A 55,053-nucleotide genomic window follows, 5' to 3' on the forward strand; every position below is an offset into this window, starting at 1 on the left:
AAAGCCGATGATCTCCAGCGTGCAGGCCGGCTCGTCGCCGGCCGCACCGGTATAGACGACGCCAGCCTTACGCGCTTCGTCCTTGAGGAAACGGCCGATGGTGATGTCGGCCTCGACATTGAGCATGACGATGTGCTTGCCGTTCTTCATCACTTCCAGCGCGAACAGCGTGCCGATATTGGGATTGCCCGTCGCGTCGATGATGACGTCGATCCGGCCGGCCGCCGCCAGCGCATGCAAGTCTTCGGTCACTGCGATCTTGCCGGCCTCGATGGCGCGGTCGATCGCGGCCGCATTGCCGGCCTGCACGATGTCGGAACGGTCATGGCCAGCGAGCAGCGCCGCGTCGATCGCTGCCTGCGGCCTGACTTCGGAAATGGCGCCGATCCGCATGCCCGGCATCAGCGCGACCTGGACGACGATGTCGGTGCCCATCTGTCCGGCGCCGGCAAGCCCGATGGTGATCGGCCCCTGCTGTTCAGCGCGCTGCAGAAGTTCCGCTGCAAATTGCGGATGGGACATGTCGCTTCCTCCAGTTCCTGACGCGCCGCAGCGTCCAAATCAACGTTTTGAACATTTCTATTTGCAAACGAAAAATATTTCAACCGGCAATTGGGCATTGTCGCTCTGCAATCGGCCGAAGACGATTGGATGAGCGGTCATCCACACGGCCGTGCCTCCGCAGTCAGAAGGACGCGGCATATTCAGGTTGATTGGGTGCAGCCTTATTGCAGCTCAGCTGCCGATTTCGAAGAAGGGCGCACCAAGCAGGCCGGGAACGACATCGATGCCGAGGCCCGGCCCATCCGGAATGCCCATACGGCTTCCCGAAACCGGCGGCATGTTGGATGCGGTGCGCACTGTCACCCATTCGTGAAAGGCGATGGCATGCAGCCGGCGCTCCTCCGGCGTCGACAGCGACAGATGCGCCATGGCTGATGTGTCGATCTCGGCGCCGCCGGTGTCCTCGACCGTGATCATGAAGCCGAGGTCGACGGCAAGGTCGCGGATCTGGCGCGTCTTGGTAATGCCGCCGAGGCGCGAGATCTTCAGCGTCAGCCCGTCGGCCGCGCCCTTGCGGTGGATGTCGAGCATATCGTCCAACGAGGCGACGGATTCGTCGAGCACCATCGGCTTGTCGAGCGAGCGGCGCACCGACAGGCATTCGTCGACCGTCGTGCAGGGCTGCTCGAACGTGTAGTCGATGGTGCGCGTCGCATCCACGAACTGGCGCGCCTGGTAAGGCGTCCAGCCGGCATTGGCGTCGCAGAAGATGACGGTGCCCTTCGGCACCGCGGCGGCAACGGCTGTGACGCGTTCGATGTCGTCATGGACGTTGCCGCCGACCTTGACTTGCAGCCGATGAAAGCCGTCCTTGACGATGCGCTTGGCGAGTGCGGCCATCGCGTCGACCGTGCCGTGGGTGACGACCTTGTAGAGTTCCGCCGTCTCGCTCTCGCGGCCGCCAAGCAACGTGACCAGCGGCACGTCGGCGGCGCGCGCCGCGAGATCCGAGCATGCCATATCGAGCGCCGACTTGATGTAGGGATGGCCCTTGAACACCGTGTCCATCAGCCTGTTGATACTGGCAAGCCCGCGTGGATCATGGCCGATGAGATGCGGCGCGATTTCGATGACGCCGGCGCGAGTACCTGCAGCGAAGGCGGGGGAGTAAAAATTACCGAGCGGCGCCATCTCGCCCCAGCCGGTGAGGCCGCTGTCGGCGGTGATGGCGACGATCACCGCGTCGAACGCATCGGCGACACGCCCCTTGGACATGCGGTAGGGCCCGTCCACGAAGGGCTGCACGACATGGTAGGCCTTGATGGTTTTGATCTGCACGTTTTCTGTCCGTTGTGTGTGTTCCGGGATATCCGTCAAATTTGTCGGGCTCAGCCGCCTCTAGGTCGGCCGGCACGATCGGCGCCGGCGCCCTTTGAGCCGCGCTGTTCCAGCCCGCGCGCATAGGCGAGCAGTTCCTCGAAATCCAAATCGATATGCTCCTTGGCATGGCGCTGGGCGGCGGGCATGTCGGTGCCCTTGAGCAGCCGCACATAGGTCTCGTGAGCATCTTCGGCAGGCACCGGCTCGTTGCGCGCCCGCTGGTGCAGCGCGAAATACATCTGCAGCCGGCTGGTCAGCCGCTGCCAGGTTTCCAGGAGCACCGAATTATCGGCCCATTCATGGATCAGGCCATGCAGTTGCAGCGCCGTTTCGATCTGCCGCGTCGTGTCCAGTTCGCGCGTCGCCTGCTTCACCGCCGCATGGCGCCGGTCGAGCTCGTCGAAGAAGCGCTGGTCGCGAAGCGGCCAGGTCCGCTCGATGGCGAACTCGTCGAGCACCTTGTTGAGCGAATAGGCGTCGTCGATGTCCTTGGCGGTGACGTTGATGACGAAGGTTCCGGCGTAGGGGATGCTGGTCAGGATGCCTTCCTGCACCAGCTCGCGCATTGCCTCGCGCAGCGGCGCGCGGCTCACCCGCATCTGCTCGGAAATCCTGAGTTCGTTGAGCTTCTGCCCCGGTTCCAACCGGCCGGTCAGGATCGCCCGCCGGAGCAGCCCCACGATCTCGGCCCTGCGTGTCGTATCCGCGATCGGACTGAAATCCAGCTTTGCCATTCGGCTGCTCCAGGGAACCGAAAGCAAGACAAGCAGATTGTCGACAATCTAACAAGAGCTGGATTCTCGATCCTGGAGACATTGGCGCTCTTCCGGCCTCAGCCAGCCTGACCATGCAAGCCGACCAGGTCCCGGCCGCTGAGCGTCAGCTGGCTTCTCGCAGCGGGAAACGGCCTGGTGCGTAGCCTTCGCAATGTCCATTGACGACTGGGAAGGTTTGTGTCACTAGCCGTGACATGAATTCACAAACGATGACTCAGAAATACGAGAGCCCGCTGCGGGCAGAGCAGGCGCAGGCCACGCGCGAGCGCATCCTCGCGTCCATTCGAACGATTCTGGAGCAAAATCCGTACAGCCTCCTTGGCTTCGATGAGGTTGCCGAGGTTTCGGGCGTAAACCGACGGACCATCTTCCGCCATTTCCCGACGAAGGAAGCGCTTTTGGAAGCCTTTTGGGCCAGCACCAATGCCTCGCTGGGAGTGCGGTTCTGGCCTGAGCGGGAGCAGGATCTGATCGATCTTCCTCCCGACCTTTTCGCCTCGTTGGACGCAATCGAAGGCGTAGTCAGAGCCTCGCATGCGAGCGCTACCGGGCGCGAGATGCGCCTGCAAGCCAATGGTGAGCGGCAACGTGCCTTTCAGAGCAGCCTTTCGCAAGTCGCAAACGGAATGGACCCGAAGGCGGCGCGCCAGCTTGAGGCCGTGATCCAGCTCCTGTTCAGCGCCACTGCCTGGCAGACGATGAAAGACTACTGGGGTCTTACCGGCCGTGAGGCCGGAGAGGCAGCCGCCTGGGCAATTCGCGCCTTGCTCAATGCGGCAAAATCGCAGCAAGGCGCTGTTCGAAAGGAAAAAGCAAGTGACTTGGCATAAGACCAAAGCGACGGTCCATCCGGCCGATTCGGTTCAAGGCTTCTGGGTGATGGGCGATCAGGTCGCTGTCCGGGCAAAGCTCGCTGGGACGGCACTCAACGTGATCGACGTCACGGTACCTCCTGGAAGCGGCACGCCGCCCCACACGCATCCTTCCGCGGAAATTTTCCGCATTCTCGAGGGCACCCTCACGATATGGACAATGATCGATGGGGTCGCGCAAGAATATGAGGTGGAACCCGGTGATGTCGTCACCATTCCGGGCAACGCGCCCCATGGCTATCGCAATGCTGGTCCCGTGCCGGTTATTTTCATGGCGATCGTCGACGACGAGATGATCGCATTCTTCGAAGAGGCTGCATCCAAGGACGCGCCCTCCGGCCCGCCGACCGCTGGCATGATTAACCGCGTGATCGAGCTTACCGGACGCCACGGGATCCGGATCCTGCACGCGGCCTGACCGGCGAAACCGTTGCGCCAGGATTTGACCTGGAAGACGGTGCCTTATGCCGCCTAAATCCAGCAGTCCATCCCTCCAGGTCGAAGCGGGCGTTCGCGCGATAGCCGCGACAAGCCGTCGGCTGGATGGACGTCTCGTTTGCTGATCCACACACTGCCTTCACAGTTGGAGAGCGCCTCTATGCTGCCATCGTCGCCAGAGCCGCCGTTCGCACTACGGCTTGAATCGGCCGTGTCGAAAACATCAGCAAAAACGGCGCCCTTGGCGTGGGAGCCGAGGGCGCCGCGGGACCGGAACCTGATGGGGGTTATCAGGTGGCCGGTTTCTCGGGCAGCGGCGAGATCGGCATTCCCGGGCCGATCTTCTGCAGATTGCCGGTAATCACCCGGTCGCCTTCGGCCACACCGCTCAAGATGGCGACCTGATCGCCATTGGTCGGTCCGAGCGAAACGATACGCTGGTCGACCGTGTTGTCCTTGCCGACGACATAGAGGTATTTGCCGAGCTGGCCTGAGCCGAGTGCCGTCTGCGGTACCATCAGCGCATCGGGCTGCTCTTTGACGTGCAGCCGGACGCGGACATACTGCCCGGGGAGCAGCGTGAACTTGCCGTTACCGACCGTCGCCCGTGCCGTGATCGTGCCGGTCGAGCGATCGATCGTGTTGTCTATGAAGGTAAGATCGCCCTTCTGGCGCGGTTCCGTTTCACCGGGAAGCAGGACGTCGACGCTGATCGGTCCTGCGGCGCGGGCCTCCTCGATCTGGGCCAGGTCCGTTTCGCTCGGATTGAAGGTGACGTAGATCGGATCGAGTTGCACCAGCGAATTGAGCACCGTGCCGGCGACGCTGACCAGCGTTCCAACGGATGCTTGGCTGCGTCCGATGCGTCCCGCGAACGGGGCACGGATTTCGGTATAGCTCAAATTGAGCTCGGCGGTCCGTACGGCGGCTTGATTCACGGCGAGCGAGGCCTGTGCCCCGCGCAAGGTGCTGGTGCGCTGGTCGAACACGTCCTTGGCGAGATAGCCGCTCTTGGCGAGCTCGCTGCCTCGCCCGAGATTGGAGCGCGCATAGTCGAGCGTTGCCGTGTCGCGCTGGACCTGCGCCTTCGCCTGCTCGAGGGCAGCCTGGAAATCCTCCGGCGCGATCTTGTAGAGAAGGTCGCCCTTCGCAACGTCGCTGCCGTCGGTGGCGACCTGCTCTTGCAGATAGCCCGGCACGCGCGCCTGCAGCGTGATGCTGCGGATCGGCTCCACCCGGGCGGCGTAGTCGAGATAGATCGGGATCGTCTTCTTGACGACGCTCACCACCGGCACCGGCATGACAAAGGCTTCCGGCTTGGGTGTCGCCGCCCCGGCTGTGCCCGCGTTGAGGCTGAGGCTGCCCATGTCGAGCAGGTGAACGCTCGCCACCGAAATCGCCCCAAGGGCGACGGCCGTTCCCAGCGCGATTTTCCATTTACGCATGATCAATTCTCCAGTCCTATTCGGCCGCTTCGGCCAATGGCTCGAAGGCGGGTTCGGCAGTTGGTTGTTCGGTCGCTTCGGAAACCGGTTCGCTCTCGCTGCGGCGCTCGCGCAGCTGCTCGATCACCGCATAGAAGACCGGCACGAACACCAGCGACAGGATCGTCGCCGCGACCATGCCGCCAAAGACGGTGGTGCCGATCGACTGCCGGCTCGCCGCACCCGCACCCGTGGCGAACATCAGCGGCAGCACGCCGAGGATGAAGGCGAAGGCTGTCATCAGGATCGGCCGCAGCCGCAGCCGCGCCGCTTCCATTGCGGCGTCGACGATGCTGAGGCCTTCTTCGCGCCGGCGCCGGGCAAACTCGACGATCAGAATCGCGTTCTTGGCCGCCAGTCCGATCAGCATGACGAAGCCGATCTGCGAATAGACGTCGATCTGCATGCCGCGCAGCCACAGCACGACGAATGCACCGAACAGTGCGAGCGGCACCGCCAGCAGCACCATGAACGGCATCGCCCAGCTCTCATATTGCGCGGCGAGGATCAGGAAGACGAAGACGATGGCGAGACCAAAGACGACGGATGCGATCGATCCCGCCTTGAGCTCCTGATAGGTGATGCCGGTCCATTCGTAGCCGAAATCTCTCGGCAATGCCGTGGCAGCGGCACGTTCCATCGCCGCCACCGCCTGGCCGGACGAAAAGCCGGGGGCGGCGCCGCCGTTGATCAGGGCCGACGCATTGTTGTTGTAATGTGGCACGGTCTCGGGGCCGACGACGGGCACAAGCTTGCCCAGCGTGCTCAGCGGCACCATGCCACCCGACGCATTGCGGACATAGAGCCGCGATATGTCGGCCGGACCGGCGCGAGAGTCCTTGTCGGCCTGTATCGTCACCCGGAAGGTGCGGCCGAACAGGTTGAAATCGTTCACATAGAGCGAGCCGAGATAGATCTGCAGCGTATTGAACACGTCCGGCAGGTTGAGCCCGAGCAGCTTCGCCTTGGCGCGATCGAGATCGTAGTTGAACTGCGGCGTCGAGGTCGAGAAGGACGAGAACAATTGCTGCGGGTTGAGCTCCGGCTGCTTGCGCGCCTCGGCAATCACGGCTTGCGTCGCATCGTTGAGCGCCACGCTGCCGCGCCCGGTCAGGTCCTCGACCTGGAACTCGAAGCCACCGGTGGTGCCGATGCCCGGGATCGACGGCGGGTCGAAGCTCAGCGCAAAAGCCTCCGGAATTTGCAGCAGCTTGTTGCGCACGTCGGCGACGAGCTTAGACGCGCTCTGATCGGGGCCGCGTTCGTCCCATGGCTTCAGGATAGCGAATTCGACCGCCGAATTCGACTGCGCGGCACTGGTCAGGAAGTTCAAGCCGCTGATCGAGCCGACGATGTCGACGCCGGGCGTGTTTTGCAGGATGTCGCGTGCCTTTTGCGCCACCGCGTCGGTGCGTTCCAGCGAGGCCCCGTCGGGGAGCTGGATGACGACGAAGAAATAGCCCTGGTCCTCGACCGGAAGGAAGGTCGAGGGCAGGCGCTGCCAGACGAAATAGGTCGCGACAAGTCCGGCCGCGAACACGCCGAGCATGATCCAGCGCAGGCGGATGAGAATACGGACCCCATTCGCATAGGCATGCGCCAGCCGTTCGAAGCCCATGTTGAACCAGCGGAACAGCACGAACTGTGTTTCCGGCCGGTGGCGCAGGAAGGCCGCGCTGAGCGACGGGGTAAGCGTCAGCGAGACGAAGGCCGAGATGCCGAAGGAGATCGCCACCGTCAGGGCGAACTGGTTGTAGAGCCGGCCGGACACGCCGGGAATGAAGGCGACCGGCACGAACACAGCCATCAGCACGGCGGTCGTGGCGATGATCGGGCCAGTGACCTCGGCCATCGCCGTTCGCGTGGCAGCCAGCGGTTTGAGGCCGGCCTCAAGTTGGCGTTCGACATTCTCGACGACGACGATGGCGTCGTCGACGACGAGGCCGATCGCCAGCACCATGCCGAGCAGGCTGAGCATGTTCAGTGAGAAGCCAAGCATGTGCATGACGGCCAGCGTCGCCACCAGCGACACCGGAATTGCGATCGTCGGGATGATCGTGGTGCGCCAGCTTTGCAGGAAGATGAACACCACGGCGACGACCAGGACCAGCGCTTCGCCGAGCGTGATCAGCACGTCGTGCATTGAGGCCGAAACGAAACGTGTCGTATCGTAATGCATGGCATAGCTGACGCCCTTCGGGAAACGGGCCGACAGCTCCTGCATCTTGTCCTTGACGCGCTGCTGCAGATCGAGCGCGTTGGACCCCGGCATCTGGTAGACCGCGAGCACCACCGTCGGGTCCTTGCCGAAGAAGGCCGACGACGAATATTGCAGCGCACCGAGCTCGATGCGCGCAACGTCGCGCAGCCTGACCAGTGAGCCGTTGGCGGTATTGGCCCGCACGACGATGTCGCCGAACTCCTTGGGATCGCTCAGCCTGCCGACGGCGTTGACCTGCATCTCGAAGGCGGTGCCGGCCGGAGCCGGCGACTGCCCGATCTTGCCGGCCGCCACCTGGACGTTCTGCTCGGCGACGGCGTTCTGCACGTCGACGGCAGTAATGCCGAGATTGGCGAGCTTGTCGGGGTCGAGCCAGATGCGCATCGAATAGCGCCGCTCGCCGAAGATCTGCACGTCGCCGACGCCGGGCAGGCGCTTCAGCGGATCGACCACCTGCAGATAGGCGAGATTGCTCAGCGCGACCGGGTTGACGGAACCGTCCGGCGAGGTGAGGTCGACGATCAGGACGAAGTTCGGGTTCTGCTTCTTGATCGTCACGCCGCCCTGATTGACGATGGCCGGCAACGAGGAAGCCGCCTGCGAAACGCGGTTCTGGACGTCGACGGCCGCCGTGCTCAGATCGTAGCCGACGTCGAAGGTGATGGTGATCGTCGAGGAGCCGTCATTGGAGCTCGACGACGACATATAGGTCATCCCCTGGACGCCGTTGATCTGCTGTTCGAGCGGCGTCGTCACCGTGTCGGCGACGACCTGCGCGCTGGCGCCCGGGTAATGGGCGCTGACCACGACCTGGGGCGGCGTGATGTCGGGAAACTGCGAGACGGGCAGGAGGAAATAACAGATCGCTCCGGCGAGCACCATGATGATGGCGATAGCCGACGCAAAGATCGGACGATGAATGAAGAAGTTTACCATGATATGCACGCCTCGCCCGATGCTCTGGCCCGGCCAAACGCCCTGGCTACCCTGGAAAGCCGCCGGCTGCGTGTTGAGCCGGAATCTTCGAGAAAGCCGAAATCTTCAAGGCGGCGCGGCGCATTGCGGCGCTCGGCCTGTTCGTCCGCCAGCGCACGCAGCATCGCCTCGAAGGACCGCGGGTCGACGCGGTCGGCCCTCATCAGCATGCGGATCATCGGATCCCTTACGACTTCATCGATCGTCAGATCATTGCGCTGCGACATCGAAGCGGCTCCTGGTTTTTGGTATCCGCGGCAAGCCGCGGATCTGGTGTTTTCTTGCTCGCCGGCCGAGGCCGTGAGGTGCGGTTCGTCCCCTTGCCGATCGGGGCAGGGCTGATGGCCGGCACTTGCGAGTTTGACATGATGCAATGCGGGTGTTACAGGTAAGTAACATCTCTAACGTTACAGACCGGTAACACCCTAGTCAAGAGGTGCACCGAGGGAATTTCGGGAAACGCAATCACGGAGGTTTTGATGACAGACGTTGTTGTGGAGCGTGTTCGCCCCCGGGACAGGATCCTGGAGACGGCACGGGACATGTTTCACAAGCATGGCATTCGCGGCGTCGGCATCGACGCCATCACCGAGGCCGCCGGCACCAACAAGATGACGCTCTACCGGCATTTCGAGTCCAAGGACGACCTGATCATCGAATGTCTGCGGGCGACCGCCTGCAGCGCCAACGCGATGTGGGAGAAGTTCGAGGCCGAGAATCCGGGCGACAAGCTGGCGCAGCTGCACGCCTGGGTCCGGATGGCGGCCGATTGCCTGATGTCGGATCGCCGCGGTTGCGACATGGCCAACGCCGCCATCGAGCTGAGCGAGGCCGATCATCCGGCAAGGCAAGTGATCAAGGAACTCAAGGAAGCGCAGCGCGAGCGGCTGGTCTCGCTGTGTCGCGATGCCGGCATCGGACAGGCCGAGCTTCTTGCGGACACGCTGTCGCTGTTGCTCGAGGGCGCCCGCGTCAGCCTGCAAAGCGTCGGCGCCGAGGGCCCGAGCGCGCAGTTCGTCCGCATGGCGGAAGGCCTGATCACGTCTTTCAGGGCCAGATAGTCTCGCAAGCGGCGAAACGATACGTGGCGTTTCGATTGCGGGCCGCGCCGCCGGGTGATGTCTCGTCCCATCGCGATGTGCCATCTCGCGTCTCCTGTGCCGATCCTCCGCACCATGGCCGGCGCGGCGTTGATTGCTGGTCGTGAGGCAGGATAGGGCCGCCGGCGAACCGGTCAGAGTGACAAGTGTGACAGGATTCCGCCCGACAAGCCGCGGCGGTCGCAGCGAAGCTCATCGATCCGCGGATCAGCAATCGTGTCCGGTGCCAGTCACGATCCCAGCATCGCCCCCTATCCCGGAGCCGGAACAAAAAAAGCCCGCTGCCGGGAGGAGGTGGCAGCGGGCTCGATTTCGAATACGGCACGGGAGGAGGTGTACCGCACTCAGCGTCGGCATCGCATCTGGGAGGAGTAGATGGCCGACACCTACGAAACTATCGATTGCCCAATGATTCGGCAACCACAAAAGTTGCATAGGTGATGTGCAGATTTGCGGTATCAACCGAATTTTAACGATCCACTGGCCCGAGCCATCGCCGTCGACATCACCGCACCGGGACATTTTCCTTGAAGATCAGGCGCGGCTCGATGAATTTCCGCGTCAGATAGGGCGCCGACGAGGCGATCGAGCCGAGCAGGCGAATGACCGACTGTTCGGCAATCAGCCGCGCATTCTGGTCGATGACGACGTCGAGCAGATCGTCGACGAGATAGCCGCGCGTCTCGCGCGTCAGATCATGGCAGATGAACACCGGCTTCGTCTGCGGCCTGACTTCGAGCAATGCTTTTGCCACGCCCGAGCGCCCGGCGCCGATACAGTAGATGCCGAGCAGCTCCGGCTCGTTGTGCAGCGCCTTCATGGTCGCGGTATAACTGGCCTCCGGCTCGTCGTTGATCTCGACGGCGCTGGTGACGGTTAGGTTGGGGAACTCCTCGCCGAGCACGGAGCGAAAGCCCATCTCGCGTTCCTCATGGCCGCGGTAGGAGCGTGAACCGACGACCATCGCCAGATGGCCCTGGCGGCCGCCGAGGAACCGTCCCATCAGCAGCGCCGCCGTACGGCCGGCCACCCGGTTGTCGATGCCGACATAGGCCGAGCGGGGCGCGCCCGGAACATCGGACACCAGTGTGACCAGGCGGATGCCGGCCTCGACGATCTCGCGCAAGATGTTGCGCGTTCTCGGGTGATCGACGGCAATGACGCCGACACCGTTCGCCTTGAGCGAGAGGTTTTCGACGGCCGCCTGCAAGGCACTCGGCGAGATGCCGGCGAGCTTGTGGATGCGGCAGGAGGCGACCAGCGGCAGGCGCGCCGCATAATCCTCGATGTGCCTGGCCAGATCGGCCATGAAGGCATTGCTGCCTATCGGCAGGAAGAATTCGAGATGCGCCGGCCGCGAGGGCAACGCTACCTGGTCGACCACCGGCAGATAGCCGAGCTGCTTGGCCGCCTCCATCACGCGCTGCCGGTTGGCGGCACTGGCTCCCGGCCGGTTGTTGAGCACACGGTCGACCGTCGCGGTCGACAGGCCGCAGCTCCTGGCAATATCCGAAACGCTGGCTTTCATGTCGCAACCATGTGGCGATGCGATCCAGTGCCTCGACGATCAGGCCGACCCCCGGCTGCTCAGCCGGGCCGTTGCGTGCCCTCGACCAGCGCGTCATGGATCTCCTTGTCCGACATGCCGGTGATGACGCGTTCGACTTCGGCGACGCTGGTCTTCTTCGGGTCGATATCGTCGGCGACCACCTTGCCGCGGCGCATGACGACGATGCGGTCGACCACCTGGAAGACATGATGGATGTTGTGGGCGATGAAGATGCAGGAATGGCCGGAATCGCGGGCACTGCGCACGAAGCTCAGCACGCCTTGCGTTTCGGCGACGCCGAGATTGTTGGTCGGCTCGTCGAGGATGATGAGATCGCTGTCGAAATGCATGGCGCGCGCAATCGCCACCGCCTGCCGCTCGCCGCCGGAGAGCGAGCCGATCGGCGTCGTCGGCGGGATGTTCTTCGAGATGCCGACCTGCTTGAGCAGGTCGCGGGCAACCACGTTCATCGCCTCCTGGTCCATGCGGTTGAGGAAACGCGGCGGCTTGATCGGCTCGCGTCCGAGGAACAGGTTGCGGGCGATCGACAGCTGCGTCACCAGCGCCGAGTCCTGGTAGATCGTCTCGATGCCATGGGCGATGGCGTCGCTGGTACTGCGCAAATTCACCTTCTTGCCGCGGATGAAGATGTCGCCGCTGGTCAGCGGGACCGCGCCCGACAGCACTTTGATCAGCGTCGACTTGCCGGCGCCGTTGTCGCCGAGCAGGCCGACGATCTCCCTTTCGTTGACATGGAAATTGGCATCAACCAGCGCCTGCACGCGGCCATAGGACTTGCGGATATTTTCCATGCGGACAAGCGGTTCGGCCATGGTTCAAGTCCCTGCCTGATGCCGGCGTTCCAGCCATGAATGGAGCGCCATCATGCCGAGGATGATGGCGCCGATGAAAATATTGTAGGCAAGGCCCGGCACACCGATCAGCACGATGCCGTTGCGCATCACGCGCAGGATCAGGATACCGAGCACCGTGCCGATGATTGTGCCCCGCCCGCCGGTCAGCGCCGTGCCGCCGATCACCACCATGGCGATGACTTCGAGCTCGTAGCCGGTGCCGCTGTTGGGGTTGGCCGCCGAGGTGCGCAGCGAGGAGATGACGCCGGCAAGCGAGGCCAGGATCGACGACAGGATGAACAGGCCGATCTTGACACCGCTGACATTGACGCCGCGCGCCCTTGCAGCACTCGGGTTGCCGCCGGCTGCCTGGATCCAGTTGCCTGTCCGGCTCTGCGTCAGCACGTAACCGAGCGCGATTGCGGCGGCGATGAACCAGAACAGCGACATGTAGATACGGAACGGCCCGATGAAGAAATCGCCGACCAGGGCTTCCGCCAGCCAGCTGCCCTCGGCGCTCCAGGTCCGCTGCGGAAACCCGTTGGTGACGAACAAAGCGGTGCCGCGCACCACCAGCAGCATGCCCAGTGTCACCAGGAAAGACGGGATCTTCAGCTGCGTCACGAACCAGCCATTGACCAGTCCAATGAACGCAGCGACCACCAGCGCAATGACGAAGGCGGCTTCGAGCGAGGCGACGCCGCTGTTGAACAACGTCCACATCAGGACCGGTGAGAAGCCGAACACCGAGCCGACCGAGAGGTCGAATTCGCCTGATGTCATCAACAGCGTCATCGCCAGCGCGATCAGCCCGAGCTCGACCGTGAAGGCCAGCGTGTTCGAGATGTTTTGCGGCGACAGGAAGTCGTGGTTGATGCCCCAGAACACAGCGATCTCGATGACGAGCAGCACGAACGGCCCGAACTCGGGCCGCGCGATCGAGCGTTGGATAAGAGAACGATTTTCCACCTTGGACCCGCGATAGGATTGGATTTGGCCGAGACCGCAACCGGCTTCGGCGGAATGATGAGACAGTCACGGCCGCCGAAGCGGCCGTGACCAACTCGATCGCGGATTTATTTGCCGGACAGGATCTTGTCGTAGACTGCCGCGGTGTCCTTCTCGTAGAGCGCGCCGGTGATCACGTCGAAGCCGGGCGGAATACCGCTCGCCGCCATGTTGGCGAGCGAGAGCGCGACGTAGCTGGTCGCCTGCGGATCCTGCCACTGGCCGGCATTGACGTAGCCGTTCAGCACTTCCTGGGTGGTGTCGAGCGAGTTGCCCCAGCCGACGACCGGGATTTCGCCCGGCTTGACGCCGACCTGGTCGAACACCCGCTTGATCGAACCGGTGACAAGGTCGCCGAGGCCGATAACCGCCTTGACCTTGGCTCTGTTGGCGGTGAGGTAATCGACCATGCGGTTGATCACTTCGGCCTGGTCGAGCGTCGCTTCGGTGATTTCATAGGTGATGCCGAGCGGCTCGAAGACGCTCTTGATGCCTTCCTCTTCCTGGACGCCATAGGTAGCGCCGGGAATTTCGACCGGCATCCAGACGAAGTCGCCCTTCTTCACCAGGCCCTTGTCGACCAGATACTGCGCCCAGTGCTTGCCGAAGGTGACGTTGTCGCCGCCGACATAGGCGTTGAAGTCCGCCTTCGGGTCGGGCGTGTTGAAGTTGATGATCGGGATGTTCGCCGCCCGCGCTTCCTTGACGATCTCGACAAGGCTGCCCGGATCAGGGCTGGTCGTGGTGATGCCGTCGGCCTTGGCGGCGATTGCGGCGCGGACGGCTTCCTGCTGCGACGCCACGTCGCCATTGTGGAACGACGTGTTGACGGTATTGCCGGTGTCCGTCGCCCATTGCTTGGCCCCGGCAAGGAAGTAGGTCCAGACCGGATCGGCCGGGCCGCCATGCGAAATCCAGTAGAACGTCTTGGCCTGTGCCGCGGCCGGAATGGCCAGCGCCACCACCAAGCCAAGTACAAGCAGTCTTAGCCTCGTCAGCATTTGATTTCCTCCCATTTGAACCGAACTCCTCCTCCGACGACGATCGCGGCCAAAAACCGTGCGCGGCCAAAGCCGTGATCGCATTTGCCAGCGTCGACCTGGGCGCATTAGAGCATTCCCTTTTTCGATCGATGGCAAGCCTCGATTGCCAATGGACGTTGGCGCAAAGCACCACGCCATCAGCAATCCCATCAGATTGCATCAGTTTGGCTGATATTTTCCAGGCGGCCGACGATCGGCCTTGCGACCGTCATGCAATGCTGCGCGGCGGCGCGCCGAGCACGGATTGCTCTAGGTCGATAAGCGTCCCGGTCATCAGCCCGGAGGCGTCGCTGAGCAGGAACAGCGTTAGCTGGGCGACTTCGTCCATGGTCAGCAATCGACCAAGCGGCAGGCCGGTGGCGGCGATCTTTGCCCAGTTTTCGCCCTTGCCCAGCGTGCTCGCCTGCATCTCTTGTTCGGCCGGCGTCGCTACCCAGCCCATGTTGATGCCGTTGACGCGGATGCGATCGGAAAGATGCGCGTTGGCAATGTTTCTGGTCAGCGTCGAAAGCGCGCCCTTGGTTGCGGAATAGATGGCAAGGTCCGGCGCACCGCAATGCGCATTCACCGACAGTATGTTGACGATGGCGCCCGCCGCCCGCCGTGTCTTCATATCGGCTACGGCCCCCTGCATGAGGAAGAACGGCGCGCGCGCATTGACGGAAAACAACCTGTCCCAGTCGTCGATTGTGCCAGTTTCCAGAGAGGCCCGGTCGGTGAGGGCCGCGGCGTTCACCAGACAATCGATGCGGCCGAGTCTTTTGATCGCTTCCGCCATGACAGCTGCAGGCGCGGCCGGATCTCCAAGGTCGGCCTGGATGAAGACGACGGGCCGGCTTGGTCGTGAAAGCTCTTCGGCGATGCGTCTGCCACGCTCGGCATTGCGGCCGACAATGGCGATCCCTTCGCCGCCGTCGGCTGAGGCCAGCCGGGCGATGGTCTCGCCAAGCCCTTGCGTTCCGCCGGTAACGACAAGGGTCTTGCCCTCAAGAGCGACGATCAATGGACTCTCCCGAATGCCGACGACCAGGTAATTTCCAATCAGAGAATTCTAGAATCTATCGGATGTTGGGCTGGGGGACTAGATGAGGTCGGCCCTGGCGAGGTCGCGCATCAGGTGGCTGGCGCCGTAGGTCCAGTGTGGGCAGTCGGGCGACAGCCGCACGCGGTTGACCAAGGCGCCGAATTTCTCCGACGAGATGGTGACGATGTCGCCGACCTTGTGGGTAAAGCCCTTGCCTGTTTCGCCGCGATCCTTCGACGGCACGAACATGGTGCCGAGATAAAGCGCCAGCCCGTCGGGGTATTGATGATGCGGCCCCATGGCGGCGGCGACCAACTCTTCCGGCGAGCGGCTGATCTCGGCCATCGAACTGGCGCCCTCCAGCGAGAACCCATCCTCGCCTTCGACCTTCAGGCGTACGATCGCCTGCTTCACGTCGCCGATGGAAAACGTCTCATCGAACAGCCGGATAAAGGGGCCAAGTGCTGCCGAAGCGTTGTTGTCCTTGGCTTTGCCGAGCAGCAGCGCCGAGCGCCCCTCGACGTCGCGCAGATTGACGTCGTTGCCGATCGTCGCCCCGACAATCCTGCCGCTGCTGGCGGCAATCATGGCGATCTCCGGCTCCGGATTGTTCCACGTCGAAACCGGATGCAGGCCGACATCGGCGCCGAAGCCGACCGAGGCCATCGGCTGGCATTTGGTGAATATCTCGGCGTCGGGGCCGATGCCGACTTCCAGATATTGCGACCAGGCGCCGCGCGCTATCAGCTTGGCCTTGATCTCCATCGCTTCCGGCGAGCCGGGCTTGAGCTTCGACAGATCGTGGCCGATCAGCCCGGCGATGTCGGCGCGAATGGCGTCGGCCTTTTCCGCCGAACCGCGCGCCTGCTCCTCGATCACCCGTTCGAGCAAGCTGACGACAAAGGTGACGCCAGACGCCTTGATCGCCTGCAGGTCGACGGGGGACAGCAGGTACGGTTTCCCTGGATCGCGCGCTGTCTCGAAACTGTTGGCGGCAATGGCATCGAGCGGGCCGATCGGCCGCCCCTTGGCCGAGCGGACGTGCCCCGCCGGATCCGGCAATTCGCAAACGTCGCGTACGGTCGGTGCCACATTTGACGTGATGTCGAAGACCGTGCCGTCACGCACCGTGACCACCAGCGGATGGGAAGCATCGCTCGCCCGGGCGCGGCCTACGAAGAGGCCTTCGGCGGGCAAATGTGTGGCGTTCGTCATGGCTTACATTTCCTGTTGTCTTGTCCTTCGGCCGCGGCACTTTCAACAAATTCCCGCCAAAGGTCTATCCCGCTTGCAGGGCGAGCTTTGTCAATTCTTTCAAGCGGTCTTCGCATCGCTGGACCTTGATCGAGCTTGACGTGCGCCAATGGCGAGGGAAAACGCTCTTTCAAAATAATGAAACCGTCGCTAGGGTTTTCACCTACTGAAATCTCCAGGTGACGCTTGCCCGTACGGTTTTCCGATCCAATCTGGCAGAAGCCGCGGACGGCCACCGCCTTCCAGTCGCTTTTTCCAACCGGCCAATGCGTCGATGTCGTCATTGTTGGCGGCGGTATCATGGGGCTGTCGACAGCCTTGCACGCTGCCCGGCTCGGCCTTGCCGTCCAGGTGCTGGAGGCCGGCGAAATTGGCAATGGCGCATCCGGCCTGAACGGCGGTCAGGTCATTCCCGGCCTGAAATACGGTCCGGACTGGCTGCTGGAGCATTTTGGTCTCGAACGCGGCGAAGCGCTCGTCAACTTTGCCGCCTCGACCGCTGACACCGTCTTCGAATTGATCCGCGACGAAAGACTGGCGGTGCCGTTCGTCCGCAATGGCTGGATCCAGGCCGCGCATACCGAGACCGCGCTGAAGGCGGCGGCGAACCGGGATCGGCAGTGGCGCGCCCGCGGCGCCGATGTCCGGCTGCTGAGCGGGACGGAGATCGCGACGATGACCGGCGCGCAAGGCTATCTCGGCGGCTGGCTCGATCGCCGCGCCGGTGTCATCGATCCGCTCGCCTACACGTCGGAACTGGCGCGCGTCGCTGCAGCGGCGGGCGTAAAGATCGCCGAGCGCCAGAACGTGATGCAGATCAGCAAGAATGCCGGCATTTGGCACGTTTCTACGAAAAGCGGCGCCGAACTCAAGGCCAAGGCGATTGTCCTGGCGACCAACGCCTATACCGGCGGCCTGCTTCCCGGCCTCGCCGAGACGATCATCCCGCTGCATTCCTTCCAGATCGCGACGGCGCCGCTATCGTCCAATCTCGCGGCGGCGATCCTGCCGGAAGGGCAGGCGGTTTCGGATTCGCGCCGCATCCTCGTCTATTACCGCAAGACTGCCGATGGTCGGCTGGTGCTCGGCGGACGCGGCCGCATGGCCTTGCCGAACGGCCCGGCCGACTGGGCGCATCTGGAACGCGCGCTGCTGCGGCTCTACCCGGCGCTGTTCGATGTGGCCATTGAAAAGCGCTGGTTCGGCCGGGTGGCAATGACGCCGGACCATCTTCCGCATATCCACGAGCCAGAGAAGGGTCTGCTGGCGGTCGTCGGTTGCCAGGGCCGCGGCATCGGCCTGATGACCGCGCTTGGCGAGCGCATCGCCTCCTACCTGTCGAGCGGCGACACTAGGCAATTGCCGTTCCCGATATCGCCGATCCGGCCGATCCCGTTTCACGCCTTTCGGCAGGTCGGCGTCGCCGCGACCATCGCCTGGTACCGGATGCTGGACGCGTTCGAACGCTGACGTTCATTCCCAAGCATGAAACAGCTTGACAATTTCACAAATATGAAAATAGCTTAATCTATTTCAAATTTCGATGGACAGCCGATGTCGACCATCGTCGTAATGCAGTCGCTGCCGGAAACCCGGTCTTCGCCGGCCTTCCGCTTCGCCATGCTGCTGCCCGGCGGGCTGGTCACCTTCTTGCTGATCCTTTTCGCCCTTGGCCTGGTGTTCTTTCTCGCCTTTCGCGGCAATGACGGCTCGCTGCTGGGGGCTGGTTTCACCCTTGCGAATTTCGTCACTGTGGCCACCGATCCGCTGTACTGGACGGTGACGCTGCGCTCGCTGGGCATCGCCGGCCTGGTGACGCTGGCAACCGTCGTCACCGCCTATCCCGTTGCCTACTATCTGGCTTTCCATGCCGGGCGGCGGCGCGGGCTGCTGCTGTTCCTGCTGACCCTGCCGTTCTGGACCAGCTATCTCCTGCGCGTCTTCGCCTGGAAGATCGTGCTTGCCTATAATGGCGTGCTCAACTCGGCGCTGATCGAAAGCGGCATCTGGTCGGAGCCGACATTGGCCTTCCTTAATACGCCGGCAGCGGTCGTCGTCACGCTCGCCCACGCTTATGCGCCGTTCGCTATCCTGCCCATCTATGTGGCGCTGGACACCATCCCGAAATCGCTGCTCGAGGCCGCTTCCGATCTCGGCGCAAAACCATTCACCAGTTTCCGCCGCATCGTGCTGCCCAATTCGATGCCGGGCGTGCTGGCGGCCGCTCTCGTCGTCTTCGTGCCGACCGTCGGCGATTATGTGACGCCGGCGCTGGTCGGCGGCCCTGCCAGTACAATGATCGGCACACTGATCCAGGCCGAGTTCGGCAAGGCCAATGACTGGCCGTTCGGCGCCGCACTCGCCGTCGCCGTCATGCTGGTCATTCTCGCCGTGGTGCTGGTGGTGCGCTTCGCCGACCGCCGATACGGCAGCCGCACATGAACACGGCGCGCCTGGACGCAAAGCAAGGCGGCGGCTGGCTGGGTGTCTATGTCCTTGCCTATCTGATGTTCCTGTATTTGCCGATACTGCTGATCCCGCTGTTTTCCTTCAACAATTCGATCCAGGCGGCATTTCCGCTGCAAGGCTTCACGCTTGAGTGGTACGGCACACTTTACGGCAATTCGGCGCTGTCCGGTGCGCTTGCCACCAGCCTCGTCATCGGCGCCATTGCCGCCACCGGCGCAACACTCTGCGGCATCACCGTGTCCTATACGGACCTCTACGGCCGCTCGCCGCTGGCCGCCACGATCAGTGCCATTGCGCGGCTGCCGATCCTGATCCCCGGCGTCATCGTCGGCATCTCGCTGTTGATCCTGGTCAATCTCGCCGGTTTCGGGCCGTCGCGCATTGCCATTGTGCTCGGCCATGTATTGGTGGCGCTGCCGACGACGGTGGTGGTCATGCGCAGCCGCTTCGCCGCCATCCCGAAGACCATCCGCGAGGCAGCGCTCGACCTCGGCGCCTCGGACTGGACGACCTTCAGACGGGTGATGCTGCCGCTCAGCCTGCCCGCCATTATTTCGGCGTTCATGCTGGCCTTCCTGACCTCGTTCGACGAGTTCATCGTCGCCTTCTTCCTTGCCGGCACCGAGCCGACGCTGCCGCTTTATATCTGGAGCCAGCTGCGCTTCCCGAAATCGCTGCCGACCGTCATGGCGCTCGGCACGGCGATCCTGGCCGTGTCGTTCGTCATCGCCGCACTCGCCGAAATCCTGCGCCATCGCGGGCTTGCCGCCACCCAGCGGCCAGCGCCCGCCAGCCTGTCAAAACCAGAAGAAACCGAAAGAGGAGAACTGCAATGGCATTCGACTTGAAATCGATAACGACAAAGACAGCGAAAACCGGACTGGCCGCCTTCGCGCTGGCGCTTGCATCGACTGTCGCCTTTGCCGGCGACAAGCTGCAATATTTCACCTGGTCGGGTTACGAGCTGCCCGACTTCAACAAGAGCTTCCTCGCCGCGCACCCTGATGGCGTCGAAGCCGCGATGTTCGGCGACGACGATGACGCCTTCACCAAGGTCAAGGCCGGCTTCCGCCCCGATGTCGCGCACCCTTGCTATGACAAGGTGGCGCGCTGGAACAAGGAAGGCCTGCTGCAGCCGATCGACACCAAGCGCATCAAGAACTGGGATTCGATCTTCCCGGTCTTCAAGAACCTGCCCGACCTGCAGGCCGGCGACGGCAAGGTCTGGATGGTGCCGTGGGACTGGGGCAATACCTCGATCCTCTACCGCACCGATCTGGTGAAGAACCCGGAAGCCAGCTGGAACCTGCTCTGGGACAAGCAATATGCCGGGCGCATGGCGACCATCGATGCCGTCCACGACACACCGGTGGTGGCGGCCCTTCTGGCCGGCGTCAATCCATTCGACATGACACCGGAACAGATGGACAAGGTGGCGGAGAAACTGCGCGAGCAGCGCCGGCTGCTCTCGAACTACACCACCGACATGACCTCGGTCGAACAGGCACTGGCGAGCGGCCAGCTGGTCGCGGCCATGACCTGGAACGCCTCGGCCACCTCGCTGAAGAAGCAGGGCGTGCCTGTAGAGTTCATGAAGCCGAAGGAAGGCATGCTGACCTGGGCTTGCGGTTTCGTCATGCTCAAGGACGCCAAGAACGTCGATCTTGCCTATGACTTCATCAACAGCCGGCTGGAAACGGATTCCGGAAAGTATCTGATCCAGGCCTACGGCTATGGCAGCTCGACCAGCTCGGCTTTCGCCGCCGTGCCAAAGGAGGAGTTGGAGAAACTGCAGCTGCCTTCCGATCCCGAGGTGATGCTGAAGACCACGATCTTCACCGGGCCGATGAAACAGAATGACGAACTCGCCAAGATGTTCGAGAAGGTCAAGGCAGGCGGCTGAGTTCGCTCTTCCTTCTCCCCTTTTGGGAGAAGGTGGATTGGCGCGTAGCGCCAAGACGGTTGAGGGGTGTTGGAAGGAATGAGGCGTTGGTGTTTTCTGGAACACCCCTCATCCGACCGAGCTTCGCTCGGCCACCTTCTCCCACAAGGGGGAGAAGGGAAGAGCGCGCGGCGCCGACCAAAAATACTGTAACAAGGACGAACGAATGGACATGCTGGACGAAGCGGCTGAGAAGCCGAAGGACGACGCCGACGTCAGGGTCGGCCGGCGCGTGCGGGCGCTCAGGCTGGAGCGCAATCTCTCGCTGGCCGAACTTGCCGCCAAAGCCGGTGTCTCGATAGGTGCGCTAAGCCAGATCGAGCGCGGCATGTCGTCATTGCGGGTCCGCGTGATCTGGCCGCTTGCCGCCGCCCTCGATATAGAGCCGTCGGCGCTGATCGCCGACGGCAATGATGTCGGCAACGATCTTTATTGTGTGCGCGCCAACAGCCGGCGTCAGATCCCGGTCAAGTCGGAAGGCATCGCCAAGGCGCTGCTGTCGCCGCCGGCCGCCACGCTGACCGGCATGCTGGTGACCGTGGAAGCCGGTGGCGGCACCGCCGAAGCCTACGCTCATGCCGGCCATGAATTCGGCTTCGTCCTGTCCGGCGAGGTCGAGCTGGTGGTCGATTCGACCAGATACGGGCTGAAGGCCGGCGACAGCTTCGCCTTCAAGAGCACGTTGCTGCATGCCTTCCGCAATCCGGGCAGCGAGCGCTGCCAGATCCTGTGGGTCAACACGACCAAACCGTCCGAGGTTCGCGATGGCGCCTGATCCGCTCGTCCGGCTGGACAAGGTCTCCAAGATTTTCCCCGGCGGCATCATCGGGCTCGACGCCGTCGATCTCGATATTTCGCGCGGCGAGTTCCTGACCCTGCTCGGACCGTCCGGCTGCGGCAAGACCACCAGCCTGCGGGTCATCGCCGGATTCGAGAGCCCGTCGAACGGCAAGGTCCTGCTCGAAGGCCGCGACATCACGGCGCTCAGGCCCTTCGACCGTCCCGTCAATACCGTGTTCCAGGACTACGCGCTGTTCCCACACATGAACGTTGCCGAAAATGTCGGCTTCGGCCTGTCGCTGCGCAAGCTCTCCGGTGCCGAACAGGCAAAGCGCGTCGGCGCAGCGCTCGACATGGTCGGCCTTGCCGAGAAGCTCGGCGCCCGCGTGTCCGAATTGTCGGGTGGCCAGCGCCAGCGCGTCGCGCTTGCCCGCGCCATCGTCTGCGAGCCGCGTGTGCTGCTGCTCGACGAGCCGCTGTCGGCGCTCGATGCGCATCTGCGCGAGCAGATGCAGGTCGAACTGAAGCGACTGCAGTCGCGGCTTGGCACCACTTTCGTCATGGTCACGCACGACCAGACCGAGGCGCTGTCGATCTCAGACCGCATTGTCGTCATGAACAAGGGCCGCATAGAGCAGATTGCGCCGCCGGCGACCCTTTACGATCGACCCGCCACCAAATTCGTCGCCAGCTTCATCGGCACCATGAACCTTCTGCGGTCGCGCTTTGTCGGCCGTGACGGCGAGCGCTTGCGGTTCATCGCCGGCGCTCTGCCGCTGGAAGCGATTTCGGATAAAGGCGAGCTGCCTGGCGAGGGCACGGTGCGCACCATTGGCGTGCGTCCGGAGGACCTTTTGGCCACGACCGAGGCGGCGGCCGGTACTGCACCGGTGCGGGTGAACAGCATCGTCTTTCACGGCCGCACCTTGCGCCTTCATGCAGAGTTGGGGCAGGGGACACAGGTGGTGATCGACGCGCCGCGCCGGACAGAGGGTTTTCAATTCAGCGTCGGCGACGTGGCGCATATCAGCCTGCGCCGTGGTGCCAACTGCCCTATGCTGCCTAGCTAGTCTCACTCATTTCCAGAAAACCGGAGCACGGCCCATGAGCAATCATCTCAATTTTTTCATCGGCGGCAAATGGGTCGGCCCCGTGGTTCCGGCAACGCTGGATGTGATCGATCCGTCCACTGAAGAGGCCTACACCAAAATCTCGGTCGGCTCGAAAGCCGATGTCGACAAGGCCGTGGCTGCAGCCAAGGCGGCATTCCCGGCCTTTTCGCAAACGACCAAGGCCGAGCGCCTGAAGCTGCTGAAGCGTATCCTCGAAGTCTACAATGAGCGCTACGAGGACATCGCCCAGGCGGTCAGCCAGGAAATGGGTGCGCCGATCAGGTGGGCGCGCGAGGCGCAGGCCTGGGCGGGCAGGGCGCACATGGAAGCCACTATCAAGGCGCTGGAGGATTACGAATTCAGCGAGAAGCGCGGCACCACCATGGTGGTCAAGGAGCCGATCGGCGTCTGCGCGCTGATTACACCGTGGAACTGGCCGCTCAACCAGATAGTCTGCAAGGTGGCGCCGGCCATTGCCGCCGGCTGCACCGTCGTTTTAAAGCCTTCCGAAATCGCGCCGATCAGCGGCATCATCTTTTCCGAGGTGATGGACGCCGCCGGCACGCCGAAGGGCGTCTACAATATGGTGAATGGCACTGGTCCGGATGTCGGCCAGGTCATGGCTGGCCATCCCGATGTCGACATGGTCTCGTTCACCGGGTCGACCCGGGCCGGCATCATCGTCGCCAAGACGGCGGCCGAGACCGTCAAGCGCGTCGCGCAGGAGCTGGGCGGCAAATCGGCCAACATCGTGCTGCCCGACGCTGACTTCGAGACGGCGGTGCGCAAGGGTGTCAACGCCTGCTTCGGCAATAGCGGCCAGTCCTGCGATGCGCCGACCCGCATGCTGGTGCCGGCCGCCCGTCACGACGAGGCGCTGACGATCGCCAGGAAGGCCGCCGAAGCGCACAAGGTCGGCGACCCGCGCTCGGAGGAGACCAAGCTCGGGCCGGTGGTCAGCAACATCCAGTTCGACAAGATCCAGCGGTTGATCGAGGCCGGTATCGCCGAGGGTGCGACGCTGGTCACCGGCGGCCCCGGCCGGCCGGAACACCTCAACCGTGGCTATTATGTGCGACCGACCGTTTTCGGCCACGTCAGGCCTGGCATGACCATCGAGAAGGAGGAGATCTTCGGGCCGGTTCTGTCGGTCATCTCCTACGATGACGATGATGATGCGGTGAAGATCGCCAACGACACCGTTTATGGCCTGGCTGCCTATGTGCAGTCCGGGGATATCGACCACGCCCGCAAGATTGCCAGCCGCCTGCGTGCCGGCCAGGTCTCGATCAACTATCCGGAATGGGACACGTTCGCGCCCTTCGGCGGCTACAAGCAGTCCGGCAACGGCCGCGAATATGCCGACTGGGCCATCCACGACTTCCTCGAGATCAAGGGCATCATCGGCTACGGCGCCTGAGCCTTCGACATCTGGCATTGCGCCAACCGTCGAAATTTGTTCCGAGCGTTGGTGCCTCGGCACCGGCGTTCGGCTGAACGGCCACAACGATTGCGTGGCCGCAATGTGAGTGCGAAGCAGGGTCGCCTCAGATCGTCTTGAGATAGCCGGCCAACTGATCCGCCACCGTGCCCCAGCCGTCGTGGAAGCCCATCTCCTCGTGGCTGTTGCGCGTGGCTTCGTCGCGGTGGATGGCGGTGGCGGTGTAGCGCGTCGTCTCGCCATGCGATTGCAGCGCTATGACGGCTGTGATGAATGGGTCGCCTGACGGCCGGTAGCCGGGCAGCAGCGCATCGGTCCACACCAGCCGCTCGTCCTGGACGATCTCGAGGTAGCAGCAACGCCTGTCGTTGACCTCCTTGCCGTCGGGCGACTGCATGCGGGTTCGGAACAGACCGCCGGGCCGCAGGTCGATCTCGCAATCGGTGATGATCCACGGCTTCGGCGTGAACCATTGGCGGACATGCTCGGGTCTCGTCAGGGCCATCCACAGCAGTTCTCGCGGCGCCTCGATCGTCCGTTCGAGCACGAGGTCGAGCTTCGGATCGGGTTGGAACAACGGCACCATATTCATCTGTCTTTCTCCTTGAATTTCAGCACGTAATCGTCGAACTGGTCGAGACGGCGCTCCCACAGCGCACGCTGCTCGGCCAGCCAGTTTTCCGCGAGCTTCAACGGCTCCGGCGCGAGCCGGTAGGTCCTGACGCGGCCGGCTTTTTCTGAATGCACCAGCCCGCAGCCTTCCAGAACCCTGAGATGCTCGATGAAGGATGGCAGGGCCATTTCGAACGGCTGGGCAAGCTCGCTGACCGAGGCGGGGCTTCGGTTCAGCCGCTCGACCACGCGTCGCCGGGTCGGATCGGCGAGCGCCCGGAAAATGCCGTCGATCGGCGGGGGGCTTTCGGTCTGCAGGCCCGTCATGGTCGTTTCTTTGGCTCAAATTAGCTCGGGAAATAGTTAGGAAGATTCCTTACTATTGGCAAGCGCGAAAATCGCGGAGCCCGGCGAGGCCGCTGGAAAACCGAGAGGCGCGGTTTTAGGGTGCCGTCAGATTCGACTGGTCCGAGGACGCGTTTTGACGATCACCATGTACGGCATCACCAATTGCGATACGGTCAAGAAGGCGCGTTCCTGGCTGGCGAGCCACGATGTTGCCTATCGCTTTCACGACTACAGGGCAGACGGGCTTGAAGCGGATCGGCTGAACGGCTGGTCAGGCAAGGTCGGCTGGGAAATCCTGCTCAACAAGGCGAGCACAACGTTCCGTGAACTGTCGGACGAGGACAGACTGGGCCTGGACGAGAAGAAGGCCAAGGCGCTGATGCTGGCCAAACCGACGATGATCAAGCGTCCAGTGCTGGAACTTGGCGACAGGGTTCTCGTCGGGTTCAAGCCCGATGTTTATCAGCAGGCGGTGAGTGGGAAATAGAACCGACCCGCCACGATCCGTTGCGCCCCCCTCTGTCCTGCCAGACATCTCCCCCACAAGGGTGGAGATTGGATGTCGCTTCGGCTTTCGCTAGTCTCCAAAGAAGGGCGCTTTCGGCGAAGCTGCCAATCTCCCTCCTTGAGGGGGAGATGGCCGGCAGGCCAGAGGGGGGCGCTGTCCGGCCGGCGTGACTAATTGATCCCACGTAAATAGCTCGCCAGTGCCGCCGCATTGTTTTGCGCCTCGTCATGGGCGCCGTAGAGCAGCGTCACCTTGCCTTCACGGAGCAAGGCACGTAGTTCCGCCACCGCCTCGCCGTTCCGGTCGAGCTCATCGCGGTATCGCCGCTGGAACTCCGCCCAGCGCGCCGGCTCATGGCCGAACCATTTGCGCAACGCATTGCTCGGCGCGATGTCCTTCAGCCAGACCGTCAGCGCCGCGTCCTCTTTGCGGACGCCGCGAGGCCATATGCGGTCGACGAGCACCCGCTGCCCGTCATCGGGCGCCGGCGGCTCATAGATGCGCTTGACCGCGAGCTCCATTGCCAACTCCGCATGGGCCAGCAGGCGCCGCTGCTTGCTGGCCTTCGCTTAAAGATACCGGGCCTAAACCCACTCGCCCTTGCGCATCACCGGCACGCGGCTGCCGTCCTTATGGACGCCGTCTATGTCGATCTTGTCCGAGCCGATCATCCAGTCGATGTGGATGAAACTCTTGTTGCCGCCGCGTGCCGCGATCTCGTCCTGGCCGAGCGAGGCGCCGTCGACGAAGCACTTCGAATAGCACTGGCCGAGCGCGATGTGGCAGGCGGCGTTCTCGTCGAACAGCGTGTTGAAAAACAGCAGCCCGCTCTTGGCGATCGGCGAGGAATGCGGCACCAGCGCCACCTCGCCGAGACGGCGCGAGCCTTCGTCGGTATCGAGCACCTTCTGCAGCACATCCTCGCCCTTCGTGGCCTTGGCCTCGACAATGCGGCCCGCCTCGAAACGCACCGCAATGCCGTCGATCAAGGTACCCTGATACGACAGCGGCTTGGTGCTGGTGACATGGCCTTCGACGCGCCTTGCATGCGGCGTGGTGAAAACCTCTTCGGTCGGGATGTTGGGGTTGCAGGTGATGCCGTTCTTGGCGGTCGAGGCGCCGCCCATCCACTCGTGGCCGTCGGCCAGCCCGACGGTCAGGTCGGTGCCGGGGCCGGTGAAATGAAGCGCGTGGAAATTGTGGCCGTTCAGCCATTCGGTGCGGCTCTTCAAGGCCGCATTGTGCGCCGTCCAATTGCCGATCGGGTCTTCCACATCCACGCGCGAGGCGGCAAAGATGGCGTCGGCGAGCTTGGCCACGGCGACGTCGTCGGCGTCGTCCGGGAATACCTGCATGGCCCAGGCCTGATCGGGATAGGCGACGATGTTCCAGTTGATGTCGAAGCCGGTGATCTTCTCCAGCGCCGGCTGGTAGGCCATCGAATTCGCCTTGTTGGCACGCGCCACCTTTGCCGGGTCCTGAGAAGAAAGCAGCGACGGATCCTCGCCGCGCACGGCGAGCCTCGCCGCATTGTTGGCGAAGGCTTTTGCCATGCCTTCATAGAGCCAGCCGGCGGCGCGGTCGAAACCGGCGTCGGCGCCGTAGCGGAAGCGCGCGAGCGTGATCTCGTCGTCGTTGAAGATCGGCGTCACCAGGCCGGCACCTGCCTTGTAGGCGTGCTCGACGATCCGCCGCGTCAGAGGCAGCGCGGCGATAGACGAGGTCAGCACCAGATCCTGACCCGGCTGCAATTGCAGCCCGACCTTGACGGCGACCTCCGCCAGTCTGTCGAGCTTCACCGGGTCGATGCTTGCGGAAACGCCGCGCGAATGTGTGGTCATGATCCTGCCTGCCGTGATTGGGGACTGTTTCTTACATAGACCGGCGCTAACGACCTTTCCACCGTGATGTGCCGGCAGCCCTAGCTGGCCCTCTCGAGCGACCTGAACTGCGCCATCGTCGCCTCGATCTCTTCGCGCACCCAGATCTTGAAATCCCTGACCTTACGGCTTTCGTTCTTACTGGCCGAGGTCACCAGCCAATAGCCGAGCCCGCTCTGGGCGCGTATGCCGAACGGCGCAACGAGACGGCCGTCGGCCAGCGCGTCGGCGGCCAGCAACTGCCAGCCGAGCATGACGCCGTGACCGGCAATCGCCGATTCCAGGCACAGCATCGGATCTGTGAAGCGCGCGCCCTTCATGAAGGTGACCGGCTTCACCCCGGCCGCTTCGAACCAGCTCTCCCAACTGATCATCGATCTTTCGTCGGTGATCGCACAGGTCAAAGCAAGGTCCTCAATCGATTTCAGCTTGCTCGCGATCGCCGGTGCACAGACCGGAAACACCTCCTGCGCCAGCAGCAATTCGGCCCGCCCGCCCGGCCATTTGCCGTCGCCGAGCCGAATGGCGACGTCGATGTCCGAACGATCGAGATCGGCAAGCCGCACCGAGGCATCGATGCGCAGGAGCACGTTCGGATGCCGGGCAAAATGCCGCGACAGCCGCGGCAGCAGCCATTTCGAGGCGAAAGCCGGCGCCACCGAAACCACCAGCGTGCACTCCGAGCTTTCGTCGGCAAGCGCCACCGCCTGTGCGAGTTCGCGGAAGCCTGCGCTGAGCCGCGCGGTAAAGACGGTGCCGAATTCGGTCGCCACCAGGCCAGCCGGCGTTCGTTCGAACAGCGCGCGGCCGAGCTGCTTTTCGGTCCGGTTGATCTGCTGGCTGACGGCGCTGACCGAGACGTTGAGCTCGCCGGCCGCCGCCGCAAGCGAGCCCAGGCGCGCGACGGCTTCGACGGCGCGTAAGCCGTTGAGGTGGACGCGGTTCAGCATAGCCATACAGTTTTTCTAAACTCGAACGGCTGAAATCTCAATTGCCAGACTGCCGGATGCCGGATTCTAAGTGGGCTACTCAGAGTGAGGAGGCAATCTGATGAAGATTTTGTCATGGCTCGGCGCCTTTTCCCCGATCGGAACGCAGCCACACTGGCATGACAGCGAGGCCACCAGCTGGGTGACCGATCCGCTGTCGCATCCGGTGCTCGACAGCATGTCGGAGCGCGAGCTCGCCGACATGCCGTTCAGGCTGACCGCGCGGCGCACAGCCTATGAGACCGTGCAGGCCGGCTGCCGTTGAATTCTGAAACGGTAGCCGCCAGTTCTTCTGTGCGGACGATCGCTGCCGAGAGGTTAGCGGGACAGCGCCCCCCTCTGCCCTGCCGGGCATCTCCCCCACGAGGGGGGAGATCGGCTGTCATCGCCGCTTTCGCCAATATCCGAGGTTGAAGGATGGAGAGCCGGCGCCGAAGCCGCCGATCTCCCCCCAAGTGGGGGAGATGTCCGGCAGGACAGGGGGGGCGCCGTAGAGCGCCGACGCTCGTTCTGTATCACTGCGCGCTTCAATAAAGTCATTGCAACCCGTGCTGGCCCAACAAAGGCGGATTGTCTCACCGGCAGGCGCACCTATTGTGCACCGCGATGAACATCGCTTCGCCTTTGCGCCTGGCAATCGCCGGCATGATTGCCCTGGCCGTCGCCATGGGCATCGGCCGCTTCGTCTATACGCCGATCCTGCCCGGCATGATGGAAGAGCTCGGCCTGTCGCCGGCCGATGCCGGCTGGATCGCATCGGCCAATTATCTCGGCTACCTCGTCGGCGCGCTTGCCGCCTCCGGCGGCTGGGCGCAAGGCCGCGAGCGCCAGCTGATGCTGGCCGGCCTTGCCGCCACCGCGATCCTCGCCGGCCTGATGGGCCTGACCGGTACCATGCCCGCCTTTCTCGTCATCCGCTTTCTTGCCGGCCTCGCCAGCGCCTTCGTGCTGGTCTTCATGACCAGCATCGTTTTCGGTCATCTCGCCGCGACGGGGCGAAACGACCTGCAGGCGCTGTATTTCGGCGGTGTCGGCCTCGGCATCGCGGCATCCTCGGCGCTGTTGGCGCTCCTCGTCACCGAACACGCCGGCTGGGCGGCGGGGTGGCTGTGGTCGGCGGTGATTTCGGCCTGCGGCTTTGCCGTCGTCGCGTTGCTGGCTGCCGGCACCTCGACCGCGAACAGCGTTGCCGGGCCCGAGCCGGCGTTGCCAAAAAACCCTTCACTGGTGAAGGTCATTGTCGCCTACGGCCTGTTCGGCTTCGGCTACATCGTCACGGCGACGTTTCTGGTCGCCATCGTCCGCCAGGGCGGCGGCGGCCGCGTCTTCGAAGCCGTGGTCTGGATGGTCACCGGACTTGCCGGTTTCCCATCGGTCTGGCTGTGGCAGAAGCTCGCGGCCAGGATCGGGCTCTATGCCACCTACGCGCTGGGGTGCCTGGTCGAGGTGGTCGGCGTCAGCGCCAGTGTCGTCATGGGCGGGCGCACCGGGCCGCTGCTCGGCGGCCTTCTCGTCGGCGGCACCTTCATCGCCATCACCGCGCTTGGCCTGCAGACGGGCAGGCAGCTTGCTCCGCAAGCACCACGCCGGATGCTGGCGATCATGACGGCCGCCTTCGGCCTTGGCCAGATCATCGGCCCGATCGTCGCCGGGCTGCTGGCGCAGGCCTCGGGTAACTTTTTCCTTGCCTCGATCGTGGCCGCCGCCGTCCTGCTGGCCTCGGGTGCGATCGCCTGGTCGGCTGCGCCAAAATCGCCATGATTATGGTCTTGCTCGGCACCGGGCGTCGGGTAGCGGGCATTTTCTTTCCCACTAATGTGTGACTTTATGCGCGCTGAACCCGCTGATTTGCGCATCGACCGAGGATTTTCCCACAGTGTTTGTATCGTTTTTTCCGCAGCCGAAGCTGTTTTTCACCTCGGCGGCCGTCTGGAGCCTTCTGCTCGTTGTTCTTTGGTTTTTCGGCGGCGAACACCTCGGCACGATGCTTGGCATGCCGCCAGTCGATCCGCAGGCCGCGCCTGTCATAAGCCCAGTGAGATTCCTGACGCCGTCATTCCTCTGGTTCTACGGATATTTCTTCGCCGGTATCGGCATATTTTACCTTTTTTGGGCGCTGTACGCCCCCCATCCCTGGCAGAATTGGTCGATCCTTGGTTCTGGTTTGGTTGTTTTTGTCACTAATTTCATCGTCCAGATAAGTGTGGCGCTGAACGATTGGCGTGGCATGTTCTACGACATGGTGCAGAGGGCCCTGACCACACCCGGCTCCGTCACGCCTGCCGAGCTTTACTACGGAGTGTGGCAGTTCCTCTCTTTGGCGCTGGTCTATATGACCATCGCGGTTTTGAACGTCTTCTTCGTCAGGCACTATGTCTTCCGCTGGCGGACGGCCATGAACGACTATTTTACCGCCTATTGGCCGAGGCTACGTCATATCGAAGGGGCGTCGCAGCGCGTTCAGGACGACACGATGCGCTTCTCGAGCACAATGCAAGGGCTGGGAGTGAACTTCATCGATTCCGTTATGACCCTCATCGCATTCCTGCCCTTGCTGGCAGCTCTGTCTCGTCATGTCCCAACCCTTCCCATCGTCGGAGCGATTCCCTATCCACTGGTCATCGCCGCAATCGTGTGGTCGTTGTTCGGCACTGGGTTGTTGGCCGTGGTCGGGGTCAAGCTTCCTGGCCTGGAATTTCGGAATCAACGGGTTGAAGCCGCTCTGCGCAAGGAACTTGTCCTTGGTGAGGACGATATGGCAAGAGCGCAACCGCCAACCCTAGCTGAGCTGTTCGCGAATGTTCGGAAGAACTATTTCACCCTCTACGCTCATTATGTCTACTTCGACATGGTCCGGTATCTCTATCTCCAGGTAGACAATGTTTTCGCCACACTTATTCTTGTTCCGACTCTCGCTGTAGGCAAGATAAGCTTCGGCATTTTTCAGCAGGTCGTCTCCGCCTTTTCCCAAGTCGCCAGTTCGTTCCAGTATCTCGTCAATTCCTGGCCTACTATCGTCGAGTTGATTTCTATCTACAAACGTCTGCGCGCGTTCGAAGCGACCCTTGAAGGGGCACCGCTGCCGGTAATCGATCAGCACTATCTGGAACGGGAGCAAGCTGGCCTGCGCCCTGAGGATCAGCCAGCAAGCTAAGAAAATCGGGTGGCGAGCGCTTCCGCTCAGCCGCCCACCGCCGCCTGCCGTTCGCCTCGCTGCGATAGATAATCGCGAAAACTGATGCACTCGACGTCGGCCTTGATGCAGACCTCGCCGGCAAAGCGTTCCAGCGCGTTCCAGTAGGCGCCGTCATTCATCAGCGTGAAGTGGAAGCCGAGCTCAAGCGGAATGCGCTTGCCCCGGTATTGCGCATCGAAGGCGGCGCGGAACGCGTGATAGGTCCGGTCAGCGAACTCTTCCGCCATGCTCGGCCGCTCGAAGCCGCCGGAATGCCTGACATAGAGATTGTAGTCCATGGCGATCACCCGTCTTGAGCTCGGCCCTTCCGGGATCTGCGGCAGCGAAAAGCGCGTGATGCCGCTGACGGTCGGTGGCTCAACCGGCTCACGCGAGACGCCGCTTGCGTCGAGCAGGAAACCGGCCGCGGGCAGCGCCTCGTAGAGCGCCTTGTTTGCCGACAGGTAGGGCGCGCGAAACCCGACCACCGATTTGCGGGCGAAATCGCGCCAGTCCTTCGGTTCAGGAGCAATGCCGTTGATCGAATAGGCGTTTTCGAGAATATGCTTGAACGAGCCGAACTCGCTTAGCCAGTCGGCTTTGCTCCAGTCCTTGCCATCGAAATGACCACAGCCATGGCTGCCGATGTCGTGGCCTTCCCTAGCGGCGAGGTTGATCTGCTCGAGCCGCTCGGCGACTTCCTGTTTGGAGGCAGCGAAGCCGATATTCGATTTGCCTTCTGTCTTGCCGGGCGCGGTGTATTGCTTGCGTGTCTGCGGCGACAGCAGGAACACGCAGGAGACGAAATAGGTGAAATGCGCGCCTGTGCGCCGGGCCAGCGCCCGGCTGCGCTGCCACTGCGAAATGTCGCGGGCGCTGTCGAATGAGATGATGACGATCTGCTTCGGTTTTGCCGGCGGCGCCGGCGGGTCGGCAAATGCCGCGCCGGTAGCAAGCGCGGCAATCGAAAACGCAACAACGCGGGACAAACGGGGCAAAGGCATCTGACCGGATCAAGGAATGTAGAAGCGACGCCTACCGCTGAAATATGGCACGGGTACGATCGACCTGTACGGCCGCCGTTGGCGGCGACTGCCTCGTGAATAGGCGATTTTCCTGCCGAACCCCTTCCATGCCGGCAAAATTTCGCTAAAACGCGGGCTCATCAACCGCCCCGCCGGGGGCAGGAAATGGTTTTGATCCATGTCGGACGACAGTTTTATCCGCGAAGTCAACGAAGAGATTCGTCGCGACCAGGCGCATGCGCTGTGGGACCGTTTCGGTCCCGCCTTGCTCGTGCTGGCCGTGCTGGTGGTGCTCGGCACTGCTGCTGTCGTCGGCTACCGCTATTGGGACGAAACTCGCGCCAACCGCTCGGGCGATGCTTTTTCGCAGGCGCTCAAGCTTGCCAATGACGGGAAGAACGACGAGGCGCTTGCCGCCCTGGAGGCGTTGGAGAAGGACGGCTACGGCGCCTATCCGCTGCTCGCCCGCATGCGCGCGGCAACCGTCAAGGCGGACAAGGGCGACGTCGACGCCGCCGTCAAGGATTTCGACGAGGTCGCCGCCGACACCAAGATCCCCTCCGGCATTCGCGACATGGCTCGTCTCAGGGCAGCGCTGCTTCTGGTCGACCACGGCTCTTTCGCCGATGTCTCCAGCCGCGTCGAGGCGCTCACCGCCGACACCAACACGCTGCGCCATACGGCGCGCGAGGCGCTTGGCCTTGCCGCCTGGAAGGAAGGCAAGGCGGCGGATGCATTGAAGCTGTTCGACCAGATCGCCGCGGATGATGGCGCCCCGCGCAACACGCGCGAGCGGGCGACTTTGATGTCCGAGCTGATCCGCGGCTCGGGCGGCGTGTCGTGATAGTCCATGACCTTCAAAGTCGCCATCATCGGCCGGCCTAACGTCGGCAAATCGACCCTTTTCAATCGGCTGGTGGGAAGGAAGCTGGCGCTTGTCGACGATACGCCCGGCGTCACTCGCGATCGACGCGTCCATGCCGCAAAACTCTACGATCTGCATTTCGACGTCATCGACACCGCCGGCTTCGAGGATGCGGCCGCCTCGACGCTGCCCGGCCGCATGCGCGCCCAGACCGAGATCGCCATCCGCGAGGCCGACCTGATCTTTTTTACGATCGATGCCAAGTCCGGGCTGATGCCCGACGACAAGACGTTCGCCGAGATCGTGCGCAAATCCGGCAAGCCGGTTGTCGTCGTCGCCAACAAGGCCGAGGCGCGCGGCGCCCAGGGCGGCATGCTGGAGGCTTGGGAGCTCGGCCTTGGCGAACCGATCCCGGTCTCGGCCGAACACGGCCAGGGCCTGCCCGATTTGCGCGACGCGGTGATCGCGGCACTTGGCGAGGCGCGCGCCTTCGGCGAGGACGAAGAGGCCGGCGAGGATGAGGTCGCCGCCAGCGAGGTGCTGATCGGCGAGGACATCACCGACCCGGACGCCGAGCCGAGCTATGACGACACCAAGCCGATGCGCATCGCCGTCGTCGGCCGCCCCAACGCCGGCAAGTCGACGCTGATCAACGCACTAATCGGCGAGGAGCGGCTGTTGACCGGCCCTGAGGCCGGCATCACTCGCGATTCCATCTCGGTCGACTGGGACTGGCATGGCCGCCGCTTAAAATTGTTCGACACCGCCGGCATGCGCCGCAAGGCCAGGATCCACGAAAAGCTCGAAGTGATGTCGGTGCAGGACGGCTTGCGCGCCATCCGCTTTGCCGAGATCGTCATCATCGTGCTCGACGCCACCATTCCCTTCGAGAAGCAGGATCTGCAGATCGCCGACCTGATCATCCGCGAGGGCCGTGCCCCGGTGATCGCCTTCAACAAATGGGACCTTGTCGATCATCCCCAGGAGTTGCTGGCCGAGCTGCGCGAAAAAACCGAGCGGCTGCTGCCGCAGGCGCGCGGCATGCAGGCGGTGCCGGTGTCGGCCGAGACCGGGCGTGGCCTCGACAAGCTGATGGATGCCGTCATCAGGACGCATCGAGTTTGGAACAGCCGTGTGTCGACCGGCAAGCTCAACCGCTGGCTGGAAGGCATCCTGGCGCATCATCCGCCGCCCGCCGTCGCCGGGCGCCGGCTGAAGATCAAATATGTCACGCAGGCCAAGACGCGGCCGCCCGGCTTCGTCGTCTCCTGCTCACGGCCGGATGCGATGCCGCAATCCTACGTCCGCTATCTCTCGAACAGCCTGCGCGAGGCTTTCGACATGCCCGGCGTGCCGATCCGCATCGCCTTGCGCACCTCGGACAATCCTTTCGCCGGCAAGGCAAAGAAGCGCCGCTAGATCATCATTGGCGGAACCTTGCGAGACGTCGGCGGGACAGCGCCCCCTCTGCCCTGCCGGGCATCTCCCCCACTTGGGGAGAGATTGGCCGTCCTCTCCGCTTTCGCCAATCTCCAACACTGAAAGAGGGGCGGGACGGGCGAACCTGCCAATCTCCCCCCTCGTGGGGGAGATGTCCGGCAGGACAGAGGGGGCGCGAAGGATCGCGGCGCTCGTTCTGCGTTTCTGGATTCTTCAACTGACGAAGCTACGAGGCTTGCGGTCATTTCGGCTCATCGGCCTTAAGCCACCTTCCTCAGACCATTCGCATCGCCGGTTCCGGGCAGCGCCGCCAACGCTGCCTGCAGCAGGATGTCGCCAAGCCGCGCTGCCACTGGGTCGGGCTCGGCCTCCTTGCGATGCAGGAACAGCGCCATCTTGGGCAAGGCGGGCAGCCCGGCGATCTCCGGCGTCATAGCCCTGACGCTGGCCGGCAGGCCGATATCGGTGCGGATCGTCAGTCCGAGCCCGGCGGCGACGGCTGCCCAGATGCCGCCAAGGCTCGGGCTGGAGAAGGCCATCCGCCATGCCAGGCCGGCGCGGTCGAGCGTTTCGGTCGCCACACTGCGCAGCAGGCACGGCGCTTCGAGCGCCACCAGCGGCAACGCCTCGCCATCGCGCAGGCTGGTCTCGATCTGTTTTGCCGGGCCGATCCAGCGCATCTGGACGTCGGCGACATGCCGGCTGTAGGGCAGCGTCGCGCCATTGTGCCAGGCAAGCGCGATATCGAGGCTGCCCGAAATGATCCGTTCGGCAAGCTCATGGCTGCGTGCGATCCTGGCCTCGATCTTGACCTTGGGATGGGCGCGGGCGAAGCGCCCGAGCACCTCCGGCAACACCGCCTCGCCGAAATCCTCCTGCAGCCCAAGCCGCACCCAACCCTCCAGCTCGACATCGTGGATGGCGGAGGCGGCCTCGTCATTGAGCTCGATCAGCCGCCGCGCGTAGCCGAGCATGGTCTCGCCCGCGTCCGTCAGCGCCAGGCCACGCCCAGATTTGCGGAAGATCGGCGTCGCCGCCTGCTCCTCCAGCTTCTTCAATTGCGCACTGATTGCCGAGGTCGAGCGGCCGAGCCGGTCGGCGGCCTTGGCGAAGCTGCCCAGTTCCATGCCGGTGACGAAGCTGCGCAGGACGTCGAGATCAAATGTCACGCGTCGCATGGCGATAATCCTGATATTCGGGACATTACGTCAAAAACTTCCTGATATTCAGTACGAAGCTATGGCAGTAGAGAGAGCGCGTCAACACCGAATGCAGCCGACCCATGCAGGAGCTGAACCATGTCCGCTGTCGCCACACGAGCAGATTGCAAACCGCTTCGCCCGGCCGCCGTTGCCGCCCCGTCAGAAACGGCGGCACTTCGAGCCAATCATCGCTGGAAGGTGCTGGGCATCGGCGTCGCCGCCAATGCCTGCTTTTCCGCGACCTTCTCCGGCATTCCGGCGACGGCGGTGTTCCTGCGCTCGGGCTACCATCTCTCCAATGGCGAACTCGGCCTGGCACTTGGCCTTCTCGGCCTGGGCGTGGCGCTGAGCGAATTGCCGTGGGGGCTGCTGACCGATCGCTGGGGCGACCGCCGCGTTCTGCTGACCGGGCTCGGCGCAACCGCGGTTTGGCTGCTTGTCATGGCTGCGCTGGTCGTGCCGTCACCGGCCCATATTCCCGGCATCGCGCTTCTCGCCGCTGCCCTGCTGGTCACCGGATTGCTCGGCGGCAGCGTCAACGGCTCCAGCGGCCGCGCCATCATGGCCTGGTTCGGCGAAGGCGAGCGCGGCTTTGCCATGAGCATCAGGCAGACGGCGGTGCCGCTTGGCGGCGGGCTTGGCGCGCTCGTGCTGCCGTCGCTCGCTTCAGCCCATGGGTTCACGGCAGTCTTCGGACTTTTGGCGGCTGCATCCGCGGTCTCGACCTCGCTCGCCTGGCGCTGGCTGCATCAGCCGCCGGCGCATGATGATGCCAATTCGGGCAGCATGGCATTGTCGGCCGGCCCGGCGCCGCTGCGCAACCCGGCCGTTTGGCGCATCGCAACAGCCATCGGCCTGCTTTGCTTTCCGCAGGTGGCGGTGCTTACATTTGCTTCCGTATTCCTGCATGATTTCGCCGGCATGGGAACAGCCGTGATCAGCGCGAGCCTCGCTGCCGTGCAGGTCGGCGCCATGGTCATGCGCGTCTGGAGCGGCCGCTACACCGACCGTCACGGCAACCGCCGGTCGTTCCTGCGTCTGTGCAGCATGCTGAGCGTGGCCGCCTTCACCGTGCTTGCGGCGCTCGTCTTGTTTTCGGCCCAATTCTTGTCAGGCCAAGCGCCGATGCTGTCGCCGGCGATCGTCGCGATGCTGGTCGTGGCCGGCATCTGCGTCTCCTCCTGGCATGGGGTCGCCTACACCGAGCTTGCGACGCTGGCCGGCGCCAGCCAGGCCGGAACGGCGCTCGGCCTCGCCAACAGTCTGGTCTTCATTGCCTTCTTCCTGGTGCCGATCGCCATTCCCGGGCTTCTCGTGCTCTGCTCGTGGGCAGGCGTCTGGCTGGGTGCGGCTATTTGCGCGCTGATCGCGTGGCCGATCTTTCTTCCGCCAACGGATAGCCGCAAAAGCGCCTGACTTCGACACGAGATGGGAAAACAACGTTCTAAGCTGTTAACGCCCCATCAAGGTTAATGCATCATTGTAGCTCTCCAGTGGGGTCCGTCGCGTTTCTGGAGAGTTCCGTGCATCGACGTGTTTTGACGCGGCTTGTCGCCGCCGCCGGTGAGAAAAAGCGTTCCTTCCTGTCTCCCCTCGTTATTGGCCTTGGCATCTGGATCGGCTTTCCGACGGTCGCTGCCTATCAGGACATGACAAGCCTGGTCTCCGGTCTTGAGGCGCCGAGCGTCCGCTGGAACGCCTATGTCGAGAAATCCGTCGCCGGCTCCGTTCACGCAGCCGAAATGCCCTTCCTCGATTCCAGCAGCACCGGCTCGCTCTCCGGCTCCGGTGTCCAGTTGCCGGGCGTCGGCGCCGTCTCCTTTCGCGGCAAGGGCGGCATCGCCGGCACGACGCCGGACGAGAACCGCATCACGCGTGCCGACAAGAAGGGCCGCATCATCCAGGTCTCGCCCGTCTCGCCGCCGAAGAACTTCAACGCCGGCTCAATCTTCGAGCGAACCTCCTCGCTGCTCCGCCCAAGCATGGACAGCGGCCTGAGGATGGCCTTCGCCAAGCCCGAGATCAAAGGCAAGGAAATCCAGATCGCCGCCGCCTTCCACACGCGCGTCGACAAGAAGCCGGATTCCGGCGTTCCGGCGATGCTTGCCGCGCTGGTCAACAACGATCATCCCGACGTGCTGGCGACCGCCTATGCCTCGTCGGCCCCCGATTACGCCAAGGCGTCGCCTTTCGAGGCCTTGCTGCAGGACGAGGACCCGAACGACGGCCGCTTCATTCCGCCGCTGAGCAAGGGCGACCATTCCTGGATGCAGACGCCGCTGCCGGCGAGCGTCTTTTCCAAACCGGAGCAGGCTTGTCTCGCCAACGGCATCTATTTCGAGGCGCGCGGCGAATCCGTGCGTGGCCAGGCCGCCGTCGCCCAGGTCATCCTCAACCGCGTCCGCAACCCGGCCTATCCGAACTCGATCTGCGGCGTCGTCTACCAGAACGACAACTGGTTCAACCGCTGCCAATTTTCCTTTGCCTGCGACGGCAGGAAGAAGCGCATCGACAACGCCGTCGCCTACAAGACCGCCCAGGATGTCGCCATGGCCGTCACAGCCGGCAAGATCTTCATTCCGGAAGTCGGCTCGTCGACCCATTATTACGCCAACTACGTCCATCCGGGCTGGGCGCGGACGATGCAGAAAATGACCAGGATCGGCCTGCACATCTTCTACCGCACCTATGGTGGCGGCTGGAGCTAAGTGCTCGGGCAGCCCTTGCATCTTTCGCGCGAGAGCGGCCGATCGAAGGCCCGTCGCCGTAGGGATTCGGCCGCAGCCCGCCAGAGGCCGCGTCGGGCACGATGTCGCACCCGAGCAAGTAGCTGATTTATAACAAAAAAATACTTGAGCTTGAACGTCCGCCCGTGGCTTGACGGGCGCGGACCCTCTAACTATGTTGCCGGCGACTTTAAGAAGCGGACGGACGGTGACGGTCTGACCGGGCAGGGGGGTTGCGTGGCCGACAAGAATGGGCCAGACGGAACCGGAAAAACCGGCCGCGGCAAGCAGCATGAAGCCGACATCCGCGACGACGATCTTGAGCGCCGCCGGCGCGAGCTTGAAGCATCGCTTGCGGCAAGACGACCGGACCGGCTCGAGGGGAAAGACGACGCGAAAGCGGGCAGTGCGGCCGGGTACGGCCAGGCGCTCAAACTGTCCAGCGAGTTCATCGCCGGGATAGTGGTCGGTGCAGCTCTCGGCTGGTTTATCGATCGCGTGGCGGGGACATCGCCATGGGGTCTGATAGTCGGGCTGCTGCTGGGTTTTGGCGCCGGCGTGCTCAACGTCCTGCGTTCAGCCGGGCTTGTGTCGGAATTCGGAACGGGCGACAAACCGCGCGATCCGAAAGAATGAATTGAGGCGCCGCATGCCGGCGCATTGAACAGAATGCTGAAGCCGTCTGCGGCTTTGATGGGGATTTAAAGTGGCTGCTGACAAGGTCGATCCGATCCACCAATTCCAGATCCATCCGATCATTCCGATTCACATCGGCGGCTACGACCTGTCTTTCACCAATTCGGCTCTGTTCATGCTTGCGACGGTTGCTGTCGCATCGGCGTTTCTCTACCTCAGCACGTCGAGCCGCAGCCTCATTCCCGGCCGCCTACAGTCGGTCTCGGAAATGGCCTATGAATTTGTCGGCAATATGCTGAGGGACGCCGCGGGCACGCAAGGCATGAAGTTCTTCCCCTTCGTGTTCTCGCTGTTCATGTTCGTGCTTGTCGCCAACCTGCTTGGCCTGTTCCCGTATTTCTTCACCGTCACCAGCCACATCATCGTCACCTTCGGCCTCGCTGCGCTGGTGATCGGAACGGTCGTCGTCTACGGCTTCATGAAGCACGGTCTCGGCTTCCTGAAGCTGTTCGTGCCGAAAGGCGTGCCCATCGTGATGATGTTGCTTGTCGTTCCGATCGAAGTGATTTCCTTCGTATCGCGCCCGGTCAGCCTCTCGGTTCGTCTGTTCGCCAATATGTTGGCCGGCCACATCACGCTGAAGGTGTTTTCGGGCTTCGTCGTCAGCCTCAGCGCTCTCGGCACGCTTGGCATTGCGGGTTCGGTCCTGCCGCTGGCGATGGCCGTGGCTTTGACGGCTTTGGAGTTGCTCGTGGCGCTTTTGCAGGCCTACGTCTTCGCCGTGCTGACCTGCATGTATCTTAACGACGCCCTGCACCCTTCGCACTGATTTAGAGTTTCCGGCATTGCCGCCGGATGGAATCGCAACGGAATTTTAGATCCAAAGGAGTTGAATAAATGGACGCAGAAGCAGCGAAGTACATCGGCGCCGGCATCGCATGCCTCGGCATGGGCGGCGCGGGCATTGGCCTCGGCAACATCTTCGGCAGCTATCTGGCGGGCGCGCTGCGCAACCCGTCGGCCGCCGACGGCCAGTTCGGCCGTCTGATTTTCGGCTTCGCCGTGACCGAAGCGCTGGGTATTTTCTCGCTTCTCATCGCGCTTCTCGCCCTGTTCGGCTGAATGCTTGTTCGGCTGAACATTGGCAAGAATTGAACAGGCCGGCCGCGATCCTGCGGCGGGCCTGAATTTCGGGGATAGCCCATGTTCGTGACATCTGCCTTTGCGCAAGAGTCCGCGCCCGCCGTCGAAGGCGGCAGCGCTGGGACCGGCGTGCCTGCCGAGGCGCACGGCACGTTCCCGCCATTCAATCCGGCGACGTACCCGTCACAGCTGGTGTGGCTGGCAATCACTTTCGGGCTGTTCTACCTCTTCTTGAAACGGGTCGTGATGCCGCGCGTCGGCGGTATCATCGACGTGCGCAACGACCGCATCACGCAGGATCTCGATCATGCTGCCCGGCTGAAAAGCGAGGCCGACGCCGCCGTTGCCGCCTATGAGCAGGAATTGGCGGAAGCCAAGGGCAAGGCCAATGCGATCGGCCAGCAGGCCAACGATGCGGCCAAGGCGGAAGCCGAAGCTGCCCGCAAGACGATCGAGGCAGCGCTTGACCAGAAGCTTGGCGAGGCCGAGGCGCGCATATCTTCCATCAAGGCCAATGCCATGAAGGAAGTCGGCACGATCGCCGAGGACACCGCTTCGGCCATCGTCGAGGCGCTTGTCGGCGGCAAGGCCAGCAAGGCCGAAATCGCGGCCGCGGTCAAATCCGTGGCCGGGTGAGGAGCGCATCATGGACGCCACATCTCTCGCGACGCTTTGGGCAACGGTTGCCCTCTTAATCTTCCTCGGCATTGCCATCTACATCAAGGTGCCGGGCATGATCGCCAAGGCGCTCGATGCGCGTGCCGACAAGATCAGCTCCGAGCTCGAGGAGGCGCGCCGGTTGCGCGAAGAGGCCCAGCAACTGCTTGGCCAATACCAGCGCAAGCGCAAGGAAGCCGAGCAGGAGGCGGCGGCCATCGTTGCCGCCGCCAAGCGTGAAGCCGACATGCTTGCCGCCGAGGCGCACAAGAAGACCGAGGACTATGTCGCCCGGCGCACCGCCTTGGCCGAGCAGAAGATCGGCCAGGCCGAGCGTGAGGCAATCGGCGAAGTGCGCGCCAGCGCCGTCGACATCGCCGTGGAAGCCGCGCGCGCGCTGCTGGCCGGCAAGATCGACGCCAAGGCCGGCGCCGACCTGTTCAACGCCTCGCTGCAGGATTTGAAATCGAAGCTGAACTGAACGGCTGCATCAACAAGTCATCGAAGCCGCCCGGGAAACCTGGCGGCTTTTTTGTGAGCGAAAGCGGCTGAGCGCGTAATCTCCCCCCTCGAGGGGGAGATGGCCGGCAGGCCAGAGGGGGTCGCCGCGCGTGAAGCGCTAGCCTTCTCTTTCGTCCCGCATGGCGTCGCACCAGGACGTACCGACCCCCTCTGTCGCCTTTGGCGACATCTCCCCCTCAAGGGGGGAGATCACGCCAGGGTCGCTCAATCCAAACCCGAAAAACCCTCTTCCTCCAGCACCTCGGTGCCGCCGAACCGGAACGGCGCGAAGGAGGCGCGGTGCAGCCGCGCCACTGGCCCGTGCAGATCGATCGCCGTGCGATGGCGGACAGTGGCGTAGCCCATATGCAGCTCGAAGCCGTAATGCGCATGATGGCTGCCGCAGCCGCACATCATACGGTCGCGCATCACCTTGGCGACGATCGAGGCTGCGGCGATCGACTGCGAGCGCTGGTCGCCCTTGATCAACGCTCTGCCCTCGCAGGGCAGGCCGGGCGGCACGTCGCGGCCATCGGCAAGCGCCAGCTTCGGCCGGATTGACAGGCCGGCCACGGCACGGCGCATCGCCTCCAGGCTGGCCTTAAGGATGTTGCTGGCATCGATGCCCTCGGCGCTGACCGAGGCCATCGATACGGCGAGCGCGGAGCCGAGGATTTTCAGGAACAGCGCCTCACGCTGCAAATGCGTCAGCCGCTTGGAATCGTCGAGGCCGTCGGGGATGTTGGCTGGATCGAGCACCACCGCTGCCGCCACCACCGGCCCGGCGAGCGGGCCGCGGCCGGCCTCGTCCATCCCCGCCACCGGCCACAGGCCTTCGGCCATCGCCTTCGTCTCAAACGAGAAGTCGGGTTTCTCGACGATTTCGAAGAGAAGCGGAGAATCGGAACGCGGGCGAGCCATGGTGCGGCGAGGTTCGCATCGGCTCCGATTCTCCGCAAGTCCCTCCGGGTCGGGCGGGGCACCGGACCAGGAGGGGCTACCGTCTGCAAGCCCGGGGACAGGACAGGCCGGACGGGATTTTTGCCTGTTGCCGGCCGCTTCAAGCGGCTGGCGCGAGACGCTTTGTCACAGCAGCATCAGCTGCTCGGTTGCCTTGGCGGCGGGGACGAACTGGTCGGTCCTGAGCGAGCGCCGCTCGGCGTTGAGGCCGAGCCGTTTGGCGGCGATCTCGAAGCGCCGGCCGATCTGCCAGGCATAGGGGCCGGAGCCCTTCATGCGCTTGCCCCATTCCGAATCGTAGTCCTTGCCGTCGCGCATCGAACGGATCAGCGACATGACGTGGCGATAGCGGTCGGGATAGTGGCGCAGCAGCCAGTCCTTGAAGATCGGCGCGACCTCCAGCGGCAGACGCAGCAGCACATAGCCGGCTTCACGCGCGCCCGCTGCCTGCGCCGAATCGAGGATGCGCTCCATTTCCGGGTCGGTCAGTCCGGGGATGATCGGCGCGACCATCACCGAGGCCGGAATGCCGGCATCCGAAAGCTGTCTGATCGCCTCCAGCCGCTTGGTCGGCGTCGACGCGCGCGGCTCCATGGTGCGCGCCAGCATGCGGTCGAGCGTCGTCACCGACAACGCCACCTTGGCCAGCCCGCGTTCGGCCATGCGCGACAGAATGTCGATGTCACGCGTCACCAGCGCCGACTTGGTGACGATGCCGACCGGATGGCCGCGCGCCTCCAGCACTTCGAGGATCTCGCGCATGATCCGATATTGCTTCTCGATCGGCTGATAAGGATCGGTGTTGGTGCCGATGGCGATGGTGCGCGGCTGGTAATTATCCCTGGACAATTCCTTGTCGAGCAGCCGCGCCGCATCCGGCTTCGCAAACAGCTTCGATTCGAAATCCAGCCCCGGCGACAGGCCCATGAAGCTGTGCGTCGGCCGCGCGAAACAATAGACGCAGCCATGTTCGCAGCCGCGATAGGGATTGATCGAGCGGTCGAAGGAGATGTCGGGCGATTCGTTGCGCGTGATGATGGTGCGCGGCTTCTCGACCTGTACCTCGGTCTTGAACGGCGGCAGCTCCTCCAGCGAATTCCAGCCGTCGTCGAACACATGCCGGCTGACCGGCTCGAAACGGCCGGACGGATTGATGCCCGCCGACCTGCCGCGATTGCGGTCCGGGCGGACGCGCATGCCGCTCTGCTCGATCATCGCATTCGCCATCTCGGCCCTGCCAGCGCCGAAGGCTGCAATATCGGCACGCACGATCTGTTCCATCTTGGCCCTTTCCCAGGGACTGTCCGCCCGCTGTCGAATCGCTCTGCTCATGAATGTATTCCTATCGTATCAACGAGAACAAAGCAAGAACTTTCTCGCGGCGCGGCGCAAAAACTGGCGCTGCCCACCGCTTTCCGCTATTCGGCTAAACATGCTCAGCGTCCTGATCGAAACCCTGAATGACGAGGAGGGCCTTGCCCGCACGCTCGCCTCGCTGATCAGCGGCGCGGTCGAAGGCGTGGTGCGCGACGTTCTCGTCTGCGATACCGGCTCGACCGATCAGACGCACCGCGTCGCCGAACATGCCGGCTGCCACTATGTCAGCGGCGGCATCGCCGCCGGCATCAGGCAGGCCAAGGGCGACTGGCTGCTTTTGCTGGAACCGGGAGCGCGGCTGGGAGAGGGCTGGATCGACGAGGTCGTCGCCCATACGGCGAGGCAAACCATGGCGGCGCGATTTTCGCGGGCACGCGGCAGCCGCGCGCCGTTCCTGTCACGGGTCTTTGCCGGAAATCGCGCTCTCGCCGAAGGCTTGGTGATCAGCAAGCGTCAGGCCGCCGCGCTGTCGAAGAATGCCCGCAGCGCCGAAGCGATCGCCCGCGGCCTGGCGACCAGGAGGCTCCACGCCGAGATCTGGGTCGCGCCGCGGAAGTGACGGCTTACCGTGCCGGTTCAGGGAACCCCGCCCAAACAAATTTTCTGGCGGGTCGTCGTTTATTGTGCATTGCACAAAATCTGGCCGGGGGTTACCATTCCCGGCGATATGGGCGAATAGGGTTTGGGGTGTGCCGGAGCGGCGACGACTAACGTCGATGCTGTTCCATCGACATTTTGAGGACCCCGATGACCCTTTCAAGCCCTGACAAGTCCGGCGCTGCAAGCCTCGAGGCGATCGCACGAAACGGCGGCACGCTGCGCCGCATCGCCGCCCGCATCCCGACCTATCTTTCCGACCTTCGCGAGAATCCGGCATGGCTGCCGATGTTCATGCTGGCCCGCACCATGCCGGCGCGGCGCCTGCACTGGCGCGGTGCAAAGCCCGTTCCGCCGGCGCGCAATGTCGGTGAAACGATGTTCGCCGGCGTCGATCGCGATGCCGTCGTCGGCGCGCTGCGGACGGAGGGGCTCTATTCGGGCCTGATGCTGCCGGCCGCCATCCATGAGGAGATTGCCCGCTTCGCCGAGCGCACGCCATGCTTCGGCAATTTCGACCGCCGGCTGGAATTCCTGCCCGAAAAACACGCCGATGCCGAAAAGCATTTCGGCCGCCCGCTGCTCAGCGGTCACTATTTCGAACGGGTCCTCGACTGCAACGCTGCGGTCGCCGTGCAGCGCGATCCGCTGCTTCTCGATATCGCAGCGCACTATCTCGGCAGCCAGGCCAAGCTGATCACCACCCGCGTCTGGTGGAGCTTTCCGACCGGTGGCGTCTCGGACGCCGACAAGAACATGGCCTCGCTCGGCAAATACCATTTCGACCTCGACGACTGGCGCATGCTGAAGTTCTTTTTCTACCTGGTGCCGGTCGACGCCGACACTGGGCCGCATGTCTATGTCCGCGGCTCCCATAACCGCCGCATCCTGAAGCATCAGCTGACGCTGCTGGTCGGCCATTCGGCGGAAGAGGTGCTGGGCGTCTACGGCGAGCAGAGCCCGGTCACGCTGACCGGGCCGGCCGGCCTCGGCTTTGTCGAGGATCCGTTCGGCTTCCATATGGGCACCGTTCCGACGCGCACGCCGCGACTGATGATGGAAGTCGGCTTTGGCGTCTCGCCGCCGTCGCGCCGGCGTTTTCACGGCGAGCCGGTCATTCGCTAAACCGAGGTCGCTTGGCTGATACCTCGGTTCGTCTCAGCCGCGCCGCAAATGCTCGTCCAGCCGCGGCATGATCTCGACGAAGTTGCAGGGCATGTGCCGATAGTCGAGCTGCGGCTTCAAGATGCCGTCCCAGGCGTCCTTGCAGGCGCCGGGCGAGCCCGGCAGCACGAAAACGAAGGTGGCGTTGACGACGCCGCCGGTTGCCCGGCTCTGGATCGTCGAAGTGCCGATCTTGTCGTAGGAGATGCGGTGGAACACTTCGGAAAAGCCGTCCATGCGCTTTTCGAAGATCGGCTCCAGCGCTTCCGGCGTCACGTCGCGGCCGGTGAAGCCGGTGCCGCCGGTGGTGATGACGACATCGATCGCATCGTCCTTCGACCAGCCCAGGACCTTGTCGCGGATCTTGTCGCGGTCGTCGGTGACGATGTCGCGGGCGGCCAGGACATGGCCGGCCTCGGCAATGCGGTCGGCCAGCGTCTGCCCGGATTTGTCGTCGGCGAGGCTGCGCGTATCGGAAACGGTCAGTACCGCGATGCGCACGGGAACGAAGGGGCGGCTCTCGTCAATCCTGGCCATGGGCATCAACCTCCGATGTCACGCTTCGCGTCGCCGCGACAAACCAGTCGGGATGGCGGCTGCGAATATCGACGGCCGCGCGCTTGGCCACATTGCCGGTCTCGAACAGCCCGAAGCAGGTGGCGCCGGAACCGGACATCCTGGCAAAACCGGCTCCGGCCTTGTTGAGCACGGAAAGCGCCTTGCCGATGGCGGGCTGGATTGCGCGCGCCGCAGGCTCGAGATCGTTGCGGGTGATCTCCAGCCAGTTGCGGATGCTGTGGAAGTCGAGGTTGCGCGGCAGCGGCGGCAGTCCCGCGTTGTCGCGGCGGCCAAGCGCCTCGAACACATCGGCCGTCGAGACGGCAGTGCCGGGATTGACGAGCACCAGACCCAGCGCCGGGAAACCCGGCACGAGCGTCAGCTCGTCGCCGACGCCGCGGGCTATCAGCGGCTTGGCAGCGAGGCACATCGGCACGTCGGCGCCGAGCGACAGGCCGATCCGCGCCAGTTCGGCATCGCCGACATCAAGTCCCCAGGTCTGGACCAGGGCGCGCAGCACAGCCGCCGCGTCACTCGATCCGCCGCCGACACCGGACGCAACCGGCAGGTTCTTTTCGAGCCTGATCGCGACAGCCGGCGCGTGCTGGAGACCGGCCTCGCGCCGCAGTGCATCGCGCGCTCTCACCACCAGATTATTGTCGTCGACCGGCACCGCGGAGGCGTATTTGCCAGACACGGAAAACCCATCGCTGTCGGCAAGTTCCGTCTCGATGCGGTCGCCGAAGCGCGTGAACACAGCCAGGCTTTCGATCATGTGATAACCGTCGGCGCGCTGGCCGGTGACGTGCAGCGCGAGATTTATCTTGGCGTGCGCATGCGATGCCCGGATGCTGGCCTCGGCGTTCACTGGCTCGGCCGCGAGGGGGACGACGGTCAATCCTTGGCCAGACGGTATTCGCCGGTCTTCGGGTCCTTGACCAATGTTCCCATTGTACCGTTGGCGGCCTGCTTTTCGGTACGCCGCACCTTGGCGGTCACACGCTCGGCTTCCCTGACGAAGGAGCGGTAGCCGAAATAGGCGGCAATGCCGACGACGGCGAAGAAAATGATCTGCGGCATGTCAAACTCCTCCCTCGCAAGGCCGGCAAGGCGGCCGGTCGGGTCGGTTGATGATTTATGCTAGACGCTTTCACCAGCTTTTCAAAGCCCGAAGCGCGCCCACAGCGCGCGCTCTTCCGCCGCATCGATGACGCCGCTTGCCGCGGCGGCGGCGATATCGGGCGCCGAAAAGCTCGAGCCGAACAGGCCGAAGCGGCCGAACAGGCCGCGCGGTGCGGTGATCAGCTTGAGCTGGGTTTTCGGCCCGAAACGGCTCTTCAGCACGCTGCGCATGTCGCCGAGCGCATCGACCAGCCCGAGCTCCAGCCCCTTTTTGGCCGTCCAGAAAAGTCCGGTGAACAGGTCGGGATCGTCCTTGAGCTTGCTGCCGCGCCTGTCCTTGACGAGATCGATGAAGGTCTCGTGGACCTCGAGCTGCAGCGCCTTCAGGCGCTCGACGTCTTCCTTCTTTTCCGGCTTGAACGGGTCGAGCACCGCCTTGTTCTGGCCGGCGGTGTGGACGCGGCGCTCGACGCCGATCTTCTTCAACAGCTCCGGAAAGCCGAACGAGGCCGACACCACGCCGATCGAGCCGACGATGGAGGACGGGTCGGCAAAGATCTCGTCGCCGGCGACCGCGATCATGTAGCCGCCCGAGGCCGCCACGTCCTCGACGAAAACCAGGACTTTCTTGTTCTTCTCGCTCGCCAGGTCGCGGATGCGCCTGAAGATCAGCCGCGACTGCACCGGCGAGCCACCTGGCGAATTGATCGAGATGGCGACCGCCGGCGCGTCGAAGGAAAACAGCTTTTCGAGAAGGCCGGCGGTGGAAGCGAGCGACAAGCTCGGCCGGAACTGGCCGCCGCCGGGCATGATCGTGCCGTGCAGCCGGATGACCGGAATGGTGACGACGGTGGAGCGCCAGGACTTCGGCAGCAGGCGGTTGAAAAGGCGTTTCACGAGGGGGCTGTCTCCGGTCGATATGCTTGAGGCATGTAGGAATTCGCCGGCCAACGGCAATGCCGTCACCCCGGCAATCAAAATGGATCAGTCTCCGAACAGCGACGCCAGCCCGTTATTGATCAGCTCTGCCCGTTCCGAGGGGCCATTGCCTGAGTAGGCATGCAGCATCAGCGGCGGCCGGATCGACAGTTTGCCGCGTGCGCCGAGTGCTGCCCGGACAACGATGCGGATCGCTGCCGCCTCGGGGCGAGGGTGGACGGCCAGCATCTCGGCGTCGCCGAAGCGGCCGGCAATGGCATCGAGGATGGCGCCGAGCTGTTGCGGCCTGGCGATGACGGCCAGCCCGCCGCCCGGCCTGACCACCGCGGCCGCGCTGCGGATCCAGCTGTCGAACAATCCATCCTCCGAGACATGCGCGGCCTTTCTCAGCGGATCGGGCGTCGCGCGATCCTCGGCGGCATTGAACGGCGGGTTCATGATGACGAAATCGAAGCTGTTGTCCTCGAGGCCGGCGGCCGCTCGCGCCCGGCCCGACAGCGCGACATCGGCGACGAGCACCGAGGCGCGGTCGCTGAGATGCGCATTGCCGGGATGGGCAAGCGTGGTGGTGGCGAAGGCCGCCATTTCCGGGGAACGCTCGACAAGCACGGCCTCTGCAGCGGGGCAGCGCGACAGTACCGCCAGGCCGGCGGCACCGGCACCCGCGCCAAAGTCAGCAAGCCGCCCGGCGAAGGAGGACGGCACGGCAGCCGCCAGCATCATCGCATCCATGCCGGCGCGGTGGCCTGCCTTTCTCGGCTGCACCAGCCAGAAGCGACCGCGATGGAAGGCATCGACCGTATGAGCCGGCATGTCCGGGACAAGGGCAGCGGGCGACGCGGACATTATTTTTGGCGGATCTCGTTGGCGATGCCGGCATCCGTCAGGATGCGCCGCGCCGCATCGGCCTTGTCGGCGTCCACCATGACACGGCGGGGCAGGATGCCGATCGAGCCGTCGAGGACGCTCATATTCTGGTCGGCGACGAAACAGCCGATGCCGGCATCGCGCATCAGCGATTCGACAAACGAAATGATGACGGCGTCGTTGGTGCGGATGAGCTCTATCATCGGATTAGGGCCATGATCTATCGATATGGTCGAAATGGCGCCTGAAACGGCAAGAAGATGCGAGGAGAAGCGCGAAGGTCGGGGTCTTTCCCCCGGCCGAGCGGTTCGACGACGCAGCTTGCAGCCGTTTCGGCGTCCGGAGGATGTGGTCCATCTGCCCGGCTACTTTGTCGCGAAGGACTTGAAAGCCGAATGGCTTCCTGCGCCTTCGCTCCGCGTATCCGGACAGATGGCCTCACACCATTTCGATCATATCGATAGATCATGGCCCTAAACTCGCAGTTTGCGGCGTTGATGTAAACGTAGGCGTGATCATGTACCAGAGCCGGCGCGCCAATTCGCCTCTTGCCGCGCCGGTGGGTGACACCCTAGAGTCTGTCCAGGGACCATGTTGCCGTCGTGCATATCGAGGTTGGGAGTTTTGCCGTGGGTGTCGTTCTCAACATTGAAAACGGGAAGCGCGAAGCCGCCTCGATAAAGGACCTCATCGACCTGACCGCGGCCGACATGGGGCGCGTCAACAAATTGATCCTGTCGAAGGCCGGCTCCGATGTCGAGATGATTCCGGAGATAGCCAACCATCTGATCTCTTCGGGCGGCAAACGGCTGCGGCCGATGCTGACGCTCGCCGCCGCCCAGATGTTCGGCTATTCCGGCGACGGCCATGTCAAGCTCGCCACATCGGTCGAATTCATGCATACCGCGACACTTCTCCACGACGACGTCGTCGACGAAAGCGGCATGCGGCGCGGCAAGAAGACGGCGCGTATGATCTGGGGCAACCAGGCCAGTGTTCTGGTCGGTGATTTCCTGCTCGGCCAAGCCTTTCGCATGATGGTCGATGTCGGCTCGCTGGAGGCGCTCGACATCCTGTCGAGTGCGGCCTCGGTGATCGCCGAAGGCGAGGTGATGCAGCTCGCCGCCGCAAAAAACCTCGAGACCACCGAGGACGAGCATTTCGCGGTGATCAAGGCCAAGACCGCGGCTCTGTTCTCAGCCGCCGCCGAGGTCGGCCCGGTCATCGCCCAGGCGACGCGCAATGATCGCGCAGCACTGCGCTCCTACGGCATGAATCTCGGCCTTGCCTTCCAGCTGATCGATGACGCGCTGGATTACGGCGGCACCAGCAAGGATCTCGGCAAGAATGTCGGCGACGATTTTCGCGAGGGCAAGGTCACGCTGCCGGTGATCCTCGCCTATCGGCGCGGCACCAAGGCCGAGCGCAGCTTCTGGAAACGCGCCATCGAGGACAATGCCGCCGACGATGCCGGGCTGGAGAAGGCCATCGGCCTGATGCTCCGCCACGGCGCAATTGCCGACACCATCGGGCGCGCCCGCCATTTCGGCGAGATCGCCCGCGACGCGCTGGCGCCGCTCGAGGCGACGCCGCAGAAATCGGCGCTGATCGACGTCATCGATTTCTGCATCAGCCGGGTGAATTGAGAGGCATCGGCGCCCCGCGCTTGTTCTCATCGAGCCTTTGCCGGAAGAACCATTGCTGCCAGCAGGCTAGCGACGATGCCCGCCGCCGCGAGCCAGAAGGCGACCTGGATGCCGTCGGCGACGGCAATTTTCAACGCATTGCCGGACAATTCGCCGATTTGGCTGTTCGCAATCGCAATCAGCACGGCCATGCCGATGGCGTTGCCGACATTGAGCGTCGTCGAAGCCATCCCCGAGGCGACGCCTTGCTGGTCATGGGCAACGCCGGAAGCGGCGGCAATCCACATTGCGGTCCAGACGATGCCGTGTCCGACGCCGGAGACGATCAGGCCGGGTACGAGGGACAGATAGCTGCTGTCGGCAGTCGCGCCTGATACCATCAATGCTGTGCCGACCCCGCCGACGATCATGCCGCCGACCAGGGTGCTGCGCGTCGAAAAGCGCGTTGCCAGACGCTCGCCGAGTTGCGTACCGGTGGCGATGGCGACCGACGGCACGAGAAAGGCGAGGCCCGTCTGCAAGGCAGTGAAGCCGTGCACGTTCTGCAGCAGCACGGTGAGGAAGTAAGGCAGCGCGCCGAAAGTGGCCATGTAGAGGAAGGTTATCGTCATGCCGGCGACAAGGCTGCGGTTGTGGAACAGGCGCAGCGGCATCAGCGGGTCGGCGCTGTTGGCCTCGATCACGGTGAAGGCAATCAGAAACAATGCCGCCAGCAGCGCGCTGGCGATGATTGCGCCAGAGCCCCAGCCATATTCAGACCCCTGAACCAGGGTGAAGACAAGCAGCGTCGCGCCGGCGGTGACGGTCAGCGCGCCAGGCAGATCGAAGCTGCGCTGCTCGTGCCGCGTGCTGTCACGTGGAATGATGGCGAAAGCCGAGATGATGGCGATCCCGGCCAACAGCACGTTGACGTAGAAGACCGACGGCCAGCCGAAGGCGCTGGTCAGAAACCCGCCGGCAAGCGAACCGAGCGTCAGGCCGCTGGCGCCTGCGCCGCCCCAGACGGCGAGCGCCCGGTTGCCGCGACCAATTGCGCCGTCGAAAATGACGCCGTGCTGCAATGGTTGGCGGAGCATCGGCTGGCGCGTACCGCATCGATCGTCGAGCGATTGAAAAAGGCCGTGCGCGATGGCGAATTGAAGCCGGATACCGATGCCGAGACGCTGGGTGACTATTACGCCACGCTGATGCACGGCCTTTCGGTCCAGGCACGCGACGGCGTGCCGAAAAAGCGGCTGCACGACCTTGTCACCGTCGCCATGCAGGCGCTCGACGCAAGCCTTTCGCAACCGTCCTGAGGTTCGGGGCCGTGACGCCGGTTTCCCATTGCCGGAGTGTCGCAATGCGGTCGTGCGACCTCTTTCGGCATGGTTTATTAATTGCTTGACCCGATTGTGAATTCGGGCCGGGTTGAAGCACGACCCCAAAAAGGCCATGCTTTACCTGTAAAGATCGAGTCTACGGCGATCCCGCTGACGCGGAGATGGCGTTTGGCTGAAAGGGATATGATGCGGCAAGGATATGCGCGCTGGCTGACGGGGCTGGCAATCGCGACGGGCATGGCGATCTCGGCTTTGCCGGCGCATGCCAAACAGACTGCCGAGCCGGTCAGGATCACATCCTTCTCGGGGGCCTATCTTGCCGCCAGGATCGCCGATGGCGACAACGACCTCGACAGTGCCATCTCCTATTACAAGCAGGCGCTTGCGTTCGATCCGAACGATACGGGACTGCAGCAGAGCCTGATGCTGTCGCTGATCGCGCAGGGGCGCTTCGATGAATCCCTGGTCTATGCCGACAAGCTTAAGGCGGTTCCCGATGTCGAGCGCTTCTCGCGCCTGGCGCTGGCCATCGATTCCTTCCACAAGAAGGATTTCTCCAAGGCCGAATACTGGCTCAAGCTGTCGCTAGAATCCGATCTCGACCGGCTGATCTCCGGCGTCATGACCGGCTGGGCCAAGCAGGGTGCGGGTGACGCCGGCGAGGCCATGGCTTCCATCGACAAGCTGCAGGGCCCCGACTGGTTCAGCCTGTTCAAGTCCTTCCACCGCGCCTTGATTGCCGACGCCTCCGGCCTGCCCGACAGGGCGGATGCGCTCTACACCGCCACCGTGCAGGACACGGCGGCAGGCGGTGCGGCCCCCGAAACATGGATGCGCAACGCGCAGGCCTACGCCTCTTTCCTCGCCCGCAAAGGCGACAAGGCCAAGGCGCTGTCGGTGCTCGACAAGGCCGAGGCGTTCGCCCCCGGCAAGGTCGAGATTGCGGCCCTTCGCGACAAGATCAACAAGGGCGAAAAGATCGAGCCCTTCGTTGCCGGTCCGTCGGACGGCGCCTCGGAAATCCTGCTCGATCTCGCCACCGCGCTCAACCGCGGCGGCGGCGAGCCATTCGTGCGGCTTTATCTGCAATATGCCCTGGCGCTGCGGCCCGACAACGACGCGGCGCTCGTTCAGCTTGCCGCCGTTGCCGAGCAGTTGAAAGACGGCGAGGGCGCCATCGCGCTCTATCGCCGCATTCCCGCTGGCTCGCCGCTGAAGGAGCTTTCGGACCTGCAGCTTGGCCTCAACCTTGCCGATCTCGACCGCAACGACGAGGCGATCGCTCACCTCAAGGCCATCGTCGATGCGCATCCCGACGACATGCGCGCCTATCTGGCGCTCGGCGGCGTCTATTCCTCGAAGGAGGATTTCCGCTCCGCCGCCAATCTTTACGACAAGGCAGTCGAGGTGCTGAAGACGCCGACCGCCGCCAACTGGAACATTTTCTACCAGCGCGGCATCGCCTATGAGCGACTGAAGGAATGGCCGAAGGCCGAGCCGAATTTCCGCAAGGCGCTGGAGCTCTACCCCGACCAGCCGCAGGTTCTGAACTATCTCGGCTATTCCTGGGTCGACAAGAACATGAACCTCAAGGAAGGCCTCGCGATGATCCAGAAGGCCGTCGACCTGAGGCCGAGCGACGGCTACATCGTCGATTCGCTGGGCTGGGCCTATTACCGCCTTGGCCAGTTCGACGATGCGGTGCGCGAAATGGAACGCGCCGTTTCGTTGAAGCCGGAGGATCCGGTGCTCAACGATCACCTCGGCGACGTCTACTGGCGCGTCGGCCGCAAGCTGGAAGCCACCTTCCAGTGGAACCAGGCCCGCGACCTGAAGCCGGACCCGGACGTGCTTGCCGCCTTGCAGCAAAAGCTGATGAAAGGCCTGCCGCCGATCGAATCCAACACAGCGCAGGAAACCCCGAACGTAAAGCCCGTGCCGGTGCCCGCGCCGAAGGGGTGACCCTTCTTTCCTTCTCCCCTTGTGGGAGAAGGTGGATCGGCGCGCAGCGCCGAGACGGTTGAGGGGTGTCGGACGGATTGCCGTCGGTGCCAAGCTGGAACACCCCTCATCCGACCGAGCTTCGCTCGGCCACCTTCTCCCACAAGGGGAGAAGGGAACACCTTCAAAGGCCTGACCCCCTCTGCCTTGACGCTTGCTGGCCAGGCATCTAGGACGTGCCGGCATCCCGCCTTTCCCGCCGAGGCCGCCGTGACCATTCCTGCCCATATGCACCCAAGCCGCTCGTTCCAGGGGCTGATCCTGACCTTGCATAATTACTGGGCGGACTATGGCTGCGTCGTCCTCCAGCCTTACGACATGGAAGTCGGCGCCGGCACATTCCATCCGGCAACGACATTGCGCGCGCTCGGCCCAAAACGCTGGAACGCGGCCTATGTCCAGCCCTCGCGCCGCCCCAAGGACGGCCGCTATGGCGAGAACCCGAACCGGCTGCAGCACTATTACCAATACCAGGTGATCCTGAAGCCCAATCCGCCCAATCTGCAGGAGCTTTATCTCGGCTCGCTGGCCGCGATCGGCATCGATCCGCTGCTGCATGACATCCGC

The 55,053-nt window shown here is 63.6% G+C and carries 57 protein-coding genes (2 of these 57 running past the window's edge); 29 read left to right on the forward strand and 28 right to left on the reverse strand.

The genetic code is table 11. The features are described 5' to 3' along the window. The 3 genes from NKI18_RS17300 to NKI18_RS17310 form a co-directional block, all read right to left on the reverse strand. Positions 1-522 carry the start of an NAD(P)H-dependent oxidoreductase gene (locus tag NKI18_RS17300; protein ID WP_352569398.1) on the reverse strand. Its footprint begins 801 nt before the window's first position, so 522 of the gene's 1,323 nt are visible here — the first part of the coding sequence; it begins with the start codon at positions 520-522; the stop codon falls past the left edge of the window. Positions 523-735: 213 nt separating this feature from the next. Then, entirely contained in the window at positions 736-1,842 is a 1,107-nt protein-coding gene (locus NKI18_RS17305) for a mandelate racemase/muconate lactonizing enzyme family protein (protein WP_352615178.1), read from the reverse strand. 50 nt (positions 1,843-1,892) lie between these two features. Continuing rightward, positions 1,893-2,618 carry a GntR family transcriptional regulator gene (locus NKI18_RS17310; protein WP_352615180.1) on the reverse strand — a complete coding sequence of 242 codons (726 nt, stop codon included), beginning with the start codon at positions 2,616-2,618 and terminating at the stop codon, positions 1,893-1,895. A 251-nt stretch (positions 2,619-2,869) separates the two neighbouring features. On the opposite strand from NKI18_RS17310, the gene NKI18_RS17315 reads away from it, so the two are divergent. Further along, complete coding sequence (locus tag NKI18_RS17315) at positions 2,870-3,490, forward strand: TetR/AcrR family transcriptional regulator (RefSeq protein ID WP_352455172.1); 621 nt, start codon at positions 2,870-2,872, stop codon at positions 3,488-3,490. Further along, complete coding sequence (locus tag NKI18_RS17320) at positions 3,477-3,950, forward strand: cupin domain-containing protein (protein ID WP_352615183.1); 474 nt, start codon at positions 3,477-3,479, stop codon at positions 3,948-3,950. The genes NKI18_RS17315 and NKI18_RS17320 overlap by 14 nt, the downstream gene beginning before the upstream one ends. Before the next feature lie 310 nt (positions 3,951-4,260). Here NKI18_RS17320 and NKI18_RS17325 read toward each other — a convergent pair whose 3' ends face one another. The 3 genes from NKI18_RS17325 to NKI18_RS17335 are packed head-to-tail and all read right to left on the reverse strand — an operon-like array spanning position 4,261 to position 8,877. Continuing rightward, positions 4,261-5,415 carry an efflux RND transporter periplasmic adaptor subunit gene (locus NKI18_RS17325; RefSeq protein WP_352615185.1) on the reverse strand — a complete coding sequence of 385 codons (1,155 nt, stop codon included), beginning with the start codon at positions 5,413-5,415 and terminating at the stop codon, positions 4,261-4,263. Between the two features lie 16 nt (positions 5,416-5,431). Beyond that, on the reverse strand, positions 5,432-8,611 hold the full coding sequence (locus NKI18_RS17330) for an efflux RND transporter permease subunit (RefSeq protein WP_352615187.1): 3,180 nt from the start codon (positions 8,609-8,611) through the stop codon (positions 5,432-5,434). Continuing rightward, positions 8,605-8,877 (reverse strand): hypothetical protein, encoded by a 273-nt coding sequence (locus NKI18_RS17335; RefSeq protein ID WP_352569409.1) that lies wholly within the window; start codon positions 8,875-8,877, stop codon positions 8,605-8,607. The genes NKI18_RS17330 and NKI18_RS17335 overlap by 7 nt, the downstream gene beginning before the upstream one ends. Before the next feature lie 252 nt (positions 8,878-9,129). Between NKI18_RS17335 and NKI18_RS17340 the strand changes: the two genes are divergently transcribed. Continuing rightward, complete coding sequence (locus NKI18_RS17340; RefSeq protein WP_352569411.1) at positions 9,130-9,711, forward strand: TetR/AcrR family transcriptional regulator; 582 nt, start codon at positions 9,130-9,132, stop codon at positions 9,709-9,711. Positions 9,712-10,255: 544 nt separating this feature from the next. On the opposite strand, the gene NKI18_RS17345 is transcribed toward NKI18_RS17340, so the two are convergent. The 6 genes from NKI18_RS17345 to NKI18_RS17370 form a co-directional block, all read right to left on the reverse strand. Further along, entirely contained in the window at positions 10,256-11,278 is a 1,023-nt protein-coding gene (locus tag NKI18_RS17345) for a LacI family DNA-binding transcriptional regulator (protein WP_352615189.1), read from the reverse strand. A 59-nt stretch (positions 11,279-11,337) separates the two neighbouring features. Further along, positions 11,338-12,132: an ATP-binding cassette domain-containing protein gene (locus NKI18_RS17350; RefSeq protein WP_023674040.1), complete on the reverse strand. Its 795-nt coding sequence runs from the start codon at positions 12,130-12,132 to the stop codon at positions 11,338-11,340. Positions 12,133-12,135: 3 nt separating this feature from the next. Continuing rightward, a complete protein-coding gene (locus tag NKI18_RS17355; protein WP_352473389.1) occupies positions 12,136-13,122 on the reverse strand; it encodes an ABC transporter permease in 987 nt (328 codons plus the stop codon). A gap of 107 nt (positions 13,123-13,229) precedes the next feature. Further along, positions 13,230-14,162 (reverse strand): substrate-binding domain-containing protein, encoded by a 933-nt coding sequence (locus NKI18_RS17360; protein WP_023716807.1) that lies wholly within the window; start codon positions 14,160-14,162, stop codon positions 13,230-13,232. 250 nt (positions 14,163-14,412) lie between these two features. Next, positions 14,413-15,207, reverse strand: a complete 795-nt coding sequence (locus NKI18_RS17365) for an SDR family oxidoreductase (RefSeq protein ID WP_352615191.1) — start codon at positions 15,205-15,207, stop codon at positions 14,413-14,415. A gap of 78 nt (positions 15,208-15,285) precedes the next feature. Beyond that, on the reverse strand, positions 15,286-16,443 hold the full coding sequence (locus tag NKI18_RS17370) for a fumarylacetoacetate hydrolase family protein (RefSeq protein WP_352452558.1): 1,158 nt from the start codon (positions 16,441-16,443) through the stop codon (positions 15,286-15,288). Between the two features lie 225 nt (positions 16,444-16,668). On the opposite strand from NKI18_RS17370, the gene NKI18_RS17375 reads away from it, so the two are divergent. The 7 genes from NKI18_RS17375 (at position 16,669) to NKI18_RS17405 (ending at position 24,205) form a co-directional block, all read left to right on the forward strand. Beyond that, positions 16,669-17,952, forward strand: a complete 1,284-nt coding sequence (locus tag NKI18_RS17375; RefSeq protein ID WP_352615193.1) for an NAD(P)/FAD-dependent oxidoreductase — start codon at positions 16,669-16,671, stop codon at positions 17,950-17,952. Between the two features lie 84 nt (positions 17,953-18,036). Then, the gene (locus NKI18_RS17380; RefSeq protein WP_352615195.1) at positions 18,037-18,924 is read left to right on the forward strand and encodes an ABC transporter permease; all 888 of its coding nucleotides are present in this window, start codon (positions 18,037-18,039) and stop codon (positions 18,922-18,924) included. After that, on the forward strand, positions 18,921-19,799 hold the full coding sequence (locus tag NKI18_RS17385; RefSeq protein WP_352615197.1) for an ABC transporter permease: 879 nt from the start codon (positions 18,921-18,923) through the stop codon (positions 19,797-19,799). The genes NKI18_RS17380 and NKI18_RS17385 overlap by 4 nt, the downstream gene beginning before the upstream one ends. Continuing rightward, positions 19,784-20,854, forward strand: a complete 1,071-nt coding sequence (locus NKI18_RS17390; RefSeq protein ID WP_353020104.1) for an ABC transporter substrate-binding protein — start codon at positions 19,784-19,786, stop codon at positions 20,852-20,854. The genes NKI18_RS17385 and NKI18_RS17390 overlap by 16 nt, the downstream gene beginning before the upstream one ends. A gap of 205 nt (positions 20,855-21,059) precedes the next feature. Continuing rightward, positions 21,060-21,668, forward strand: coding sequence for a cupin domain-containing protein (locus NKI18_RS17395; RefSeq protein ID WP_023674050.1), 609 nt, complete (start codon positions 21,060-21,062; stop codon positions 21,666-21,668). Continuing rightward, entirely contained in the window at positions 21,658-22,743 is a 1,086-nt protein-coding gene (locus tag NKI18_RS17400) for an ABC transporter ATP-binding protein (protein ID WP_352615199.1), read from the forward strand. Before NKI18_RS17395 ends, NKI18_RS17400 begins: the two co-directional genes overlap by 11 nt. 34 nt (positions 22,744-22,777) lie before the next feature. Next, positions 22,778-24,205, forward strand: coding sequence for an aldehyde dehydrogenase family protein (locus NKI18_RS17405; protein ID WP_352615200.1), 1,428 nt, complete (start codon positions 22,778-22,780; stop codon positions 24,203-24,205). A gap of 127 nt (positions 24,206-24,332) precedes the next feature. Here NKI18_RS17405 and NKI18_RS17410 read toward each other — a convergent pair whose 3' ends face one another. Both NKI18_RS17410 and NKI18_RS17415 read right to left on the reverse strand, forming a co-directional pair. Continuing rightward, entirely contained in the window at positions 24,333-24,818 is a 486-nt protein-coding gene (locus NKI18_RS17410; RefSeq protein WP_502900712.1) for an SRPBCC family protein, read from the reverse strand. After that, entirely contained in the window at positions 24,815-25,165 is a 351-nt protein-coding gene (locus NKI18_RS17415; protein ID WP_352615202.1) for an ArsR/SmtB family transcription factor, read from the reverse strand. The genes NKI18_RS17410 and NKI18_RS17415 overlap by 4 nt, the downstream gene beginning before the upstream one ends. Before the next feature lie 154 nt (positions 25,166-25,319). On the opposite strand from NKI18_RS17415, the gene NKI18_RS17420 reads away from it, so the two are divergent. Next, positions 25,320-25,673 (forward strand): ArsC family reductase, encoded by a 354-nt coding sequence (locus NKI18_RS17420; protein WP_352615203.1) that lies wholly within the window; start codon positions 25,320-25,322, stop codon positions 25,671-25,673. 191 nt (positions 25,674-25,864) lie between these two features. On the opposite strand, the gene NKI18_RS17425 is transcribed toward NKI18_RS17420, so the two are convergent. From NKI18_RS17425 to NKI18_RS17435, 3 genes are all read right to left on the reverse strand, one after another. After that, positions 25,865-26,221, reverse strand: coding sequence for a DUF488 domain-containing protein (locus NKI18_RS17425; protein WP_352615205.1), 357 nt, complete (start codon positions 26,219-26,221; stop codon positions 25,865-25,867). 57 nt (positions 26,222-26,278) lie between these two features. Further along, positions 26,279-27,535 carry an aminopeptidase gene (locus NKI18_RS17430; RefSeq protein WP_352615207.1) on the reverse strand — a complete coding sequence of 419 codons (1,257 nt, stop codon included), beginning with the start codon at positions 27,533-27,535 and terminating at the stop codon, positions 26,279-26,281. Between the two features lie 80 nt (positions 27,536-27,615). Beyond that, the gene (locus NKI18_RS17435) at positions 27,616-28,530 is read right to left on the reverse strand and encodes a LysR substrate-binding domain-containing protein (protein ID WP_352615208.1); all 915 of its coding nucleotides are present in this window, start codon (positions 28,528-28,530) and stop codon (positions 27,616-27,618) included. Between the two features lie 94 nt (positions 28,531-28,624). Here NKI18_RS17435 and NKI18_RS17440 point away from each other — a divergent pair, with 94 nt between their 5' ends. From NKI18_RS17440 to sbmA, 3 genes are all read left to right on the forward strand, one after another. Then, a complete protein-coding gene (locus NKI18_RS17440; RefSeq protein WP_352615210.1) occupies positions 28,625-28,828 on the forward strand; it encodes a hypothetical protein in 204 nt (67 codons plus the stop codon). A 341-nt stretch (positions 28,829-29,169) separates the two neighbouring features. After that, positions 29,170-30,324: a YbfB/YjiJ family MFS transporter gene (locus NKI18_RS17445; protein ID WP_352615212.1), complete on the forward strand. Its 1,155-nt coding sequence runs from the start codon at positions 29,170-29,172 to the stop codon at positions 30,322-30,324. A 115-nt stretch (positions 30,325-30,439) separates the two neighbouring features. Then, positions 30,440-31,717 (forward strand): peptide antibiotic transporter SbmA, encoded by a 1,278-nt coding sequence (gene sbmA / locus NKI18_RS17450; protein ID WP_023716846.1) that lies wholly within the window; start codon positions 30,440-30,442, stop codon positions 31,715-31,717. A 26-nt stretch (positions 31,718-31,743) separates the two neighbouring features. Here sbmA and NKI18_RS17455 read toward each other — a convergent pair whose 3' ends face one another. Then, positions 31,744-32,736, reverse strand: a complete 993-nt coding sequence (locus NKI18_RS17455) for a polysaccharide deacetylase family protein (RefSeq protein ID WP_352615311.1) — start codon at positions 32,734-32,736, stop codon at positions 31,744-31,746. Positions 32,737-32,941: 205 nt separating this feature from the next. Between NKI18_RS17455 and NKI18_RS17460 the strand changes: the two genes are divergently transcribed. Further along, entirely contained in the window at positions 32,942-33,607 is a 666-nt protein-coding gene (locus NKI18_RS17460) for a tetratricopeptide repeat protein (RefSeq protein WP_023674063.1), read from the forward strand. Positions 33,608-33,613: 6 nt separating this feature from the next. Then, positions 33,614-35,047: a ribosome biogenesis GTPase Der gene (der, locus tag NKI18_RS17465; RefSeq protein WP_352458795.1), complete on the forward strand. Its 1,434-nt coding sequence runs from the start codon at positions 33,614-33,616 to the stop codon at positions 35,045-35,047. A 281-nt stretch (positions 35,048-35,328) separates the two neighbouring features. On the opposite strand, the gene NKI18_RS17470 is transcribed toward der, so the two are convergent. Beyond that, positions 35,329-36,246 carry a LysR substrate-binding domain-containing protein gene (locus tag NKI18_RS17470; RefSeq protein ID WP_352571425.1) on the reverse strand — a complete coding sequence of 306 codons (918 nt, stop codon included), beginning with the start codon at positions 36,244-36,246 and terminating at the stop codon, positions 35,329-35,331. A gap of 120 nt (positions 36,247-36,366) precedes the next feature. Between NKI18_RS17470 and NKI18_RS17475 the strand changes: the two genes are divergently transcribed. The 7 genes from NKI18_RS17475 to NKI18_RS17505 all read left to right on the forward strand — a co-directional run bounded on the left by NKI18_RS17475 (position 36,367) and on the right by NKI18_RS17505 (position 41,913). Further along, positions 36,367-37,686 (forward strand): MFS transporter, encoded by a 1,320-nt coding sequence (locus NKI18_RS17475; RefSeq protein ID WP_352615215.1) that lies wholly within the window; start codon positions 36,367-36,369, stop codon positions 37,684-37,686. Between the two features lie 107 nt (positions 37,687-37,793). Further along, positions 37,794-38,978 carry a cell wall hydrolase gene (locus NKI18_RS17480; protein WP_352615217.1) on the forward strand — a complete coding sequence of 395 codons (1,185 nt, stop codon included), beginning with the start codon at positions 37,794-37,796 and terminating at the stop codon, positions 38,976-38,978. Between the two features lie 255 nt (positions 38,979-39,233). Next, entirely contained in the window at positions 39,234-39,632 is a 399-nt protein-coding gene (locus NKI18_RS17485) for an AtpZ/AtpI family protein (protein WP_352615219.1), read from the forward strand. A gap of 70 nt (positions 39,633-39,702) precedes the next feature. After that, entirely contained in the window at positions 39,703-40,461 is a 759-nt protein-coding gene (locus NKI18_RS17490) for a F0F1 ATP synthase subunit A (protein ID WP_352615221.1), read from the forward strand. 68 nt (positions 40,462-40,529) lie between these two features. Beyond that, the gene (locus NKI18_RS17495; RefSeq protein WP_006206606.1) at positions 40,530-40,754 is read left to right on the forward strand and encodes a F0F1 ATP synthase subunit C; all 225 of its coding nucleotides are present in this window, start codon (positions 40,530-40,532) and stop codon (positions 40,752-40,754) included. 81 nt (positions 40,755-40,835) lie between these two features. Then, positions 40,836-41,411: a F0F1 ATP synthase subunit B gene (locus tag NKI18_RS17500; RefSeq protein ID WP_352456846.1), complete on the forward strand. Its 576-nt coding sequence runs from the start codon at positions 40,836-40,838 to the stop codon at positions 41,409-41,411. 10 nt (positions 41,412-41,421) lie between these two features. Next, positions 41,422-41,913: a F0F1 ATP synthase subunit B gene (locus tag NKI18_RS17505; RefSeq protein ID WP_352615223.1), complete on the forward strand. Its 492-nt coding sequence runs from the start codon at positions 41,422-41,424 to the stop codon at positions 41,911-41,913. Positions 41,914-42,158: 245 nt separating this feature from the next. Here NKI18_RS17505 and rnhB read toward each other — a convergent pair whose 3' ends face one another. Both rnhB and NKI18_RS17515 read right to left on the reverse strand, forming a co-directional pair. Beyond that, positions 42,159-42,854, reverse strand: a complete 696-nt coding sequence (gene rnhB, locus NKI18_RS17510; protein ID WP_352615225.1) for a ribonuclease HII — start codon at positions 42,852-42,854, stop codon at positions 42,159-42,161. A gap of 165 nt (positions 42,855-43,019) precedes the next feature. After that, the gene (locus NKI18_RS17515) at positions 43,020-44,174 is read right to left on the reverse strand and encodes a PA0069 family radical SAM protein (RefSeq protein ID WP_254818651.1); all 1,155 of its coding nucleotides are present in this window, start codon (positions 44,172-44,174) and stop codon (positions 43,020-43,022) included. A 151-nt stretch (positions 44,175-44,325) separates the two neighbouring features. On the opposite strand from NKI18_RS17515, the gene NKI18_RS17520 reads away from it, so the two are divergent. Further along, positions 44,326-44,829: a glycosyltransferase gene (locus tag NKI18_RS17520; protein WP_023674074.1), complete on the forward strand. Its 504-nt coding sequence runs from the start codon at positions 44,326-44,328 to the stop codon at positions 44,827-44,829. Between the two features lie 188 nt (positions 44,830-45,017). Then, positions 45,018-45,992 carry a phytanoyl-CoA dioxygenase family protein gene (locus tag NKI18_RS17525; RefSeq protein ID WP_352449928.1) on the forward strand — a complete coding sequence of 325 codons (975 nt, stop codon included), beginning with the start codon at positions 45,018-45,020 and terminating at the stop codon, positions 45,990-45,992. A gap of 33 nt (positions 45,993-46,025) precedes the next feature. On the opposite strand, the gene moaB is transcribed toward NKI18_RS17525, so the two are convergent. The 6 genes from moaB to NKI18_RS17555 form a co-directional block, all read right to left on the reverse strand. Beyond that, on the reverse strand, positions 46,026-46,568 hold the full coding sequence (gene moaB / locus NKI18_RS17530; protein WP_352456849.1) for a molybdenum cofactor biosynthesis protein B: 543 nt from the start codon (positions 46,566-46,568) through the stop codon (positions 46,026-46,028). Then, positions 46,555-47,457 (reverse strand): 4-(cytidine 5'-diphospho)-2-C-methyl-D-erythritol kinase, encoded by a 903-nt coding sequence (locus NKI18_RS17535; RefSeq protein ID WP_352615312.1) that lies wholly within the window; start codon positions 47,455-47,457, stop codon positions 46,555-46,557. The genes moaB and NKI18_RS17535 overlap by 14 nt, the downstream gene beginning before the upstream one ends. Positions 47,458-47,483: 26 nt before the next feature. After that, positions 47,484-47,669 (reverse strand): membrane protein, encoded by a 186-nt coding sequence (locus NKI18_RS17540; protein ID WP_023674078.1) that lies wholly within the window; start codon positions 47,667-47,669, stop codon positions 47,484-47,486. A gap of 81 nt (positions 47,670-47,750) precedes the next feature. Then, a complete protein-coding gene (locus NKI18_RS17545; RefSeq protein ID WP_352456850.1) occupies positions 47,751-48,608 on the reverse strand; it encodes a S49 family peptidase in 858 nt (285 codons plus the stop codon). Positions 48,609-48,695: 87 nt separating this feature from the next. Then, entirely contained in the window at positions 48,696-49,496 is an 801-nt protein-coding gene (locus tag NKI18_RS17550) for a tRNA1(Val) (adenine(37)-N6)-methyltransferase (RefSeq protein WP_352615228.1), read from the reverse strand. Then, the gene (locus tag NKI18_RS17555; protein WP_023674082.1) at positions 49,496-49,720 is read right to left on the reverse strand and encodes a putative signal transducing protein; all 225 of its coding nucleotides are present in this window, start codon (positions 49,718-49,720) and stop codon (positions 49,496-49,498) included. Before NKI18_RS17555 ends, NKI18_RS17550 begins: the two co-directional genes overlap by 1 nt. Positions 49,721-50,146: 426 nt before the next feature. Here NKI18_RS17555 and NKI18_RS17560 point away from each other — a divergent pair, with 426 nt between their 5' ends. Continuing rightward, on the forward strand, positions 50,147-51,163 hold the full coding sequence (locus NKI18_RS17560) for a polyprenyl synthetase family protein (RefSeq protein WP_292663011.1): 1,017 nt from the start codon (positions 50,147-50,149) through the stop codon (positions 51,161-51,163). Positions 51,164-51,189: 26 nt separating this feature from the next. On the opposite strand, the gene NKI18_RS17565 is transcribed toward NKI18_RS17560, so the two are convergent. Beyond that, a complete protein-coding gene (locus tag NKI18_RS17565; RefSeq protein ID WP_352615230.1) occupies positions 51,190-52,239 on the reverse strand; it encodes an MFS transporter in 1,050 nt (349 codons plus the stop codon). Between NKI18_RS17565 and NKI18_RS17570 the strand changes: the two genes are divergently transcribed. The 3 genes from NKI18_RS17570 to NKI18_RS17580 all read left to right on the forward strand — a co-directional run. After that, complete coding sequence (locus NKI18_RS17570) at positions 52,216-52,461, forward strand: hypothetical protein (protein ID WP_352615232.1); 246 nt, start codon at positions 52,216-52,218, stop codon at positions 52,459-52,461. The two genes, NKI18_RS17565 and NKI18_RS17570, sit on opposite strands and share 24 nt — an antisense overlap. Before the next feature lie 210 nt (positions 52,462-52,671). Next, positions 52,672-54,447: a tetratricopeptide repeat protein gene (locus tag NKI18_RS17575; protein WP_352615313.1), complete on the forward strand. Its 1,776-nt coding sequence runs from the start codon at positions 52,672-52,674 to the stop codon at positions 54,445-54,447. A 267-nt stretch (positions 54,448-54,714) separates the two neighbouring features. Continuing rightward, positions 54,715-55,053, forward strand: partial view of a glycine--tRNA ligase subunit alpha gene (locus NKI18_RS17580; protein ID WP_023674087.1) — the 5' portion only. It continues 699 nt past the right edge of the window; 339 of the gene's 1,038 nt are visible here — the first part of the coding sequence; it begins with the start codon at positions 54,715-54,717; its stop codon lies beyond the right edge, outside the window.

Origin of the sequence: Mesorhizobium sp. M0800 (genome assembly GCF_040320095.1) — a bacterium.
Classification (GTDB): Bacteria; Pseudomonadota; Alphaproteobacteria; order Rhizobiales; family Rhizobiaceae; genus Mesorhizobium.

What these genes read in the sequence shown, in the direction of transcription:
- NKI18_RS17310 (WP_352615180.1), bottom strand. Translation starts at nt 2,618, where the DNA reads ATGGCAAAGCTGGATTTCAGTCCGATCGCGGATACGACACGCAGGGCC.
- NKI18_RS17315 (WP_352455172.1), top strand. Translation starts at nt 2,870, where the DNA reads ATGACTCAGAAATACGAGAGCCCGCTGCGGGCAGAGCAGGCGCAGGCC.
- NKI18_RS17325 (WP_352615185.1), bottom strand. Translation starts at nt 5,415, where the DNA reads ATGCGTAAATGGAAAATCGCGCTGGGAACGGCCGTCGCCCTTGGGGCG.
- NKI18_RS17330 (WP_352615187.1), bottom strand. Translation starts at nt 8,611, where the DNA reads ATGGTAAACTTCTTCATTCATCGTCCGATCTTTGCGTCGGCTATCGCC.
- NKI18_RS17335 (WP_352569409.1), bottom strand. Translation starts at nt 8,877, where the DNA reads ATGTCGCAGCGCAATGATCTGACGATCGATGAAGTCGTAAGGGATCCG.
- NKI18_RS17340 (WP_352569411.1), top strand. Translation starts at nt 9,130, where the DNA reads ATGACAGACGTTGTTGTGGAGCGTGTTCGCCCCCGGGACAGGATCCTG.
- NKI18_RS17345 (WP_352615189.1), bottom strand. Translation starts at nt 11,278, where the DNA reads ATGAAAGCCAGCGTTTCGGATATTGCCAGGAGCTGCGGCCTGTCGACC.
- NKI18_RS17350 (WP_023674040.1), bottom strand. Translation starts at nt 12,132, where the DNA reads ATGGCCGAACCGCTTGTCCGCATGGAAAATATCCGCAAGTCCTATGGC.
- NKI18_RS17360 (WP_023716807.1), bottom strand. Translation starts at nt 14,162, where the DNA reads ATGCTGACGAGGCTAAGACTGCTTGTACTTGGCTTGGTGGTGGCGCTG.
- NKI18_RS17370 (WP_352452558.1), bottom strand. Translation starts at nt 16,443, where the DNA reads ATGACGAACGCCACACATTTGCCCGCCGAAGGCCTCTTCGTAGGCCGC.
- NKI18_RS17380 (WP_352615195.1), top strand. Translation starts at nt 18,037, where the DNA reads ATGTCGACCATCGTCGTAATGCAGTCGCTGCCGGAAACCCGGTCTTCG.
- NKI18_RS17385 (WP_352615197.1), top strand. Translation starts at nt 18,921, where the DNA reads ATGAACACGGCGCGCCTGGACGCAAAGCAAGGCGGCGGCTGGCTGGGT.
- NKI18_RS17390 (WP_353020104.1), top strand. Translation starts at nt 19,784, where the DNA reads ATGGCATTCGACTTGAAATCGATAACGACAAAGACAGCGAAAACCGGA.
- NKI18_RS17395 (WP_023674050.1), top strand. Translation starts at nt 21,060, where the DNA reads ATGGACATGCTGGACGAAGCGGCTGAGAAGCCGAAGGACGACGCCGAC.
- NKI18_RS17400 (WP_352615199.1), top strand. Translation starts at nt 21,658, where the DNA reads ATGGCGCCTGATCCGCTCGTCCGGCTGGACAAGGTCTCCAAGATTTTC.
- NKI18_RS17405 (WP_352615200.1), top strand. Translation starts at nt 22,778, where the DNA reads ATGAGCAATCATCTCAATTTTTTCATCGGCGGCAAATGGGTCGGCCCC.
- NKI18_RS17410 (WP_502900712.1), bottom strand. Translation starts at nt 24,818, where the DNA reads ATGAATATGGTGCCGTTGTTCCAACCCGATCCGAAGCTCGACCTCGTG.
- NKI18_RS17415 (WP_352615202.1), bottom strand. Translation starts at nt 25,165, where the DNA reads ATGACGGGCCTGCAGACCGAAAGCCCCCCGCCGATCGACGGCATTTTC.
- NKI18_RS17430 (WP_352615207.1), bottom strand. Translation starts at nt 27,535, where the DNA reads ATGACCACACATTCGCGCGGCGTTTCCGCAAGCATCGACCCGGTGAAG.
- NKI18_RS17435 (WP_352615208.1), bottom strand. Translation starts at nt 28,530, where the DNA reads ATGGCTATGCTGAACCGCGTCCACCTCAACGGCTTACGCGCCGTCGAA.
- NKI18_RS17440 (WP_352615210.1), top strand. Translation starts at nt 28,625, where the DNA reads ATGAAGATTTTGTCATGGCTCGGCGCCTTTTCCCCGATCGGAACGCAG.
- NKI18_RS17445 (WP_352615212.1), top strand. Translation starts at nt 29,170, where the DNA reads ATGAACATCGCTTCGCCTTTGCGCCTGGCAATCGCCGGCATGATTGCC.
- NKI18_RS17460 (WP_023674063.1), top strand. Translation starts at nt 32,942, where the DNA reads ATGTCGGACGACAGTTTTATCCGCGAAGTCAACGAAGAGATTCGTCGC.
- der (WP_352458795.1), top strand. Translation starts at nt 33,614, where the DNA reads ATGACCTTCAAAGTCGCCATCATCGGCCGGCCTAACGTCGGCAAATCG.
- NKI18_RS17470 (WP_352571425.1), bottom strand. Translation starts at nt 36,246, where the DNA reads ATGCGACGCGTGACATTTGATCTCGACGTCCTGCGCAGCTTCGTCACC.
- NKI18_RS17475 (WP_352615215.1), top strand. Translation starts at nt 36,367, where the DNA reads ATGTCCGCTGTCGCCACACGAGCAGATTGCAAACCGCTTCGCCCGGCC.
- NKI18_RS17495 (WP_006206606.1), top strand. Translation starts at nt 40,530, where the DNA reads ATGGACGCAGAAGCAGCGAAGTACATCGGCGCCGGCATCGCATGCCTC.
- NKI18_RS17500 (WP_352456846.1), top strand. Translation starts at nt 40,836, where the DNA reads ATGTTCGTGACATCTGCCTTTGCGCAAGAGTCCGCGCCCGCCGTCGAA.
- NKI18_RS17505 (WP_352615223.1), top strand. Translation starts at nt 41,422, where the DNA reads ATGGACGCCACATCTCTCGCGACGCTTTGGGCAACGGTTGCCCTCTTA.
- rnhB (WP_352615225.1), bottom strand. Translation starts at nt 42,854, where the DNA reads ATGGCTCGCCCGCGTTCCGATTCTCCGCTTCTCTTCGAAATCGTCGAG.
- NKI18_RS17515 (WP_254818651.1), bottom strand. Translation starts at nt 44,174, where the DNA reads ATGGAACAGATCGTGCGTGCCGATATTGCAGCCTTCGGCGCTGGCAGG.
- NKI18_RS17520 (WP_023674074.1), top strand. Translation starts at nt 44,326, where the DNA reads ATGCTCAGCGTCCTGATCGAAACCCTGAATGACGAGGAGGGCCTTGCC.
- NKI18_RS17525 (WP_352449928.1), top strand. Translation starts at nt 45,018, where the DNA reads ATGACCCTTTCAAGCCCTGACAAGTCCGGCGCTGCAAGCCTCGAGGCG.
- moaB (WP_352456849.1), bottom strand. Translation starts at nt 46,568, where the DNA reads ATGGCCAGGATTGACGAGAGCCGCCCCTTCGTTCCCGTGCGCATCGCG.
- NKI18_RS17540 (WP_023674078.1), bottom strand. Translation starts at nt 47,669, where the DNA reads ATGCCGCAGATCATTTTCTTCGCCGTCGTCGGCATTGCCGCCTATTTC.
- NKI18_RS17550 (WP_352615228.1), bottom strand. Translation starts at nt 49,496, where the DNA reads ATGTCCGCGTCGCCCGCTGCCCTTGTCCCGGACATGCCGGCTCATACG.
- NKI18_RS17555 (WP_023674082.1), bottom strand. Translation starts at nt 49,720, where the DNA reads ATGATAGAGCTCATCCGCACCAACGACGCCGTCATCATTTCGTTTGTC.
- NKI18_RS17565 (WP_352615230.1), bottom strand. Translation starts at nt 52,239, where the DNA reads ATGCTCCGCCAACCATTGCAGCACGGCGTCATTTTCGACGGCGCAATT.
- NKI18_RS17575 (WP_352615313.1), top strand. Translation starts at nt 52,672, where the DNA reads ATGCGGCAAGGATATGCGCGCTGGCTGACGGGGCTGGCAATCGCGACG.